The sequence below is a fragment of the Sphingobium yanoikuyae genome (assembly GCF_034424525.1).
Lineage (GTDB): Bacteria > Pseudomonadota > Alphaproteobacteria > Sphingomonadales > Sphingomonadaceae > Sphingobium > Sphingobium yanoikuyae.
In genome coordinates, this window is sequence record NZ_CP139979.1 from 3,922,825 (window position 1) to 3,978,235 (window position 55,411).

Below are 55,411 nucleotides of genomic sequence, written 5' to 3' on the forward strand. Positions count from 1 at the left end.
CAGGATCATGCCCGCCAGCAAAATGGTGAGGAAGAAGATGACGATCTGGCCGGTGCGGCCGATCAGCAGACGGGCCTGAGATTGGGCACCGAGACTGGTCGCCACTTCCTGCCGTTCGACCTTGACCATGTGCAGCACCTTTTCGGCCTGCGCCGCGCTGGCAATCAGGCTGAGATCGCCCTGCAACCGGTCCAGATCCTCGGGCTTGCCGGTCAGGACCGGGCGGGAGACCGTGCCCGATAGGATGGCGACGACGTCGGAATCGGGCCGGGCCAATTGGGTGCGCGGCGGGGTGCCGAGCGGCACGGCGTGGAGGCGCGGCAGCGCCTGCGGCCCCATGCGTTCGGTGAGGCGCGCATGCGCCCGTTCGAGCGCGCCGACATCGGCCGGCGCCATGGCGATGCCCACGACCGGGCGCAGGTCGGTGCTGGAAATCTTCTGGGTGAAACCAGCGAAGACCATGCCGATGACGATCGGCACCAAAGGCCCGATCAGGAACAGGATGAAGGTGCGTGACAGGACGACGGCGGTGAAATCCCGCCGGGCGATCACGCTGGCGGCGCGCAGCAATTCCTTCATGCCCCGGCCTCCTGCGTGGCGTCATCGCGCATCTGGCGCGCAGCAGCCTCCCCCGCGATCGCGACGAAGGCATCATGCAGGCCCGGCCGTTCGATCGACAGGCTTTCGATGCCGGCCTGTCCATCGAGCAAGGCGCGCAGCAGCGGTTCGATGCCATCATCGGGCAGCGCGAAATGCCAGGCGCCATCCTGCGCCAGCGTATCGGTCGGCAAGGCGCGGCGCCAGGCGCCGTCACTCAGCCGCGTGCGCAATGTCACCTGGGGCGGCAGACGGTCGCGCGCATCGCTGACCGATCCTTCGAACCGGATGCGGCCGCCAGCGACGATGGCGATGCGTTCGCACAATCGTTCGGCATGGGCGATGACATGGGTGGAAAAGAGGATGGTGACACCCTTGCGCGCCTGATCGCGGATCAGCGCCTCCAGCTTTTCCTGATTCATCGCATCGAGGCCGGAGAAGGGCTCGTCGAGGACGATGAGACGCGGTTCATGGACGATGGTGCCGAATAGCTGCACCGTCTGGGCCATGCCCTTGGAGAGCTGGCGGATCGGCTTTTCGACCGAGGCGCCCATGCCATAGTCCTGGAGCATGGCGCGAGCCCGTTCGCGCCCGACATGGAGCGGCAGGCCGCGCAGCGCGCCCATGAAGGCGATCGCCTCGAACGCCTTCATCGAGGGATAGAGGCCGCGTTCCTCGGGCAGATAACCGACCTGCTTGGCCATGCGCAGCGGCGCGCCATCGCCCAGCAGGGTGCGGTGGCCCTCGTCAGGGTCGATGATGCCGAGCAGGGTGCGCAGCAAGGTGGTCTTGCCCGCGCCGTTCGGCCCCAAAATGCCATAGATGGTGCCGGCGGGCACGGCGATGTCGACGCCATCCACCGCGCGAAAATCGCCGAACGCCTTGACAAGAGCATGGCCTTCGACGGCATAGGGGGCGGCAGGAGCCGGAGTGTCACCGATCATCCGCCCCTGATAATCCCGGACCATGCCAGTGCAAAACGAAACATTGGAGCAGCGCCTGAAAGCGCAGGCCGCGCAGTTGGGCTTTGCCGCCTGCGCGATCGCGCGCGCCGATGCCGCGCCGCGCACGGCCGAGCGGCTGCGCCAATGGCTGGAGGCCGGCCATCATGGCGACATGCTGTGGATGGAGGAGCGGGCCGAGCAGCGCGGATCGCCCACGGGCCTGTGGCCCGAGGCGCGGAGCGTCATCATGCTGGGGATGAGCTATGCCCCCGGCCGTGATCCGCTGGCGCTGGCCGAGGTCGGCGATCGCGGCCGCATTTCCGTCTATGCGCAGGGCCGCGACTATCATGATGTGGTCAAGAAGGCGCTGAAGGCGTTGGCCCGCTGGCTGGTGGATCAGCAGCCGACCGCGCTCAAGGTGTTCGTCGATACGGCGCCCGTGATGGAAAAGCCGCTGGCGCAGGGCGCCGGGCTGGGCTGGCAAGGCAAGCACAGCAATCTGGTGAGCCGCCAACATGGCAGCTGGCTGTTCCTGGGCGCCATCTATACCGAGATCGCGCTGGAGCCCGATGCGCCGGAAGTGGACCATTGCGGCAGTTGCACCGCCTGCCTGTCATCCTGCCCGACCGACGCCTTTCCCGCGCCCTATATCGTCGATGCGCGGCGCTGCATCTCATACCTGACGATCGAGCATAAGGGGCCGATCCCCGAGGAATTCCGGGCACGGATGGGTAATCGCATCTATGGCTGCGACGATTGCCTGGCGGCCTGCCCCTGGAACAAGTTTGCGCAGGGGGCAGCGGCCAACCGGGCCTTTATCGGCCGGGCGGAGCTGGCGGCGCCGGCGCTGGGCGACCTGCTCGACCTCGACGATACGGGCTTTCGCGAGATTTTTTCCGGATCGCCGATCAAGCGGATCGGGCGCGACCGGATGGTGCGCAATGCGGCGATCGCGGCGGGCAATAGCGGCGACCTGGGGCTGGTCGACCGGCTGCGGCCGCTGACCTCCGATCCCGATCCGGTGGTGGCGGAAGCGGCCCAATGGGCGCTAGGCCAGTTGCTCAGCGCTGCTGGAGTGTAGCCGCACAGGAGGCATGGTCGACATCGGTGCCGGCGGGCGTGCGGGCATCGACATGGGTCACCACCGGCTCCTTCCCCTTGCCGGGCGAATAGAGATAGGCGTCGAGCACGCAGCGGCCATTGGCGAATTGCAGCTTGCGCACGGTCGTTTCGCGAATGTCGAGGCGCGGCGTGCCGAACATCTGGGTCAGGCGCTTGGCGTCCATGCCCATCAGCGGTCCGGTCTTGGTGAAGGCGCTGGCCGGCGGACCGGCGGGCGGCGGAGTGTAACTGGTGGCGGGCGGGACGACGCCGCCACAGGCCGCAAGCGGCAGCGACAGGAGCGCGGCGAGCGCGAAACGGGGCGACATCAGACCGGCTTCCTCCTGGACCCTAGCAACATGTGGACCGCCATAGCCGCGCTCCAGATCGGCGCAAGCAGGTTGACCAGGGGAATGAGGAAGAGAAGCGCCGAAACGAGGCCCATGAGCCACCGGTTGCCACGGCTGATCGGCGGCAGGCCGGGGTGGCGCGGCTCGACCATGTCGGCAAGGTCACGGCCGAGCAGATAGGCGTTCACCGCCAGGAACAGCCCGATCGTGCCGATCCCCGTGACCAGCAGCAGCACATAGCCGGGCAGCGCCAGCAGGTTCCAGCCGAGCGTACGGCCGACCGATCGCAGCGCATAATGGAGGCTGCGCGCATAGCCGACCGGCCGGCCCACAGCCTGTGGATAAGTATCGCGCTCCACCGCTTCGATCACATCATCGGCGAACAGGCCCATGACCAGCATGGCGATGGTGCGGAACAGCAGCCAACTGGCCGCGATCATGGCAAGGCCGGTGGCAGCCGCCTCCGCCATGCCGCCCCAGCCATCCCCCTCGCCCCAGCCGAAATGCAGGCGCGTGGCGTGAAAGGCCGCCCATAGGCCGACGCCCAACAAAGCGAAGAGCAGCAGCGTCAGCGCCAGCGTCTTGACCAGCAGCCGGCGGGCGGCGGCGTGGAAGATCAGGGGGAAGGCGCGCAGTGCCGCGGTGATGATCATGGCCCGATATCCTGCGCCCCGGCGCCTCCGTCAATCAGCAGCGTTGCGCCAGCGCCCCCGGACCGGTAGAGACGGCCCAATTTACCGCTATTTTCCCATCATCTTTCACAGGAGCCCGCGTGACTTCTTCCCCCACGCTTGACGTTGTCGCGATCGGCAATGCCATTGTCGACGTTCTGGCCCGCAGCGACGACGCCTTCCTGGCGCAGCATGCGCTGACCAAGGGCGGCATGCAGCTGATCGACGCCGAAATGGCCGAGACCCTCTATGCCGACATGCCCCAGGCCAAGGAAATCAGCGGCGGTTCGGCCGCCAACACGCTGGCCGGCCTTGCCGCGCTGGGCGCCAAGTGCGGCTTCATCGGTCAGGTCAATGACGACCAGCTGGGCGCAGTCTTCGCCCATGACGTGCGCGCGCTGGGCATCAAGTTCGACACGCCGGTGATGCAGGGCGACATCCCGACCGCCCGCTGCCTGATCCTGGTGACGCCCGACGCGCAGCGCACCATGAACACCTTCCTGGGCGCATCCCAGTTCCTGCCCGAAGCGGCGCTGGACCTGGACCTGATCCAGTCGGCCCGCATCCTGTATCTGGAAGGCTATCTGTGGGATCCCGAGCAGCCGCGTGCCGCGATGCGCGCCGCGATCGACGCCGCCCGCAATGCCGGCCGCAAGGTCGCCTTCACCCTGTCCGACAATTTCGTGATCGACCGCCATCGCGCCGACTTCATCGACCTGATCGAACAGGGGCTGATCGACATCCTCTTCTCGAACGAGGGCGAGATCCAGTCGCTGGCGCAGGTCGATGATTTCGACAAGGCGCTGGCCCGCTTCGCCGACAAGGTGCCGGTGCTGGTATCGACCCGCAGCGAAAAGGGCGCGGTCGCCATCGTCGATGGCGTGCGTCACGAGGCGCCGGCTGCGCCCGTCAGCCAGATCATCGACACCACCGGTGCGGGCGACCTGTTCGCCGCCGGCTATCTGGCCGCGCATCTGGAAGAGCGTAGCGTCGAGGATTGCCTGGCGCTGGGCGCTGCGGCGGCCGCCGAAGTCATTTCGCACTGGGGCGCGCGTCCCGAGGAAGATCTGAACCTGATCCGCGCCAAGCTGTTCGCCTGATCGCGACAGACACTGACAAAAAAGCCCGCCTCTCCGGTCGAGAGGCGGGCTTTTTATTGGGTGGATCAGGCCGGGGCCTTCTGCTTGCGGAACAGGGCGCGGTCGTCCGGGCCGAAGCCCCAGCGCCAGATGACGAAGCCATAGGCGCCCAGGATCGCCCAGACGCCGACCGCCAGCTCGACCCATTCGAAGCGCGCCGGCAGGGCGACGAAGGCCGCGCCAACAATGCAGGCGACGCCCGAGGCGCTGAGCAGCGGCCAGCGCCAGGCATTGACGCGGGCGTGGAGTAGGCTGGAGAGCAGGCGCGCCTTGACGAAGGCGCCGGCGCCGAGCGCGATGCACAGGCCCAGAGCGGGCGCGGCCGCCAGTTCCTGCGGCGTGAGGCCGAACCGCTTGCCAAGCAGAATCAAACCGAAGCTGAGCGCCGCCTGCAGCGCGATCATGCTGAGCGAGATCATCAGATTGCGGTGGCGGGCGATATAGACGAGCGCGGATTCGCTGACCACGGCGGTCGCCGCGACCACTTCGGCCAGCAGTAGGAAGGCGAGCGCGCCGGTGCCGCCGACGAAATGCGGACCAACCAGCCCCATGACGGCCTCGCCCGGAATGCCGAGCGCAAGCGCGATGCCGGCCTGCGCGGCAATGATCCAGAAGCCGACCTGACTGACCTGACGCGCGATCGCCGCCAGATTGCCTTCGGCCAGGTTGCGGGTGATGACCGGGCCAAGGATCGGGTCGAAGCTGGTCTTCAATTTCTGCGGCAGCGAGGCGACCTGCTGCGCGACATAATAGATGCCGACGATCGCCGGGCTGACGAAGAGGCCGAGGATCGCCATGTCGAGCCGGCGCGAGCCCCATTCGACGCCGTCCGCCGCGGCGAGCGGCAGGTTGCGACGGGCAAGCCGCCAGAGCCGCCCGGCATCGGGACGCCAGCCATGCGGCCGGCCATAATGGCGCCACATCGGGATGATCGAGGCGACCATCGCCGCGACCATCGACACGACATAGGAGAGGATCAGGCCGTCGCGCAGCGAATAAAAAGCAAAACCGAAGGCGCCGATGCTGATCGCCCAGGGTTCGATGATCGAGCGCGCGCGGACCGTGGCGCCGATGTCGAAGCGATAGGCGCAGGCGGCCAGCGCAACGTCAGAGGTGGCCACGGCGATGACGATCAGCGCCAGCAATCGGTCGAGTCCGTTGATGCCGCTGTTGGGGAACATCGCCTGAGGAAAGGCGATCAACAGGCCGGCTCCCAGCAGCGATGCGATCAGCGTCACCACCATTGCGTCGGTCACGACATGGCTGTGCGGCCGTTCGGTCTGGCTAAGCGCACCGGCAAGGCCCCGCTTCAACCCCAGCGTCGCGATCTGGGCGACGAATTCCACCACCAGCACGGCATAGGCGAAGCGCCCCAGCGCATCGGCGCCATACCAGCGGCCGGCGATGAACAGGAAAGGCAGGCGCGCAGCCAAGCGCAGCAGAAAGCCGAAGACGTTGGTCCGTCCGCCCTTGGCCAGGGCGGCGATGTCATCCTTCTGTTCGGCAGGGGTCGCCTGCGCGGTCACAGGACCCTGGTCCCCCTCGATTGTCATGCTCATGTCTATAGGCGATCTATTGTGTCGCGGCGATGCTTATTCAGGCCGCAGCGGACGCGCCAGCAGCGCGTCGATGACCTGTGCCAGCGGTGCGGCGTCGGCAAGCAGGGCACAGACGGCTTCCACCACCGGCATTTCGACGCCGGCCGCGCGGGCCGCATCGCGCAGCACCGGTGCGGTGTGCGCCCCTTCGGCCACGGTGCGACGGTTGGAGAGGAGGTCGGCTGCGCTCTGCCCCTCGCCCAGCCCCTTGCCGAGCGAGAAGTTGCGCGAATTGGTGGAGGAACAGGTGAGGACAAGGTCGCCCAGGCCCGACAGGCCGCCCAGCGTTTCGGCGCGGGCGCCGCGGGCGAGACCGAAGCGGGTCATTTCGGCAAAACCCCGGCTGATGAGCGAGGCGCGCGCATTGAGGCCGAGGCCGGCCCCTTCCGACACGCCGCAGGCGATGGCGAGCACATTCTTGACCGCGCCGCCGATTTCCGCGCCGACGACATCATCCGACAGATAGGGGCGGAAGGTCGGGCGGGCGATGCGCGCCGCCAGCTTTTCGGCCAGCGCCTGGTCGGCGCAGGCGAAGGTGACGGCAGTCGGCAGCCCCTTGGCGACTTCATGGGCGAAGGTGGGACCAGAGAGGACGGCGATCGGCGAGGTCGGCTGCGCCTGCGCCGCGACTTCCGACATCAACAGGCCGGTGCCCGCCTCTATCCCCTTTGAACAGAGGACCAACGGCACGCCGGCCGGCGCCTGCGCCACGACGCTGCGCAGATGCTGGGCCGGGCTGACCACCAGGATCAGGTCGCGATCGGCCAGGTCCGCCATCGCGCCGGTCGCGCGGATCGAGGGCGAAAGCGGCAGGCCGGGCAGATAGAGCGGATTTTCATGGGCGCCGTTGATCGCATCGACCACGTCGGCTTCCAGCGCCCAGAGGCGCACATCCTGCCCGTCGGCCGCCAGCAACTGCGCCAGCGCGGTGCCCCAGGCGCCTGCTCCGATGACTCCCGCCTTCATGCCTTCACTCCTGCTCCACGCGCCTTTTCCGCCGTCGGATCGAGCGGCCAGCGCGGCCGGGCGGGGATGGTGAGATCATCGGTCATGCCCGCAGCATAGCGCTCCGCGCCGGCCCAGGCGATCATCGCCGCATTATCGGTGCAGAGCCACAGCGGCGGCGCGACGAAGGGCAGGCCATGATCCTGCGCCAGCGTGGTCAATGCGCCACGCACCGACTGATTGGCGGCGACCCCGCCGGCCACGACCAGCGCGGTCACGCCTTCACTGGCGGCCAGCGCGCGGCGGGTCCGATCGAGCAGGCAGTCGATCACCGCCTGCTGGAAACTCGCCGCGATATCCTCGACCGTATATTGGCCGGACTGGGCGGCGCGCATCACCGCGCTCTTGAGGCCGGCGAAGGAGAAATGAGGCTCGTCCGTGCCGACCAGCGGGCGCGGCAGCGGCACGGCGCGCGGATTGCCCTTGGCCGCCGCCTTTTCTACCGCCGGACCGCCGGGGAAGCCGAGGCCGAGCAGCTTGGCGGTCTTGTCGAAGGCTTCGCCTGCGGCATCGTCGATCGTGGTGGCGAGCCGGCGATACTGGCCGACGCCCTCCACCCTGAGCAGCTGGCAATGGCCGCCCGACACGAGCAGCAGCAGATAGGGGAATTGCAGATTCTGGTCGGCGAGGCGCGGCGAGAGCGCATGCCCCTCCAGATGATTGACCGCGACCAGCGGCTTGCCGGCGGCATGGGCGAGCGCCTTGCCGGTGACGAGGCCGACCATCACGCCGCCGATCAGGCCGGGGCCGGCGGTGGCGGCGATGACATCGACATCGGCCAAAGTCATCTTTGCGTCGGTCAGGGCCGCTTCGACCAGCGGGGCCAATGCCTCGACATGGGCGCGGGCCGCGATTTCGGGCACGACGCCGCCATAGGGACGGTGCGCGTCTTCCTGCGTGGCGAGGCGATGGGCCAATATCTGCCCGTCGGCCGTCACCAGCGCCGCCGCGGTTTCGTCGCAGCTTGATTCCAGGCCGAGGATGATGGTCATTGCCGCTTCCATCTAGTGCCCGTGGCCATTAGAGCAAGCCGCTTATGAAAAGACCCGAACGACCGTTGCGCCTTGGCACCAGGGGATCGCCGCTTGCGCTGGCCCAGGCCCATATGACCGCGCAGGCGCTGCGCGACGCCCATGGCTGGGATCAGGACGCCATCACCACCGTCATCGTCCAGACCAGCGGCGACCGGATCCAGGACCGGGCGCTGGCGGAAATCGGCGGAAAAGCGCTATGGACCAAGGAACTGGACCGGGCGCTGGCAGAGGGCGAGATCGACTGCGCCGTCCACAGCATGAAGGATGTCGAGACGATCCGACCCGACGCGATTCGCATTGCCGCGATGCTGCCGCGCGCCGATGTGCGCGACCGGCTGGTCGGCGTGGAAAATTTTGCCGACCTGCCGCCGCAGCCGATAGTCGGCACCAGTTCGCCGCGCCGCGCCGCGCAAGTCAAGCGGTTGCGCCCCGATGCGCAGATCATATTGTTCCGGGGGAACGTCGCCACCCGGCTGGCCAAGCTGGAGGCGGGCGAGGCCCATGCGACGTTACTCGCGGCTGCCGGGCTCGACCGGCTGGGCCAGGCCGATATCGGTGCGACGATCGAGATCGACACCATGTTGCCGGCGCCGTCGCAGGGGGCGGTCGGCATCGAGACGCTGGCCGACAATGACTCCATGCTGGGCTGGCTGGCGGCGATCAACCATCGCGACACGTTCGATTGCGTGATGGCCGAGCGCGCGGTGCTGCGCGGCCTGGGCGGCACATGCCATTCGCCGATCGCCGCGCTGGCGCTGCTGGAAGGCGGTCAGATCCACCTGCGCGCCGAGATCATCAGCCCGGAAGGGGACGAGACGGTGCGGGACGAGGCACGGCTGGCGCGCGGCGATCTCGACGCGGCCGAGGCGATCGGCCGGGGCATGCTGGAGCGGGCGAGCCCGGCGCTGCGCAGCCTGTTCGAGGGGTGAAGCCGCTCATCATCCTGCGGCCCGCGCCCGGCGCCGGCAGGACGGCGGACAAGGCGATGGCCATGGGGCTGGCGGTGCGGCTGTGCCCGCTGTTCGCGGCCGAGGCGCTGGCCTGCACACCGCCGCCCGCCGGGGATTTTGACGCGCTGCTAGTTACGAGCGCGCAGACGGTGCGATTCGGCGGAGCCGCGCTTCGGGCCTATCGCACCTTGCCGACCTATGCCGTGGGCGCGGCGACCGCCGAGGCGCTGCGAGAAGAGGGATTTGCCGATCCGGTCGCGGGGGACGGCGATGCCAGCGCGATCGCCGCGCGGATCGCGGCCGACGGGCACCGAGCACTGCTGCATCTGTCGGGCGAGGCGGTGGCGCCGATGGACGCCGGGCCGCTGCGGGTGACGCGCATCCCGATCTATCGGATGATGCCCCTGTCCTGCGATCCGCTGGACCTGAGCGGCGGCGTGCTGCTGGTCCATTCTGCGGTGGCCGGCGCCCGGCTGGCGGAGATTGTTCCGGAGAATCAGCGCGCAACGTGCGACGTCGTGGCGATAAGTCCGGCCGCGCTTGCCGCCTGCGGTAGCGGATGGGGCAGCGCCCAGGCCGCCGACGCACCCAATGATGCGGCGGTACTGGCCCTCGCCCGTCGATTGTGCGAATGAAACCGCGGTCGCAAACGAGAGAGACTTGATGAACGAGCAGGAGAGTGTGGAAATTCAGCAGGAAACGCCGCCGCCCGCGCGCCGACGCACATCCTGGCTGACGCCCGTGCTGCTGCTGTTCGCGTTTCTGATCGGCATCGGCGTCACCATCTGGGCGATGCCGCAGATCGAACGGCGCTGGGGCAAGGACGAGGCAGCGACGCCCGCCCTGCCCGCGCCGCTGCTGGGCAGCAATACCATCCCGTCGGGCCGTCCGCTGACGGCGGATGCCGCGCAGATGCTCGACGCCCGCGTGATCCAGCTGGAGGAGCGGCTCAACCGCATCACCGTCGAGGCGCAGGCCGCGTCGGGCAATGCCGCGCGCGCCGAAGGGCTGCTGGTCGCCTTTGCCGCGCGCCGCGCACTCGATACCGGCGCCCCGCTCGGCTATGTCGAGGGGCAGTTGCGGCTGCGTTTCGGCCAGGCCCAGCCCCGCGCCGTCGCCACCATCATCAACGCCGCGCGCGAGCCGGTGACGCTGGCCGACCTGCGCGCGGGCCTTGTCGATGTCGCCGATCGCGTCACCTCGCCGCCGGCCGATGCCAGCTGGTGGGACAGTTTCGAGCATGAGGCGCGCGAGCTGATCATCATCCGCAAATCCTCCACCCCTTCGCCCCGGCCACAAATGGCGATGCAGCGGGCGCTGCGCTATATCGACGCCAGCCGCGTCGGTGCGGCGCTGGCCGAGGTGGAGCGCATGCCCGATCGCGCGGCGGCCGATCGCTGGATGCAATATGCCCGCCGCTATCTGGAAGCGCGCCGGGCGCTCGACCTGATCGAGACGGCGGCGATATTGGAGCCGCGCCAGCTGCGCACGACCGAGGGCGCCAGTGTCGCCCAGACATCCCCCCTCGCCCCCTGATCCGCTTTTCCTGAGACGTACCGTTCATCGCTTGCGATGAAACCCATGGACGCACCCTGCGTTTGTCACGAGAATGTCACCTTTTCCGCCCGGTTCAGGACAATATCTCTCGTGCCACCCTATGCCGATGCCATTGCCAGCTTCTGGAAGGGCCGCCTTGCCAGCGGTCCGCGCGCGTCCGCGCGCCCGTCGCTGTCGCATCTGCTGGGCAATGCGTCGGTGCCGTTCGACATCAGCCGCACCAGGGCGCAGGCCGAGACACTGAGCCGCGCGATTCGCGGTGACGGGCGGCATATATTGCTGGTGCCCGGCCTGATGGCGTCGGAACATCGGATGGAGCCGCTGCGCGCCATCCTGAACGCGGCGGGCTATCAGGCGCATGGTTGGGACATGGGCCGCAATTTCGGCCCACGCGCCGATACGCTGGAGAAGATCGACGCCCGCGTCGACGCGATCCGCCGGACAAGCGGCAAGCCGGTGACGCTGGTCGGCTGGAGCCTGGGCGGCCTCTATGCGCGCGAATATGCCAAGTTCGCGCAGTCCAAGGTCGGCGGCGTGGTGACCATGGGCACGCCCTTTTCCGGCGACCCACGCGCCAACCATGCCTGGCGCCTCTATCAACTGGTGTCGGGCTTCCCGGTCGATACGCCCCCTTTCCCCTGCACCCGCGAGGAAAAGCCGCCGGTGCCGACCGTCGCGCTCTGGTCGCCGCGCGACGGCGTGATCCTGCCCGAATGCGCCCGAGGCCGTGCCGGCGAGCGCGACCGCGCGATCGAGGTCGATTGCACCCATATGGGCTTCGCCGCCGCGCCGGAGGGGATCCTGGCCGTCGGCAAGGCGCTGGAGATGATGGCCGCCTGAGCGGTCAATAACGGACTGGTTCGCCCTCCACCGTCAGCAGGCTGGGATCGGTCAGCCGCACATGGGTTTGGTAATAATATTTTTCGGTCGGCCGGCCATCCGCCAGAAAATGAATTTTCACCCGCTTCGCTTCGCCACGGACCGCGATGGTCTTGCCCGTCAGATATTGATCGAGTTCCGCGCCGAAACGCTGTGCCAGTGCGTCGGCCATGGCGCCGGGAATGGCGATCGTCAGGTTGCGGGGATCGCGATAATCCTGTTGAGAATTAAGATAGACCCAGCCGCCCTGGCGCCCGGTGGCGCGGACGGGCAGCTCGAACACCCCCTTCACCCCATCGGGGGCGACAGCCGCGGCATTCATCACCGCCTGTTCGGGAAAGATATTATAGGAAGCAGACGGCGCTGCGGCTCCCATGAGCAGCAGGCCGGACGACAGGACGAGAGCATAACGCATCAGGCTGGCCTCCAGGATGGTCCGGTGCAGCCAGCCTAACCCGATCAACCGGCCACTGCCAGCCTCTTCAACGCCTCTTCCCGGCCGATCAGCGGCAGGAGCTGGCCCATGTCGGGGCCGTGGTCCAGGCCGGTGAGGGCGCGGCGCAGGGGGTGGAACAGGGTCTTGCCCTTGCGGCCGGTTTCTTCCTTGAGCGCGCCGGTCAGCGTGCGCCAGATGTCGGCGTCGAAGGCGGCATCGGACAGGATGCGATGGGCGGCGGCGAGGAAATCGCGGTCCTCTTCCGCCGCTTCAGATGCCGCGATCGGGCCGGTGACGATCTGCCACCAGTCGGCGGCGCCCGCCACCGTTTCCAGATTGGGGCGGATCGCGGCCCAGGCGACGGCGTCCATGCCGGCGGGCAGGCGGTCGGCGACCGCCTCATAGGGCAGTTGATGGACGATCTTCTGGTTGAGGCTGGCCAGTTCGGCTTCGTCGAAGCGGGCGGGAGCGCGGCCGAAATGGGCGAAGTCGAACGTCTCGATCAGCGGCGCACGGTCGGCGAAGGGCTCGATCGGCTGCGAGCTGCCGAGGCGGGCGAGCAGCGACGCGATCGCAGCGGGCTCCAGCCCGATCTCGCGGAAATGGGCGACGCCGAGCGAGCCGAGGCGCTTGGACAGCTTGCCCTCGCTGCCGGTCAGCAGCGCTTCGTGCGCGAACTGGGGCAGCGGCGCGCCGAGCGCGCTGAACATCTGGATTTGGGTCGCGGTGTTGGAGACATGATCCTCGCCGCGCAGCACATGGGTAACGCCCATGTCGACGTCGTCGATCACCGAGGGGAGCATGTAGAGCCATGAGCCGTCGGCGCGGCGGATCACCGGGTCGGACAGCAATTTGGGGTCGAAGCGCTGTTCGCCACGAATGAGGTCGGTCCAGACGATCGGCTGCTCATGGTCGAGCTTGAAGCGCCAGTGTGGCGTGCGCCCTTCGGCTTCATAAGCGGCGATCTGGTCCGGGGTCAGCGCCAGGGCGGCGCGATCATAGACCGGCGGCAGGCCGCGGCCGAGCAGCACCTTGCGGCGCAGTTCCAGTTCCTGGCTGGTTTCATAGGCCGGATAGACATGGCCCGAAGCCTTGAGCGCCGCGAACCGCGCTTCATAGAGGGCGAAGCGCTCGGACTGTTTTTCCTCGCCGTCCCAGTCGAGGCCGAGCCACTTCAGGTCGGCTTTGATCGATTCCGCATATTCGGGGCGTGAACGCTCCAGATCGGTGTCGTCGAGACGCAGCAGGAAACGGCCGCCGGACTTGCGCGCCCACAGCCAGTTATGGAGCGCGGCGCGGATATTGCCGACATGGAGATGGCCGGTCGGCGACGGGGCGAAGCGGGTGATGACAGTCATAAATCCAACCCGTTCGTGCTGAGTGGGGCTGAGCCTGCCGAAGCCCCGTATCGAAGCATCCTTCGATACGCCATTTCGACTTCGCTCAATGGCTACTCAGGACGAACGGCCTTTTCCATTAATTACACGCTGCGGAAGGCGTTGGTGATCGGGTAGCGGCGGTCGCGGCCGAAATTGCGGATGCCCAGCTTCACGCCGGGGGGTGCCTGGCGGCGCTTATATTCGGCGATGTAGAGCAGATGCTCGATCCGGGTGACCACCGCCTTGTCGAAACCGCGCTCGACCAGCTGGGCCACCGACAATTCCTCTTCGACCAGGCCATAGAGGATCGGGTCCAGCACCTCATAGGGCGGCAGGCTGTCCTCATCCTTCTGATTGTCGCGCAGTTCGGCGCTGGGCGGCTTGGTGATGACGCGTTCGGGCATCACCGGGCCAGCCGGGCCAAAGCCTTCGCCAAGCGAGGGCATATTGTCGTTGCGCCAGCGACAGAGGTCGAACACCGTCGTCTTGTACGCATCCTTCAGCACCGAATAGCCGCCCGCCATGTCGCCATAGATGGTGGCATAGCCGACCGACATCTCGCTCTTGTTGCCGGTGGTCAGCAGCATATGGCCATATTTGTTGGAGAGCGCCATCAGGGTGAGGCCGCGAATGCGCGACTGGATATTCTCTTCGGTGAGGTCGCGCGCCTTGCCCTCGAACACCGGGGCCAGCATCGTGTCGAAGGCGGAAACGGCCGGTTCGATCGGGATGGTGTCATAGCGAACGCCGAGCAGACGGGCGCATTCGACTGCGTCATCCAGGCTTTCCTGGCTGGTGAAGCGAGAGGGCATCATCACGCACCAGACCCGGTCGGCGCCCAGCGCATCGACCGCGACGGCGGCGGACAAGGCGGAATCGATGCCGCCCGACAGGCCGAGGACGACGCCGGGGAAGCGGTTGCGGTTCACATAGTCGCGCAGGCCCAGCACCATCGCATTATAGATGTCGGCCGGGCGCGGATCGAGTTCATGACGCTCGCCGGGCAGGCAGACCCACTGGCCGTCCCATTTTTCCCACTGCGTCAGCACCAGCTTTTCCTCCCAGTCGGGCAGTTGCTGGGCGATGGAGAGGTCGCCGTTCATGACGAAGGAGGCGCCGTCGAACACCAGTTCGTCCTGGCCGCCGACGCGGTTCAAATAGACGAGCGGCAGGCCGGTTTCGCGCACGCGGGTGCCGGCGACGACGTTCAGGCGGCGATCATCCTTGTCGACCTCGAACGGGCTGCCATTGGGGCTGATCAGGATTTCCGCGCCCTCGGCCCGCAGATGGGCGGTGACGAAGGGGAACCAGATATCCTCGCAGATCGGCACGCCGATCTGCACGCCGCGAAACTCGATCGGCGCGGGCAGCGGGCCGGGGGCGAACAGGCGCTTTTCATCGAACGTGCCGTAATTGGGCAGTTCGCGCTTCTGGCGGATCGCGGTGACGGCGCCATTTTCGATCAGGGCGACGACATTGAACAGCACGCCCTGCGAGGCGACGACGGTGCCGACCAGCATCGCCGGACCGCCATCGGCGCTTTCCTGCGCCAGCCGGTCGAGATGATAATTGGCCTGGTCGAGCAGCGCGGGCTTGAGCACCAGATCCTCGGGCGGATAGCCGATCAGTTGCAGTTCGGGAAAGACGATCAGGTCCGCGCCCTTGGCGCGCGCGCGCCATTCCAGCATGGCGTCGGCATTGGCCCTGGGGTCGCCCATGGTCTGGGTCATCTGGGCGAGCGCGATCACGAGTTTGTCGGTCATGCACCGCGCACTAGAGCATTTTGCCTATTTGCGAAAATGCTCTGTTTTCCGATGCCGCATTTTCGAACCGAATACCCGCTTCGCGCATGTTCTGAAAATGCGGGGGCCATTTTGTCGCAGGGCGCAAAAGCGCCTTTCCACATGGGACATGCGCCGCTAAAGGGGCCGCGTTTCGCGCATCGTCATCAATTCGTCACGCCAATTAGCCTGGGGATTTTCGCCATGAAACTCATGACCGGCAATTCGAACAAGCCGCTTGCGGCCGCCATCGCCGACTATATCGAAATCCCCCTGACCGAGGCCAGCGTCCGCCGCTTCGCCGACGAAGAAGTTTTCGTGGAAATTCATGAGAATGTCCGCGGCGAAGACGTGTTCGTGATCCAGTCGACGGCCTATCCGACCAACGACAATCTGATGGAATTGCTGATCATGATCGATGCGCTCAAGCGCGCGTCGGCCAAGCGAATCACTGCCGTCGTCCCCTATTTCGGCTATGCCCGCCAGGACCGTAAGCCCGGCCCGCGCACGCCGATCAGCGCCAAGCTGGTCGCCAACCTGATCACCACCGCCGGCGCCGATCGCGTCCTGTCGGTCGATCTCCATGCCGGGCAGATCCAGGGCTTCTTCGACATCCCGACCGACAATCTGTTCGGTGCGCCGGTGATGTCGGCCGATATCCAGGCCCGTTTCGGCGACAAGAATATCATGGTCGTATCGCCCGACGTCGGCGGCGTGGTGCGCGCCCGTGCGCTCGCCAAGCGGCTCGACAACGCTCCGCTGGCGATCGTCGACAAGCGCCGCGAGCGCGCCGGCGAGTCGGAAGTGATGAACATCATCGGCGACGTGAAGGGCCGTTTCTGCATCCTGATCGACGATATCGTCGATTCGGCCGGCACGCTGTGCAACGCCGCCGCCGCGCTGAAGGCGCAGGGCGCCGAGGAAGTCGTCGCCTATGTCAGCCATGGCGTGCTGTCGGGCGGTGCGGTCGCCCGCGTCGAGGCGTCGGAACTGCTGGAGCTGGTCATCACCGACTCGATCCAGGGCACCGATGCGGTGAACAATGCCAAGCGCATCCGCCACCTGCCGATCGCCCCGCTGCTGGGCGAAGCGATCAAGCGCATCGCGGACGAAAGCTCCGTTTCCAGCCTGTTCGACTGATCGCGCGCGGGCTGACCGGTCGTCAGCCCGTTTGATGATGTCATGATATCGCCGGTCGAGCGTCGCTCGGCCGGCGTTGTCGTATCTGACGTCAGTGCGTCGGGAACAGGATGATCGGCAGGGCGAAGACCAGCGCCAGGCCGGAGACGATGCGCTGGCCGCGCGAGACGCCCAGCGGCAGTTCGCGCCACACCATCGAGCAGGCGAGCAGGGCGAAGACGACGAGGATGTTGGAGATCGCCACCGACCCACCGATCGGCATGTCCTGCCGCAGCGCGAGGCCCGCGAACAGGCAGATGAAGCTCAAGATCCAGCCAACCAGCGCCATGACGGCCCCCTTTCTTCCGGGAGGCTAGAACGGCACGGTTTCCAAAAGCTTAATCACCGTCTTCGGGGATAGGCTCCCAGGGATCATAGCTGCCGAAGCTCCACACATTCCCCTCGGGATCGAGCGCGGTATAGCCGCGCCCCGGATAGCCCGGATTGTCATGCGGTTCATCCACCACCACCGCGCCTTCGTTGCGGGCATGGAGGCAATGGGCATCGACATCGGGCACGACCATATAGACGCAGGCGGTGATGCCGCCGAGGTCCCGCACCGTCGACCAGGTGTAGAGCGATTCGCCCTCCATATCCTTGACACTGCCCAGCATTACCATGCCTTCGCCCAGGACAAGCTGGGCATGATGGATGATGCTGTTGTCGAGATCATCGGGATAGACGGCGTGCCGTTCGAAACCGAAGGCGGCGCACAGGAAATCGATGGCGGCGGGCGCATCGGCATAGCGCAGGCACGGGATGACGGGTGAACCGGGCATCTTTCCTCTCTCCTTCGGTGAATCGGGTCGCTCCTGTCTAGCCTATAGCGCCCCAAGCGGCTAGGCGAAGGGGCATGACGACCCGCGATGACCTGGCCCTTGCCAACCGCCTTGCCGACGCCGCCGGCGCCGCCATCCGCCCCTTTTTCCGCGCGCGCTACGATCTGGAGATCAAGGCCGACAAGTCGCCGGTGACGGAGGCCGACCGCGCCGCCGAAGCCGCGATCCGCGCGATCCTGGAAAAGGAACGGCCGAACGACGGCATCATCGGCGAGGAATATGGATCGGTCCGCACCGATGCCGAGCGGGTATGGATCCTGGATCCGATCGACGGCACGCGCAGCTTCATCGCCGGGCGGCCGATCTTCGGCACGCTGATCGCGCTGACGCAGGCCGGCTGGCCGACGATCGGCATCATCGACCAGCCGATCGCGCAGGAACGCTGGGCCGGGATGAGCGGCCAGCCCACCACCTTCAACGGCAAGCCGGTGCGCACCCGCGCCTGCAAGGCGCTGGAGGGCGCCGGCATCGCCACCACCAGCCCGCATCTGTTCGCCGAGGGTGACGTGGCCCATTATATGGCGCTGGTCGGCGCGGTGTCGGGCGGATCGCCCCGCCAGGGGCCGGTCTATGGCGGCGACTGCTATAATTATGGCCTGCTGGCGTCGGGCTTCCTCGACATCGTCATCGAATCCGGGCTGCAAAGCTATGACTTCGCCGCGCTGGTGCCCGTGGTCGAGGGCGCGGGCGGCCTGATGTGCGACTGGAATGGCGAACCGCTGACGGCGGACAGCGAAGGCCATGTACTGGCGCTGGGCGATCCGGCGCGGCTGGAGGATGTGCTGGAGGCGATTCATGGCGCGGGCGATGGGCATGACCATGGGCATCATCACGATCATTGAGGGTGGAGGTGGATGGTCTAAAACCCGCCATTCTTGTTGTTTAGGAGGGCGACGCTTGCCGATCGCGGACATTGCGCCCTTCTGGAACAAAGGCCGCTAACGAATTGGGGAAGCTATGAAGTGAAGTGGTCGGACCTGACCACGACGCCAGATAGCGATGCGATGACGAGATTTCGGTCGAATTGGCACTGGCTTCTTGATGCCAAATGAACGGGCAGGTGCAGTGGCTTAACACGGGCACTGGCGAGATCATTCCCGTCGCTAACGATCGAGGCGAATTTCAGCACAAGCTTGGCGGCGATGACGCAAATGACTGGTAATGCCAGAGTTGGTGGCAGCCCTTCACGATGCCGGCAATTAGCTGACCGAAGGCCAGTGCTTCACCTACGCAATCCCCGCCGCTTTTTTTTCAGAAGGAAAATATGACGTCGGCAACTTTGCGGCGGTGCCGATGAAGGAGCATTTTGGATTATCCGACGACCTGCACCGTCAGATTGCCAGCCTGCCGGAAGGCGCAACCCCTTCGGTTGCAAATGGAGCCATGACGTCCGCTTTTTTTGTAGCGCTCGCCGCAAGCGGAATGTCGACAAACCACCCACCCCGGCCATTTGGCGGGCGCTGAATTTACCCGTGCGGTCTGGGACCAATAAACGGCCTATCAGTGGCAGCTTTATATAGGCTGCGTTGAAACGAGGTGCGTGACTCGTTTCGAGGGTTATGGACAGCCATCATTGTCGCCACATCGACATTCGAATGGCGATCGCCTCCAAGCACATGGCCCCAAATGCGTTCGGGCGGAGCCTGTTGCCAGACCCCGCCCGATACGCATGTTCTTCGATGTCGCGGCGCCGCTTATTTCGGCGACAGCACCATCAGCATCTGGCGGCCTTCCATGCGCGGATAGGCTTCGACCTTGGCGATCTCGGCGACATTTTCCGCCACGCGCTGCAGCAGGTTCATGCCCAGCTGCTGGTGGCTGAGTTCGCGGCCGCGAAAGCGCAGGGTGATCTTCACCTTGTCGCCGTCGCCGATGAAATCATGGACCTTCTTCATCTTCGTATCATAATCATGATCGTCGATGTTCGGACGCATCTTGATCTCTTTGAGTTCCTGCGTCTTCTGGGTCTTGCGGGCGATATTCGCCTTCTTCTGGGCTTCGTACTTGAACTTGCCGATGTCCAGGAACTTGCAGACTGGCGGATCGGCGTTGGGCGACACTTCGACCAGGTCCAGACCAACGTCGGCAGCCTGTTCGATCGCCTCCTGCGTAAACATCACGCCCAGATTCTCGCCTTCGTCGTCGATCACCCGCACCTTGGGTACGGTGATGAACTCATTATACCGGGGACCGGACTTCGGCGGCGGCGCCAGCGGGCGGCGCATCATTGGGGGACGTATAGCGGCTTCTCCTGTGACTGTGACAACAAACGGCTCTTCGCGGCCCTTTAGCGCAAAGCCGAAAAGGGCGGCAAGCCCGTCGTAACGGAATCGCCAGCCCATGTGGCATTGCTGCCGCACCCACTATATCGGGTGAATGCGGGCTTTTTGCAAGGGGCTGAGAGTCCGTTGGAGAAAGCCGGTTCCAGCCCGCGCCCCGCCCAACCACCCGATCCAATGTCATCCCGTCGGGTGGTTGGGCGGGCGCGCGGGCCGGAACCGTATTGGAAATCGTCCCCTCGCGATTTTTCAAACAGGCTCTGAGCGCCGTCACAGCACGCGCAGCATGCTCTTGGCCGGAGCGAAGAAATATTCGCCGCCCTTATGGACGACAAATTCGGCCAGACCGGCCGGCGTCGTGCCGGCGGTTGCGTCGTTCCAGCCATTGGGCATGGCCAGTTTGACGAGGGGTTCGCCGCCGCGCTGGCCGATGATCGGGTCGCGGCCGACCGGATCGCCGGGCGCCCCATTGATGCGGGCGACGAAGGGCGGCGAATTGGCCCAGCTTTTCTGGGTGAACTCGAACTGCGCCTCGATGCTGCTCTGGAACGCCATGAACATGAGGCCCACGCCGCCTTCCGGCTGGTCGCTGGGGTCGGTCACCTGGTTGCGGATGCCATAGGGCATGCCGCGCCGGGCCATGATGACGCGGCGTTCGCCGTCATCCAATTCGCGGATGCGATCGAAATCGGCCGCGCTCTGTGGGTTCGGCACCAATGTCCGGCCGACATCGCCGCGCGGATTGGTCTTGCGGATATGGGCGAAGAAGGGACAGCGGGCGCCGGCGCTGTCGGCGGCATAGCTGAAATTGTTCGGCACCGGATGGTCGAGCCCTTCCGTGCCCTGCAGCGTGACCGGCGTGCCATCCTCGAACCGGCCGACCAGGAAGGCGCCGGCCAGTTCGCCGATCCCCAGTTGCTCACCCAATTCCTCTTCCCGCGCCTTGAAGGCCTTCACCTGCTGTTCCAGCTTGCGGAAGACGAAATAGCTGCCGAAGGCGGTGCCGGTGTCGGGTGATCCCGGATCGGACACCAGCACCTGCGACAGGGGGAAGGCGGCATTCCACCGGTCGATGCCGCCACCGGCCGCCTCGCGATCGACCAGTTCCTGCAGCAGCAGCGGCTGGCTGCGCCCGTCGACATAGCCGAAATGCTCGATCCCCTCGGCCTCGCCCGCGCTGTTGCTGCGGAAGATCGCCCGGCCGCTCTCGGCGGTGATCAGGCTGACGGCACTGCCCAATCCGCTCATGATCATATCGGCCAGATCCTGCGCCGCCTGTGACGTCCACTGGTCCGGCCCGTCGGGATCGGCGCCGATCAGGATCATCGCGTCGATGCGGTCCTGATAGGCGGCTTCCAGGTCCGGCGCGGCGGGATCGTTGAGAATGGCGCTGCGGGCGAGCATGCCGCTGGCAAAGGCGCCGTCGACCGGGCCTTCGGGCATGCGGTCGGCGATGCCCAGTCGCGCATAGCCGGAAGAGGAGAGGAGCAGGCCGACAAAGGGGCCGCCCGACTGGCCAGTGTTGCGATAGGCACGGGCCGCTTCCAGCTGGGCGAGGGCGGATGTCACCTGCGGTTCCAGCGCGCGCAGTGCCGCGCGCGCGGCGGCCGCATCCGCGCCGAAGCGCAGCATCAGGTGCAAGGTCGCCTTGCGCCCATGACCATCGAGGATATTGCCCTGCAGATCTTCCAGCAGGGCGGTTTCATCAGCGTCGGCGCTGGTCCAGCGCAGCGGTTCGGACAGGTTGATCGGCATTGCGGCTCTCCCCCGGTCAGGTGATGCCGCCATGCTATCAGGGTCGGGTCAGGCCCGGTGGGGAGATGGCTCCATAACGGTGCCATCTCCCCCTATGTCAGGCCAGATCGGGCGCCAGTGCGTCCTTCGCCAGCCGGGCGATCAACTCGCTCACCGACAACATGGTCTGGCCATCCTTGCCCAGTTCGCGCAGCGCCACCGTGCCTTCTTCCGCCTCGCGGCGGCCGACGACCAGCAGGTTGGGCACCTTGCCCAGCGAATGTTCGCGCACCTTGTAGTTGATCTTCTCGTTGCGCACGTCGGCCTCGGCGCGGATGCCGGCGGCGCGCAACTTCTCGACCACGTCCAGTGCATAATTGTCCGCATCCGACACGATCGTCGCGACCACCGCCTGCACCGGCGCCAGCCACAGCGGGAACTTGCCGGCATAATGTTCGATCAGGATGCCGATGAAGCGCTCATAGCTGCCGAAGATCGCGCGGTGCAGCATCACCGGCCGGTGGCGCTCGCCATCCTCGGCGATGTAGCTGGCGTCGAGCCGCTCGGGCAGCACCCGGTCCGACTGGATCGTGCCGACCTGCCAGGTGCGGCCGATCGCGTCAGTCAGGTGCCATTCCAGCTTGGGCGCATAGAAGGCGCCTTCGCCGGGCAGTTCTTCCCAGCCATATTCGGGCGTGTTGAGGCCGGCGGCGGCGACCGCGTTGCGCAGTTCCTCTTCCGCCTTGTCCCACATCTCCTCGGTACCGAAGCGCTTTTCCGGGCGCAGCGCCAGCTTGATCGAGTAGGTGAAGCCGAAATCCCGGTAGATCCGGTCGGCCAGCGCGCAGAAGGCGCGCACTTCCTCGACGATCTGGTCCTCGCGGCAGAAGATATGGGCGTCGTCCTGGGTGAACTGGCGCACGCGCATCAGGCCGTGCAGCGCGCCATGCGGCTCATTGCGGTGGCAGCAGCCATTTTCGTAGAAGCGCAGCGGCAGGTCGCGATAGCTCTTGATCCCCTGCTTGAAGATCAGAATGTGCGCCGGGCAGTTCATCGGCTTCAAGGCCATCCAGTCGACTTCTTCCGACACCAGCGGGCCTTCGTCCGCCACATTCGGCACTTCGTCGGGGATGACGAACATATTCTCGCGATATTTGCCCCAATGGCCGGACTGCTCCCACTGGCGCGCGTCCATCACCTGCGGCGTCTTGACCTCGCGATAGCCGGCATCGTCGATCGCGCGGCGCATATAGGCTTCCAGTTCGCGCCAGATCAGATAGCCCTTGGGGTGCCAGAAGACGCTGCCATGCGCTTCCTGCTGCAGGTGGAACAGGTCCATCTCCGCGCCCAGCTTGCGATGGTCGCGCTTGCCCGCTTCCTCCAGCCGCGTCAGATGCTCGTTGAGCTGCTTCTTGTTCAGCCAGCCGGTGCCATAGATGCGGCTCAGCATCGCATTCTTCTGGTCGCCGCGCCAGTAAGCGCCCGACACGCGCGTCAGCTTGAACGCGGCCGGGTCCAGCTTGCCGGTCGAGGCCAGATGCGGGCCGCGGCACATGTCGTACCAGCCGTCGCCCGAATGATAGACGGTCAGTTCCTCGCCCTGCGGCAGTTCGGCGGCCCATTGTGCCTTGAACGTCTCGCCGGCCGCTTCCCACTGGGCGATCAGCGTGTCGCGGGCGATCACTTCGCGGCGCAGCGGCTTGTTGGCGGCGATGATCTTGCGCATCTCCGCCTCGATCGCGGGCAGGTCTTCCTCGGTGAAGGGGCGATCCTTGGGCGCGAAGTCATAATAGAAACCGTCGTCGGTCGCCGGGCCGAAGGTGATCTGCGTGCCGGGGAACAGCGCCTGCACCGCTTCGGCCAGCACATGGGCGAAATCGTGGCGCGCCAGTTCCAGCGCGTCGGCCTCGTCCTTCGCCGTCACCAGCGCCAGCTGCGAATCCTGTTCCAGCGGCCGCATGATGTCGCGCAGCTCGCCGTCGACTTTCGCGGCGATCGCCGCCTTGGCCAGGCCCGGCCCGATCGCCGCTGCAATGTCCGCCGGAGTAGTGCCGGGCGCGACTTCACGCACGGAACCATCGGGCAGGGTGATCTTGAGCATGGCGGACACGGGGGGTCTTTCTGTGAAATGTTCAGGTTGCGCGGCCCAAAAAGCCGCGCCTTCCCCATAAATGGGCGGTCTGCCCTGTCAATAGAAGCCCTCTTGCCAAGAGTCACCCAGGGGCGCATGTTTTATGTGCTGATATATCATTATCAGCACAGGAGGGACTTATAGCTTTGAGCTTTGCAAAATCCCGTGGCGCATGAAGCGCGACAAAAGCTTCCGGAGTGCGAGACAAGAGCTTCTGTAGCACCAAAACCTAGCCCAGGCTTTCTTGCCCATGGGCCACCAAGCGTTCCTGCGCTAACCCAAACGCCTTTACCCTCTCGAACTGTTGGGCGAGCGACGACAGATCACGATTGTGGTCAAGCCGTTGGAGCGTCTGGATCAGTTCTTCCATCGTGTTCGCGGCTGGCGGCGCTAAAATCGACGCAACAGCGCGTATGCCCTTTAATCTATCTGCGGCCACGCGGTAGCGCTCGTCAAAAGCCGAGTTCTCTTGATCGCTCAGCTTACCCATGTCTCGCTTGACCCTCTGCTCGATGGTCACTTCTGCCATCTCGCTCACCAGCGCGATCGCGTCGGTGTAGATGCCTAAAACCCGGTCATAGATTTTCTCAGATTTATAACGGGAAAGAGCAAAGAAGATCGCGACCCACGAGACAAAAGCCGCCACGACCCCTTGGCCCAATATTTTCAGCAATTCTGTCAGCATAATGTCCTCCGCCAATGGCGGTGGTAGCATCCAAACCAGACTGTTCAAAGAGCGGTGAGAGGCTTCTAAGCCGCCTCTCAAAGGTCGTTTATGCGGCGCCGATCGCCGTCAGGAAGGTGTTTAGTCGGTCGTGGATCGCGGCGGCCTTCGCACCGACGATCGCGCCGTCGCCGGACCAGAGCGCCGCGAGGCGATCGGGCGCAAAGCTGGTGTTGGAGCGGAGGCCGACCATAGGCAGGCTGGAAAGGCCCGTCGACGCCGTCGTCACCGCCGCGACCTGCGCGCCGGCATAGAAGCCAAGCTTGCTCGTAGGACCGGAGCGCGCGATCGACCGGTGCCCCGTGCGGCTAGTGCCGGCGCGCAAGGTGTCACCCGTGGAGTCCGCGAGCCTGAAGCTGTCGTTGCCGGCGGAGTGCGCGAAGATCGAGGTGCGATAGGTCCCGGCGGCCTGCCCCAGATGCGCGATCAGTCCGGCCGTCCCGCCGGCAAGATTGCACCAGGCGCCGGCCGAGCAGCTGTCGCGCCAAGCGAACTGGCCCGCTGCCCCATGCGCTTCGCCCAGGTTCAGATAGCCGGTCGCGCCGTCACCCGTGAAACCCCTGTCCGCCGTGAAGGTCACCGTGCCTGCCAGGCTGGGCGAGATGAACACGACGCCGCTGATCGACGTCATGCTCGTGCTGCTGATCATGTTCATCATCACCATCCCGATCCAGACCCACAGCGTGGGCATCAACCTGCCCCAGGCGCCGGTCGATACCAGCCTGCCCCAACCCGATCCGATCAAGAACAAGGTGACGATCGACGCATCGGGCGTCGTCCGCTGGAACGGTAATGCGGTCGATGCCCTGACACTGCGCCGCTATCTCGCCCAGACGCTCGCCATGCCGGTTGAACCGGAACTGCAATTCCAGCCCGACGCTGCCGCCCGCTATCTGGTGGTCGACCAGACCCTGGCCGACATCCGCCGTTCCGGCGTCACCAAGCTCGGCTTTGTCGGCAATGAGCGCTATGGCCAGTTCTGACAAGCATGCACGATAAAATGTAAAGGTTCATTGACTCATCACTTCTCGCTTCTGTAAAGGACACTTGACCCTTTCAGAGCAGGAGGCACGAGTCATGATCGCCCCGGAACCCATCCACCCCTTTCCCTGGCGCATTTGCGCGGCCGCCGCGCTGTTCACGGTGCTGATGGTGGCCGCTGCCGTCGCCGCCAACATCTTCACCATCAGCGGCAACGGCAAATTGCCGCTGATGGTGCCGGGCCTGCTGGCGCTGGGCTGGCTGATCTGGGAAGCGATGCGGCTGGCGCGCGGCGTGCCCGGATCGGCGATCGCCCGCTATATCGGCCGGGTCGTGCCGCTGATGATCGCCAATATCGTCACCGTGGTCGCGGCCATCACCATCCAGCGCGAATGGCATCCGGCGGGCATCTGGGCCGTGCTCGTCGCCTTGCTGCCGGCGCCGCCGCTGATCGGCTTCATCTGGGCGATGGGACGCCTTCTGGTAGAGGAGAGCGACGAATATCTGCGCATGGTCCATGCCCGACGTGCGCTGATCGCGGCCGGTTTCATGCTGGTCATCACCACCGTCTGGGGCCTGCTCGAAGGATCGGGTCTTGCCCCCCATGCGCCTGCCTATGCCGCCTTCATCCTGTGGAATCTGGGCCTGTTGCTGGCGCCGATCCTGCCCGGCGGCCGCGCATGAAGAACCGGCTCAAGATATTGCGGGCGGAACGCGACTGGAACCAGAGCGATCTCGCCGCCCAGCTCGGCATCTCGCGCCAGAGCGTCAACGCGATCGAGACGGGCAAATATGATCCCTCGCTCCCGCTCGCCTTCCGCATCGCCGACCTGTTCGGCCTGAAGATCGAGGATATCTTCCTGCGCGACTGAGGCTGGGGCGCAGGCGTCGTGCAGATGCCATGGCGCCCATCCCGCGCCTTATGGCCGGCAGCAACCAGAAGCGTAGAGAGGGAATGATAGCCAAACACTCTAATCCGCCGCGACAGCATCCCTGACGGCCGCGTCGTAGAGGGCGCGATTCTCTTGGTCGAAGCAGATGAAGAGAATATGGTCGAAGGCGTCGGGGTCGCGGCGCAGCGCTTCCGCCACGGCGCGGGCGGCGACCTTGGCGGCTTGCGCCCTGGGATAGCCATAGACGCCGGTCGAGATCGCCGGGAAGGCGACCGCGCGCAGGCCATGATGGCGGGCGAGCGACAGGCTGTGGCTGTAGCAGCTGGCGAGCAGGTCGCGCTCGCCCTGATTGCCGCCCTGCCAGACCGGGCCGACGCTGTGGATGACATAGCGGGCCGGCAACCGATAGCCGCGCGTGATCCGCGCCTCTCCGGTCGGGCAGCAGCCGATGCCCCGGCACTCCTCCAGCAATTCCGGCCCGGCGGCGCGATGGATCGCGCCATCCACGCCGCCGCCGCCGAGCAGGCTGTTATTGGCGGCATTGACGATCGCGTCGACCGCGCAACGGGTGATGTCGCCCGTCACCACGTCCCAGCGCGTCGTCCCGACCATCATAGCCTCAATCCCTGATCGGCCCGCCGATCGACCAGACATGGCCGAAGGGATCGGTGAGCTGGCCATAGCGGGCGCCCCAGAACTGGTTGTCGATCGGGAAGCGGATTGCCGCGCCGGCGGCCACCGCCCGGTCCCACCAGCGATCGGCATCGTCCACTTCCAGATGCAGCGTCACAGCCGCCGGCTTTTCCGCCGGGGCGCCGCCGCACATTTCGGGAAAATGATCGTTCAGCATCAGCCCGCCATCATTGACCGTCAGATGGGCGTGCATGATGCGCGCGCCACCCTCTTCCAGATGGCGGCTCTGTTCGGTCGCGCCGAAGGCAGTCGTATAGAAGGCGATGGCGTCGGCGGCCTTGCCGTCGGCGATGGTCAGATGGGGCGTGACCCCCGGCAGGACGAACGGCGTGTCGCTCATGATCCTCTCCTTCGCGTCGACTCATGGGTCGAGTCGGCCAGGCCACAGGATAAGCCCGGCGCGTGTCGTTCAGAAGATGCCGAGGAACTTCTTGTCCTGCGCCTTCTTCTCGGCCTTGCTGCCCTTGCCCGCTTCATCCTTTGCGGTGGTGCCGCGGCCGACATCGTCGCGCGGCTTGCCGCCACGGGTGCGCTGGGCGGCAGCATCGGCGCCGGCCAGCACCGGACCACAGGCCGCTGCCTTGGCATCGCCGATATCGACAAAGGCCAGTGTCGCGGCGATCGGCGTGGCGACGATGCCCAGCGCCGCCGCCGCGCCGCCGCGCGCGATCAGGTCCGGGCTGATGACATTGATCGACGGCCGGGCGAAATAGCCGCCAATGCCGACCGGCGACTGGCCGGACAGAAGGCTGATCTTCTTGCCGTCGGCGCGGAAGGCGAGGTCGAGGCTTTCATTCCTGAAAGAGAAGCCGCCCCGGCCGATCATCACATTCTTGCGCGTGTCGATCAGGATCGGGTCGGCCGCCGCCACGCCGTTGCGCACGGTGAAGGCAATGAGGCCGCAATTGATCTGCACAGGGTCCTTCAGCTTCTTCTCGAACATCTTGGTGATGAAGGTGCCGACATCGATTTCGGAGAGCTGGACGTTGCGCGCCCACATGCTGCCCGCCGGCAGGATGACGGCAATGCGGCCATTGGCGGTGGCGAGCGAGTCATGGACGGTATCACCCAGGCCCGTCATCTGCATCCGCCCCTTGACCATGCCGGTCGTGCCCGATTGCTCGACGCCCCAGCGGGCGAGCAGCGTGCCCATCGGCGTGGGTGCCAGGCGGACGTCGTAGCTCGTGCGCACCGGCTGGTTGCGGGCATTGATCTCTATGTCTGACGCGACATGGCCGCCCGCCATGTCGAAGGTCAAAGGCGAGAGCGTCAGCAGGCTATGGTCGAGCTTCAGCGTCACCGCCGCATTGGCGATCGGCACGTTGGGCGCGCGGATGGTCTTTACGCTGTAGCGGACATTGGCATCGAAATTGCGGATCGCCTCGATCCGCAGCGGCGCGTCGGGCAGCAGGCGCGGCCTGCCCTGCACGGTCGTGATCGCGCCCGCCCCGCCCTGCGCATCCAGCCTCTGCGGATCATAGCCGATGAAGGGGCCGACATCGATAATGTCGAGCCGCTGGGTCGCCAGATCGGCGTCGAGCAGCAGGCGATTGTTCGGCAACGACACGGTGAAGCGCCCGGCAAGGTCGGAATCGCCGAACCGGCCCTTCAAATGCGTGAAGCGCCACTCCTCGCCCGCCTTGGTCAGGGCCGAGGTGAAGCGATAATGGCGGGTGCCGGGAATGGCGACGCCCAGGAAATCGAACAAATGGCTGAGATTGGGCCCTTGCGCCACGACGCGCAGGTCGCTGCCCTCCAGCTCGGTCGCGCCGGGCAGCGTGCCGGTCACCTCCAGCACGGTCGCGCCCGCCTGTGCCCGCAGCGCCAGGCTGTTCTTGCCGCCGGTGACGGTGGCGTTGGGCGACAGCAGCCCGCCCTTCAAGGTAAAGGGCTTGCCGCGCATCGTGCCGGTGCCCGACAGGCGGACATCGCTGGCAAAGCGGGTGTCCTGCGCCTTCACCGTCTCAAAGCCGATATCGGTCGACAGCATCAGCACCGGATCGCGATAGCGCATGGTCGTGCCGGCGAGCAGCGCGCGGCGGACGAGCGGCATGTTCATCGGCTCGCCCTTCCGATCCGGGTCGCCCAGCGTCCATGTATTATGCTGCCGGTCGCGCGACCATTCGAGATCGACGGCGGCGCCCCGCAGCTCTAGCCAGGGGACGCGGTATCTGCTGCCGAAGATCAGGCTCAAGGGTGCGATCCGCGTGTCGATCAGGTCGGCGCGAAACAGGTCAGGCCGGCTGGCCCAGGGCAGGTTGGCGATGCGCATGTCTTCGGCCCGGAACTTGATGGTGATCGGGGCGAAATAGAGCTGGAAGTCACCGCCGACCTGTACCTGCCGCTCCAGCCGGGCGGACAGGATGCGCTCGAACGGTCCCTTGAGGAAGCGCCCCTTGGTGATGAAGAGGATCAGCCACAGGGCAAGGATGATGCCGATGATCCACAACAGGATGCGGGCCAGCAGCGGCAGGCGCCGCCAACGGTCGCGCGCGCGGCGCAGATGCACAGCCGCGCCGCCGGGCTGGATGGGCTTGGACGCGCTGGGCGGCACAGGTTCGACATCGGCCATGGCGGGGTCAACGCGGACATGCCGCCTTTGGGTCCGAATCGCTTGCTTTTGCGGGCGCGGCCGACTATGGGCCGCCCTTCGCGATATTCAGTGAGACCGCCCGGCTAACTAGGGCTGCCGTGGCTGTCTGTAATCGTCGCGCCAAACAAGGAGACGAAAATGCCCAAGCTCAAGACCAAGAGCGGTGTGAAGAAGCGCTTCAAGTTCACCGCTTCCGGCAAGGTCAAGCACGGCGTCGCTGGCAAGCGTCACCGCCTGATCTCGCACAACGCCAAGTATATTCGCCAGAACCGTGGCACTTCCGTGCTGTCCGATGCCGACGTGGCTCACGTCCGCCTCTGGGCACCCTACGGCCTGAAGTAAGGAGTAGAGGACAATGGCACGCGTAAAACGTGGTGTAACCACCAAGGCGAAGCATAAGAGGATTTTGGTTCAGGCGAAGGGCTATTATGGCCGTCGCAAGAACACGATCCGTGTCGCTCGCCAGGCTGTCGAAAAGGCCGGCCAGTACGCTTATCGCGACCGCAAGGTCAAGAAGCGCACCTTCCGTGGCCTGTGGATCCAGCGCATCAACGCGGGTGTCCGCGCTGAAGGCCTGACCTATTCGCAGTTCATGCATGGCCTGAAGCTGGCCGGCGTCGAGCTGGACCGCAAGGTTCTGGCCGACATCGCGATGCACGAAGGCGAGGCGTTCAGCGCCATCATCGCCCAGGCCAAGGCTGCGCTGCCCGCAGCCTGAAGCTGATCGATCGTAAAGATCGTCAAAGGGGCGCCGGGGCAGATGCCTTCGGCGCCCTTTTTGTTTTTCCGGTTTTACCCCGTTCGTCCTGAGCGAAGTCGAAGTGCCTTCGCTGCGCTCTGGCGGGGCTTCGACAGGCTCAGCCCGAACGGATTTCAGGGGGCAGCCTGACATTTGAGGAACCATCCCATGTCGCTGCATCTCTGGTGGTTATATGTCACGGCGGTCTTCCTGATCTCGGCCACGCCCGGCCCCAACATGCTGCATGTGATGACGCAGAGCATCGCCCATGGGCCGCGCAAGGCGCTGGTGACGATGGCGGGGCTGATGAGCGCCGTGCTGCTGTGCCTGATCGCGTCGGCGCTGGGCCTTGGCGCGCTGCTGAAAGCCTCGCCGCGCCTGTTCGACATATTGCGCTATGCCGGTGTCGCCTATCTCATCTGGCTGGGGATCAAGGCCTGGCGCGCACCGGTCGGGTCCGCCGACGGCAGCGATGCCGGCCCGGTCCGCTCGGCCCGCGCACTTTATGCGACCGGGCTGCTGACCGGCCTGTCCAACCCCAAGCTCATCATCTTCGCCGCCGCGCTCTTCCCCCAGTTCATCGACCTAGCCCGCCCCTTCTGGCTGCAGCTGGCGATCCTGATCGTCAGCTTCGTGGTGATCGAAAGCTTCTGGTATTCGGTCTACGCTCTGGGCGGCCTGCGCCTCGCCCGCTGGCTGGCGCCGGCCAACCGGCAGAAACTGTTCAACCGCGGCACCGGCCTGATGTTCATCGGCTTTGGCGGCGCGCTGCTGGGCGCGCGCGCCTAACCCCCAACTCCGTCATTCCCGCGAAAGCGGGAACCCATCTCCCGAGGCATCGATGACGCGCGAGATCAGCCCCACCGTCTACATGCTCGCCAGCCGCCGCAACGGTACATTATATGTCGGCGTCACATCCGATCTCATAAAGCGCCTCTACGAGCATCGAAACGGCTTGATCGAAGGCTTCACGAAAGACTACGGCGTCAAGCGCCTGGTCTGGTTTGAACCACATGACAGCATGGACAGCGCCATCCTGCGGGAAAAGCGGATCAAGAAATGGAACAGGCAGTGGAAGATTGAGCTGATCGAGGCCGGCAATCCCGATTGGGACGATCTGGCGCTGGGCTTTGGCTTCGCGCCTTTACCCCGCGACTGATCGAGAGGTCGGGAGATGGGTTCCCGCTTTCGCGGGAATGACGATGAGATTGATGGATAGAGAGTCATGACCGAAATTAGCGCACTGAAAGCCGGCCTGATCGCCGACATCGAGGCTGCCGACACGCTGGACGCGCTGGAAGGGCTGCGCGTGGGCGCGCTGGGCAAGAATGGGGTCGTCACCGGCCTGTTGAAGACGCTGGGCGGCATGTCGCCCGAGGAGCGTCTGGAAAAAGGCCCGCCGATCCAGGATCTGCGCGAAAGCGTGACCGCCGCGATCGCCGACCGCAAAGCCGCGCTGGAGCAGGCCGCGCTCGACGCCCGCCTCGCCTCGGAAAAGGTCGACATGACCCTGCCCGCCGATCTGGGGCCGCAGGGCAGCGTCCATGCCGTCAGCCAGGTGATGGACGAACTGGCGGAAATCTTCGCGGACCTCGGCTTCTCGGTCGCGACCGGCCCGGAGATCGAGGACGACTGGCATAATTTCACCGCGCTCAACATTCCCGAGACGCATCCGGCGCGCGCGATGCACGACACCTTCTACTTCCCGGACGAGGAAGGGCAGAAGAAGATGCTGCTGCGCACCCATACGTCGCCGGTGCAGATCCGCACCATGATGACGCAGGAACCGCCGATCCGCATCATCGCGCCCGGCCGCGTCTATCGCAGCGACAGCGACGCGACCCACACGCCGATGTTCCACCAGATCGAGGGGCTGGTGATCGACAAGGGCATCACGCTGGGTCACCTCAAATGGACGCTGGAGACCTTCCTCAAGGCCTTCTTCGAGCGCGAGGATATCGTCCTGCGCCTGCGCCCGAGCTATTTCCCGTTCACCGAGCCGTCGGTCGAAGTCGATGTCGGCTATACGCTGACCAATGGCCAGCGCGTCATCGGCGGCGACGGCGATGCGCCCGGTGGCGGCTGGCTGGAAGTGCTGGGAAGCGGCATGGTCAACCGCCGCGTGATCGAGGCCTGCGGCCTTGATCCCGACGAGTGGCAGGGCTTTGCCTTCGGCACCGGCGTCGACCGCCTCGCCATGCTGAAATATGGCATGAACGACCTGCGCGCCTTCTTCGACGGCGATCTGCGCTGGCTGAAACATTATGGATTCTCGGCACTCGACGTGCCCACGCTGTCGGGAGGAGTCGGCGCATGAAGTTCACCCTGAGCTGGCTCAAGACGCACCTCAAGACCGACGCCGACCTGGCGACGATCCTCAAGACGCTGAACGCCATCGGGCTGGAGGTCGAGGATGTGGAGAACCCGGCGGAGAAGCTGGGGGCGTTCAAGATCGCCAAGATCCTGACCGCCGAGCGCCACCCGCAGGCCGACAAGCTGCAGGTGCTGAGCGTCGACCATGGCGACGGCAACCCGCTGCAGGTCGTGTGCGGCGCGCCCAATGCCCGCGCCGGCCTGATCGGCGTGTTCGGGGTCGAGGGCGCGGTGGTGCCGGTCAACGGCATGGTGCTCAAGAAGACCGCCATTCGCGGCGTCGAATCCAACGGCATGATGTGCTCCACCCGTGAACTGGAGCTGGGTGACGATCATGACGGCATCATCGAACTGGCCGGCGACGCGCCGGTGGGTGAGGTCTATGCCAACTGGGCCGGCCTCAACGATCCGGTCATCGACGTGTCGATCACGCCGAACCGTCAGGACTGCATGGGCGTACGCGGCATCGCCCGCGACCTCGCCGCCGCTGGCCTGGGTACGCTCAACGCCATCATCGTGCCCGAGATAGCCGGCGTGGGCCCCGGCCCGGACGTGCGCACCGACGATGTCGACGGCTGCCCCGCCTTCTTCGCCCGATCGGTCAAGGGCGTGACCAACGGCGCCTCGCCCGAATGGATGGCGCGCAGGCTCAAGGCGATCGGCCAGAAGCCGATCAGCGCGCTGGTGGACATCACCAACTATATCATGATCGACCTCGGCCGGCCGCTCCATGTCTATGACATGGCGACGCTCAAGGGCGGACTGGTTGCGCGCAAGGGCAAGGCCGGCGAGCAGGTGCTCGCGCTCAATGGCAAGACCTATGCCATCGACGAGACGATGACCGTCATCGCCGACGACGAGGCCGTGCATGACATTGGCGGCATCATGGGCGGCGAACATTCGGGCGCGCAGGACGGCACCACCGACGTGCTGATCGAATGCGCCTATTTCACGCCGGAGCGGATCGCGGTGACCGGCCAGAAGCTGGCGCTGACCTCAGATGCGCGCGGCCGGTTCGAGCGCGGCGTCGATCCCGCCTTCCTGGACGATGGCCTGTCAATCGCGACCAGCCTGGTCATGACCCTGTGCGGCGGCACCGCGTCGGAAGCGACCCGCGCCGGCACCCCGCCCGCCACGCCCAAGACGGTCGCCTATGCGCCCGACCAGTGCCTGGCGCTGGCCGGCGTCGATGTGCCGTTCGACACCCAGCGGCGCATCCTCGAAAGCCTGGGCTTCGGGGTCGAAGGCGAATCCTCGGGGATCGAGTATCAGGACGGCGTGCCGGTTTCGGTGCCCGTCAGCTGGACCATCACCGTGCCGACCTGGCGCCGCGACGTCGATGGCTGGCCTGACATCGTCGAGGAAGTGGTGCGCATCGTCGGCCTGGACCATGTGCCGTCCACCCCGCTGCCGCGCGTGCCGGGCGTCGCCCGTCCGACCGCCACGCCCGAGCAGCTGGTCGAGCGCCGCGTGCGCCGCACCGCCGCCGCCCGCGGCCTCGCCGAAGCGATCAACTGGTCCTTCATTTCCGAGAAGGAAGCCGCGAGCGTCGGCGGTGGCGACTGGACGCTGGCCAATCCGATCTCCGAAGATCTGAAGGTCATGCGGCCCTCGCTGCTGCCCGGTTTGCTGTCCGCGACCAAGCGCAATGTCGATCGCAGCGCCACGTCGATCCGGCTGTTTGAACTCGGCCGGCGCTATTTCAAGCAGGGCGAGCGCGCCACGGTCGGCTTCGTCTTGGCCGGCGAGAAGACCGCGCGCGGCTGGCAGGGCGGCAAGGCCCAGCCCTTCGACGCGTTCGACGCCAAGGGCGAAGTGATCGCGCTGCTGGCGGCTGCCGGCGCGCCGGTCGGCAATCTGCAGAGCATGGGCGAGGCATCGGCGGCCTATCATCCGGGCCAGTCGGGCACGCTGCGCCTTGGCCCCAAGGTGGTGCTGGCCGAATATGGCGTGCTGCACCCGAGCCTGGCCAAGCAGTTCGGCCTGTCGGGCACCGTGGTCGCGGGCGAGATCTTCCTCGATGCGATCCCGGCCAAGCGCAAGAGCGGCTTCATGCGCGCGCCTTACGCCCCGCCGGCGTTGCAGGCGGTGAAGCGCGACTTCGCCTTCCTGGTGCCGGAGACGGTCGAGGCGGATGCGCTGGTGCGCGCGGTCAAGGGCGCGGACAAGAAGGCGATCGTCGACGCCCGCCTGTTCGACGTCTTCACCGGCCCCGGCGTGGATGAAGGCCACAAGTCGCTGGCGGTCGAGATCACGCTGCAGCCGGGCGAGAAGAGCTTCGCCCAGGAAGAGCTGGATGTGATCAGCGCCGCCGTGGTCAAGGCCGCCCAGAAGCTGGGCGCGAGCCTGCGCGGCTAAGACGGGAAAGGCCGGCGATGGACGGGAAGGCTGAACGACTTCAGGCCCGCCTCGCCGGCCTCTTCTACATCGGCACCATTGGCTGCGGCATGTTTGCCGAGGCGGTGGTGCGCGCAGCCCTGATCGTGCCGGGCAACGGACGCGAGACGATGCGCAACATCGCGGACTATCCCTGGCTCTATCGGGCCGGCGGGGCGAGCGATGTCGCGATGCTCTGCTGCTATCTGGCGGTGACCGCCCTGCTCTATGGCCTTTTCGCGCCGACCGGGCGGGTGCTGGCGCGCACCGCCGCCCTGTTCAGCCTTACCGGCATTGCCGTGCTGGCGGGCAACAGCCTGCTCCATCTGCTGCCGCTTGCGCTGATCGATGGCGCGCCGCATCCCGGCATCCCGATGGCGGAGGTGCAGTCGCTGGTGCGGATCAGCCTCAGCCTCCACAACGACCTCTATGGCATCAGCCTGCTCTTCTTCGGCATTTATTGCCTGCTGACCGGCTGGCTGGCGATCCGATCGCGGCGGTTGCCTGTGGCGGTCGGTGCGCTGCTGATGGCGGGCGGCGCGGTCCACTTGGTCGCGCGCAGCCTGGCGCTGCTGTCGCCGGCGATCGGCGAGGCGATCCCCGGCCAGCTCGATTTCGTGCCGTTGCTGGGCGAAGGCGCCTTCGCCATATGGCTGCTGCTGTTCGGGGCGCCGCGTCCGGCGGCGCCGGAAATCAGCCCGTAATCTTGCAGCCCTTGGCCGATGCCATGCCGCGCAGATAGCCGCGCCGGGCGAGACCGGCGGCGATGGCGGCGCGCAGTCGACGTTCCGCCGGGGCGGCGCCGCTGATTTCCCGCACCACGCCGCGGAAGGGGATCAGCGAATTGACCAGCGACTTGCCCACACCCTCGGCGATCTTGCTGGTACGATCCTCATTGGCTTCGCGGCCGATGGTGAAATCGGGACCAAGCACCTTGTTGAGCGCCGCCATGTCGCCATTCAGCGCCTTGCAGGTCTTGCCCGATGGCGCAGCATAGGGATTTTCCTCGGCCGCGACGAGGATCGGCGGCACCTGCGTCTTTTCGATGCCGACATCGCGCGCCGGCTGGGACGCGATTTCGCCCGCCTTGTCGAGCGTGTCGTCCCTCTTCTTGCCCTGTTCTTGGGCGAGCGCCGACGTGCCGAGCAGCAGCAGGATCGTGGCGGTCGATACGGCAATTTTCATCATTGGTCCTCCCGCTGGCTCAACCCGCCAGCCCCCATGTCGGTTCCGCAACGTAACGATTGCGCGGCGGGCGAGACAGTCGGGATTTGCCGCATCGGACCTTGGAATAGAGCCTGATTCACGTCATCTGTGGACGCCCAAGGCGCTTCCACAGATGACGATCCGGCTCTATGCCGCTGGGCAAACAGGAGTGTTTCGCCATGAACGACCGCATCGCCATCGCTTCCGACAATCTGTCCGCCAGCATATCGCCGCTGGGCGCCGAACTCTGGTCGCTGACCGATGCGCAGGGCCGCGAGCTGATGACCGATGCCGACCCGCAATGGTGGACCGGCCATGCCCCCCTGCTCTTCCCGTTCGTCGGCCGATCGCGCGGCGACGTCTATCGGCTGAACGATGTCGCCTATCCGATCGGCCAGCATGGCTTTGCCCGCACCAGCCCCTTCACCCTGGTCCATCGCAACGAGGAAGCCGCGCTGTTCCGGCTGGAGGCGGACAGGGAGACGCGCACCGTCTATCCGTTCGATTTCCGCCTCGACATGGGGTTCGTGCTGGAGGGGCCAAGCCTGCGCATGACCGCCACCGTCATGAACCGGGGCGAGACGGCGATGCCCTTCTGCTTTGGCTATCACCCCGCCTTCGCCTGGCCTTTGCCCTATGGCGGCAGCGTCGAGGACCATCGCATCCTGTTCGCGCAGGCCGAACCCGCGCCGATCCGCAAGGTCGGCAGCGAGCCGGGGCTGATCGCGCTGGAGAGCGTGCCCTCCCCGGTCGAGGGCCATGAGCTGGCGCCGACCCATGTCATGTTCGCGGGCGATGCCCTCATCTGGGACGATCTCGCCAGCCGGTCACTGACCTGGGGCGTGCCCGGCAAGCCGCACCTGAAGATCGATTTCCCCGACACGCCCTGGCTCGGCCTGTGGCAGAAGCCGGGCGCCCATTATCTGTGCGTCGAACCCTGGGCCGGCATGGCCGACCCGGTCGGCTTCACCGGCGATGTCTGGGACAAGCAGGGTGTCATGACCCTGCTGCCGGGCGACAGCCGATCCTTCCGCATGGACGTGACGCTGGTCGGGGCTGAGGGCGAGGCCTAACGTGCGACTCGCTTTGGGCGCAAAAATCCCTATATGGGCGCCCCATGAGCATCCCATCCCGCCGTACCTTCGCGATCATTTCCCACCCGGACGCCGGTAAGACCACGCTGACCGAAAAGCTGCTGCTGGAAGGCGGCGCGATTCACCTGGCCGGCGAGGTCAAGGCGCGCGGCGCGAACCGGCGCGCCCGGTCGGACTGGATGAAGATCGAACAGCAGCGCGGCATCTCCGTCACATCCTCGGTCATGACGTTCGAGCGGACGCGCGATGGCGAGACCATCACCTTCAACCTGCTCGATACGCCCGGCCACGAGGATTTCAGCGAGGATACCTATCGCACCCTGACCGCCGTGGACTCGGCGGTGATGGTGATCGACGCGGCCAAGGGCATCGAGCCGCAGACGCGCAAGCTGTTCGAGGTCTGCCGCCTGCGCAACGTGCCGATCATCACCTTCGTCAACAAGGTCGACCGCGAGGGACGCGAACTGTTCGGCCTGCTCGACGAGGTGGCGGACCAGTTGCAGCTCGACGTCTGCCCGATGAGCTGGCCGGTCGGCATGGGCGGCGAGTTCGAGGGTATCTACGACTTCGCCACCAACCGGCTGATGCAGCCCACTGGCCCGTCCAAGGAATTTGACGGCACCCGCCACCAGTTCAGCGGCCTGGATGATCCCAAACTGGCCGATTATCTGTCCGAGCGGGGCCTCGCAAAGCTGCGCGAGGAGGCCGAGCTGGCCCAGGGTGGCTATGCCGAGTTCGACCTGGAACGCTATCGCCATGGCGACCTGACCCCGGTCTATTTCGGATCGGCACTCAAGCTGTTCGGCGTGACCGAGCTGATCGACGCGCTGTCCGCGCATGCGCCGCCGCCGCGCGCCCAGCCGGCCGAGCCGGCCCCGGTCGAGCCCGAGGGCAGCGAAGTCACCGGCTTCATCTTCAAGGTGCAGGCGAACATGGACCCGATGCACCGCGACCGCATCGCCTTCATGCGGCTGGTGTCGGGCAAGTTCCGCCGCGGCATGAAGCTGACCCCGTCGGGCAGCGGCAAGGCGCTGGCCGTCCATTCGCCGATCCTGTTCTTCGCCCAGGACCGCGAGCTGGCGGACGAGGCCTTCCCCGGCGACATCATCGGCATCCCCAACCATGGCGCGCTGCGCGTGGGCGACACGCTGAGCGAGAAGCCCGGCCTGCGCTTTACCGGCCTGCCCAATTTCGCGCCGGAAATCCTGCGCCGCGTCCAGCTGAAAGACCCGACCAAGACCAAGCAGCTGCGCAAGGCGCTGGACGACCTGAGCGAAGAGGGCGTGATCCAGGTCTTCTATCCCGAGATCGGCAGCAACTGGATCGTCGGCGTGGTCGGCCAGCTGCAGCTGGAAGTGCTGATCAGCCGGCTGGAGGCCGAATATAAGGTCGCCGCGGTGCTGGAGCCCTCACCCTTCGACACGGCCCGCTGGATCAGCGGCGACGATCAGGCGATCAAGGATCTGGTTGCCTATAATGGCGCGAACATGGCCAAGGACCGCGACGGCAATCTGGTGTTCATGGCGCGCAGCGCCTGGGACATCGGTTACCAGCAGGAGCGCCATCCCAAGGTGAAGTTCAGCGCCACCAAGGAGCGCTAAGCGGACAGCGAAAGTGACAGGGCAATGCCCTGTCACTTCATGGGTCAGGCCGTCACCCAATCCTTGCGCAGCGCCTTGCCGGCGAGCGCCATGAACAGGCCGGCGAGCAGGTAGAAGCCGAGCGCCGCGACGATGGCGTAGCGCAGCGCTTCATTGCCATAGGTCGGGGTCAGCGCGTCGGACAGGGCGCCCACGCTCCAGCTGCCAAGACCAAGCCCGACCAGATTGTTGATCAGCAGGAAGGTCGCCGAGGCGCTGGCCCGCATATGCGGCGGCACCAGGTGCTGCACGGCGGTCAATACCGGGCCGAGCCAGACATAGACCAAGGCCTGCGGGATCAGGAACAGGGCGAAGGCGAAGGATACGCTGGACGACAGCACGCCGACCACGAACAAGGGCATGCCGATCACATAGCTGATCGCCGGCACCCAGGCGAACCAGGCCTTGTCCCGATTGCCCATGGCGTCGCCCAGGAAGCCGCCGAGCAGCACGCCCGCAACCCCGCCCAGCAGCAGCAGGCCGCCCAGGAACTGGCCCGCGCCCAGAAGGTCGAGGCCGAAGCTGCGCATCAACAGGCTGGGCAGCCAGAAGGCGACGCCATAGCCGCACATCGAACTGCTCGCCGCGCCCAATGCCAGGAACCAGAAGCTGCGCTTGGCGGCGAGGATGCCGAACACAGCGCTAACCGGCACGGGCGTGCCCGACTGCACCGGCCGGGCGGGTTCGCGCACCACCAGGCGGAAGAGCGGTGCGATGAGGATACCCATGATGCCGACCGCGATGAAGGCGGTGCGCCATTCGACGGTCTGGGCGATATAGCCGCCCAGCAGCACGCCGCCGGCCGAGCCCAGCGGAATGCCGAGCGAATAGATGGAGAGGGCGCGGGCGCGCTGATGCTGCGGGAAATAGTCGGAGATGACCGCATAGGAAGGTGCGACGCCGCCCGCCTCCCCCACGCCGACGCCGATGCGGAACAGGAACATCTGCATGAAATTGCCTGCCATGCCGCACAGCGCGGTGAAGCCGCTCCAGACGGCGAGGCTGACGGTGATGACCCAGGTGCGGCTGGTCCGGTCGGCGAGCAGCGCCAGCGGGATCGCCAGCGTCGAATAGAGGAGCGCAAAGGCGATGCCGCCCAGCGCGCCAAGCTGGGTATCGGTCAGCCCCAGCTCCGCCTTGATCGGCCCGGCGAGGATGCCCAGGATCTGCCGGTCGAGGAAGTTGAAGGTATAGACCAACAGCAGCATCGCCAGCACGACGCCGCGATAGGCGGGGGAGGTTTGGGGCTTCATCTGCGCTTCCTAGACCGATTTCATACGTCATTGCGAGCGAAGCGAAGCAATCCACACAGCGCCCATGGATTGCTTCGCTCCGCTCGCAATGACGGCCTTTGGATCAGAACTTGACCGAGCCGGTCACGAACACCTGGCGCGGGTTGCCGTAGAAGGCGGTCAGCGTGCCTTCCTTGCCCAGCGAGGGGGTGGGATAGCCGGCCGCATTGTTGATGATCGCGCCGGTCACCGGATTGGCTGCGACGAAGGTATAGCCCGAGGTCTTATATTCCTTGTCGAGCAGGTTCTTGCCATGGACGCCGATGCTCCAGCGATCACTGGGCGCGGTATAGACCAGGCTGGCATCCCACAGCGCATAGCCCTTCTGATCGATATAGGGGTTGGGGATTTCGAACTGATAGGTCTTGGAGCGCCAGGAGACGGTGCTGCCGAAATAGAGGCTGCCATCGCCCACCGGGACATTATAGCTGAGCGTGCCGCTGGCGGTCCATTTCGGCGTGTTCTGGACCCGGCGATAGTCGGCGACGTCGGTCGGCACGCTGGCGATATTGGCGATATATTCGCGATAATCGGCATCGATGAAGCCGATCGCGGTCTGCAGGTTCAGACGGTCGCCGCCGCTGAAGATGTCGCGGCCAAGGCGCGCATTGCTTTCGAACTCCAGCCCCTTGAAGCGCGCCTTGCCGGCATTCGACACGACACCGCAGAAGGAGGGCGTCGCCACGCCGCCGACATTGACGGTACAGGCGACCGAGCCGGGGATCTGCACATCCTTGTAATCGGCATAGAAGCCGGCGACCGCGACATAGAGGGCGCCGTCCATCAGATTGCCCTTGTAGCCGACTTCATAGCTGTCGACCTGTTCGGGCGCGAAGCTGAGGAAGGAGGCGATTTCGCTGTCCTGGCGGATGCCGTCGCCATTGAGGTCAGGCGCGTTGGTGCCGACCCCGCGCGGGTCGAAGCCGCCGCCCTTGAAGCCCTTGGAATAGCTGGCATAGATATTGTGATCGGCGGTCGGCTTGTAGCTGACCGAGAAGCGCGGCGTGAACTTCTTGAACTCGCGCTCGCCACGGAAATTGGTGCTGGGCGCACCGAAGGGAATGCCCGCGCCGTCGAACACCGGCGAGCCGCCCCCCAGATAGCTTTGCCGCAGGATATTGGCCCGGCGCGTATCCCATGTGTAGCGACCGCCGGCCGACAGGCTGAGCTGATCGGTCAGGTCGAAGCTCATGTCGCCGAACACGGCATAGGTTTCGGTATCGACATTGGCCTGGGTGAAGGCGGTCAGCCCGGCCACGGTGGTGAAGATGCGGGTATCGAACTGGGTGTCGGCGCTGGCATCGAGATAATAGAAGCCGACCATGCCGTGCAGACGACCCTTGTCGTAGAGCAGCTGGAATTCCTGGCTGAGCTGTTCATTCTTGTAATAGGCCGGCACGTCGACATCGACGGCGGGCAGCGCGTCGAAGTCGATCGGCGAAGCGCTGTCATCCTTGCGCCAGGCGCTGATCGAGCGCAGCGTCACCGCATCATTGAGTTCGGCCGTCAGGTTCATCGACAGGCCGTAGGACTTCACATATTGCTTGGGATCGACCAGGCCGCCACGGGTGTCGAACACATCGTCCAGCACCGGCGCGCCCGATGCCTGGCCCGGAATCAGGCGGTGGCCGCCACGCGGGTTGCTGTTATCCTTGGTATAGTCGCCGGTGATGCGCATCAGCACCGGCGCGCCATAGCCGCCCATTTCGAAGGTGGCGCGGCCGGCCCAGATATCCTTGTTATAATTATCCTGCCCGGTGGTGAGATTCTTGCCGAAGCCGCCGCGCGACAGGCGGGCAAAGGCACCACCGACGCGCATCAGGTCGCCGATCGGCGCCGACACGCTGATGATGCCATCGGCCTGATCATAGCTGCCATAGCTGCCTTTGAGCTTGAGCGAAAAGTCCTGCGGCAGCATCTTCGTGACATATTTGACCGCGCCGCCGATCGTGTTGCGGCCATAGAGCGTGCCCTGCGGCCCGCGCAGCACCTCGATCCGTTCGACGTCATAGATGTCGAGCAGCGCGCCCTGCGGCCGGTTGAGATAGACATCGTCGAGATAGATGCCGACGCCCTGTTCGAAGCCGGAAACCGGATCCTGCTGACCGACGCCGCGGATGAAGGCGGTCAGCGTCGAATTGGTGCCGCGCGACGCCTCCAGCGTGGTGTTGGGGGTGACATTGGCAAGATCGCTGATGTCGATCGCCCCACCCCGTTCCAGATCAGCGCCGGAGAAGGCGCTGACCGCGATCGGCACCGACACCAGCGTTTCCTCACGCCGGCGGGCAGTGACGATGATCCCGGCCTCTTCGGTGTCGGCGGCGGGCACCGAAGCGTCCTGCGCGAAGGCGGGGAATGCCATCGCGCCGGTCCAGGCGGCGGATGCGAGGGCAAGGGCACGAATGCTGTGATGGGCCTTCATCGGCGTTTCCTCTCCTGAAGCGGCCCCCGGTCATCCGGGTAGCCAATCTGCTTGCCCTTTGAATAATGAAAGTTGAACCAGCTTTCAACTTCAAATATGAGGGACGGCGAACAAGGCCACCAGACGTCCTCAAATCATTGAAAAGGCGCGTATTGGCAGGCAGAGGGAGAGAGCATGACCGATCCGGCTTCCCCACGGGATGAGAGACGCGATGACAAGGCGCCGCGCACCGCGCGGGGCGAACGCACGCTGCGCGCGCTGCTGTCGGCGGCGGCCGAGGAATTTGGCGAAAAGGGTTTTCACGACGGGTCGGTGAGCGGCATCACCCGCCGGGCGGGCTGCGCCCTGGGCAGTTTCTACACCTATTTCGACAGCAAGGACGACATTTTCCGCGCGCTGGTCAACGACATGTCGGGCCAGGTGCGCGACTATGTCTCGCCCCGCATCGCCGATGCGCGCAACGGGATCGAGGCGGAACGGATCGGCCTGCTGAGCTTCCTGGAGTTCGCCCGCGCCCACAAGGAAATCTATCGCATCATCGACGAGGCCGAGTTCGTCGACCAGGCCGCCTATCGCGCCCATTATGAGAATACCGCCACCCGCATGGCCGCGCGCCTGAAAAAGGCCGCGCAGCAGGGCGACGTGCGCGCGGACGTGGAGGAAGTCCATGCCTGGGCGATCATGGGGATGAATGTGTTCCTGGGGCTGCGCTATGGCGTGTGGGACGACAGCCGCCCCGCGCAGGAGATTGCCGACATCGCCAACGCGTTGATCGAGAAGGGGATCGGCAAGCGCGCTTGAGGGTTGCACCGCTGCCGCCTATCGGGACAAGCACCGATGGTCGCGCCCTGCCCCTGCTGATAGGGCCGGGCGTCAGGCCCCAAAGCAAAAGGCGGACAGGCGATGCGCACACTCCATAAACAGACATTCCTTCTGGCATCGATACTGCTGGTCAGCGGCTGTGCGACCACCGCCACGCCGCCGTCGGCCAGCGCCCCGGTGCCGCCGACCACGATCGAGGCGGTCGGACAGCTGACCAAGGCCATCCCCTTCCCGCGCGGCTATCTCGACCCCGCCGCCCTGCCCAACAGCCTGACCCTGCTGCCGCCCCCGCCCGCCCCCGGCACCGCCGCCAAGGCGGCCGACGAGGAAGCCTATCGCGCCGCGCTCGCCGCGCCGGCCGATCGCCAGGCGCTGGCCGCGTCGGATGCGGACCTGGGCTGGCCGCACATGGTCCAGTCGTTCGAGCCGATCGCCGGCCTGTCGCTGTCGGACGGCACCCACCCGCACCTCACCATGTTGCTGCGCCGCGCTGCTGCGGATGCCGCCTTCTCCACCTCGCGCGCCAAGGGCCATTATCAGCGGGTGCGCCCGTTCGTGGAGCATGACGGCAATACCTGCCGCCCGCAGGACGAGCCCATGCTGCGCAAGGACGGCTCCTATCCGTCGGGCCATACCGCGATCGGCTGGATGCTGGCGCTGGTCCTGACCGACGTCATGCCCGACAAGCAGGATGCGCTGCTCAAGCGCGGCTATGAATTTGGCGAGAGCCGGGTCATCTGTCGCGCCCATTGGCTGAGCGACACGCTGGCAGGGCGGGTCGTGGCATCGGCCACCTATGCGCGGTTGCAGTCCGATCCGGTGTTCCGTGCCCAGCGCGAACTGGCGCGGCAGGAATTGGTAGCGCCGCGCTGATCCAGCCGCTTTGCCTTTGGCGTGGAAGCGGCTAAAGCCGCGATCCATGAACGACGCTGCAGCAAAACCCGCCCCCAAGGACTGGATTCTCGGCATTCATGCCTATGTGCCGGGCAAGTCCGCCGCCGATGACGGCCGGCCGCTGATCAAGCTGTCCGCCAACGAGAACCCGCTCGGCACTGGCGCGGCTGCCCGCGCGGCGCTGGTGGCGGCGACGGCGGACCTGGCCACCTATCCCGATCCCGGCGCGGCCAAGCTGCGCGAGGCGATCGGCGCGGTCCATGGCCTTGACCCCGCGCGCATCATTTATGGCACCGGGTCGGACGAACTGCTGCACATCGCCGCCAGCGCCTATGCCGGGCCGGGCGACGAAGTGCTTTATGTCCGCTACGGCTTTTCGGTCTATGACATCGCCGCCCGCCGCGTCGGCGCGACGCCGATCGAGGCGCCCGACGCCGATTACGCGACCGATGTCGACGCGCTGCTGGCCTGCGTGACGGAGAAGACCAAGGTCGTCTTCCTTGCCAACCCCAACAATCCCACCGGCACCATGACCAGCCGGGAGGAGATTGCGCGGCTGCACGCCGGGCTGCGCCCCGATATCCTGTTCGTGCTCGACCAGGCCTATGCCGAATATCTGGACGCGGACGAGGATGATGCGGGGCTGGAACTGGCCAAGACCGCGTCCAACGTGTTCGTCACCCGCACCTTCTCGAAAATCTATGGCCTGGCGGCCGAGCGGATCGGCTGGGGCTATGCCAGCCAGGACGTCATCGACATCCTCCACCGTATCCGCGCGCCGTTCAACGTGACCACCGCCGGCCAGGCCGCTGCGGTCGCCGCGATCCACGACCATGAATGGGTCGAGGCGAGCCGCGCCCATAATGCGCAATGGCGCGAATGGCTGGCGGGCGAGATCGCGTCCCTCTCCAACCATGGCCTGCGCGCGGTGCCGAGCCGCACCAATTTCCTGCTGATCCTGTTCGACGGCAAGCTGACCGCCGAGGCAGCGATGAAGGGGCTGTGGGACGAGGGCTATGCCACCCGCTGGCTGCCCGGTCAGGGCCTGCCCAACGGCCTGCGCATCACCATCGGCACCGAGGAACAGACCCGCGCCGTCGCCGCCAAGCTGCGCGCCATGGCGGAGGCGGCCTGAAGCGATGCTGCCCTTTTCCCGTGTCACCATCATCGGCCTTGGCCTGATCGGATCCTCGCTGGCGCGGGCGATCCGCGAATATATGCCGACCGTACGGGTCACCGGCCATGATGCCGATCCGGACGTGCGCGAGACCGCGCGGCGCATCGACCTGTGCGACGACATCACCGATACGGCCGGCGCATCCGTCACCGACGCCGAACTGGTGATCTTGTGCGTGCCGGTGCGCGCCATGGGCGCAGCGGCGGCGGAGATTGCCGACGAACTGCCGGCCGACGCGATCATCAGCGATGTCGGATCGTGCAAGGCCGACGTGCTGGCGCAACTCAACGCCGCCCTGCCCGGCCGCATCATCATCCCGGCGCACCCGGTGGCCGGCACCGAAAATAGCGGGCCGGAAGCGGGCTTTGCCACCCTGTTCAAGGGGCGCTGGTCGATCGTCACCCCGCCCGCCGATGCCGATCCGGCGGCGGTCGAGCGGGTGTCGGAACTGTGGCGCCGGGTCGGCGCCGATGTCGAGACGATGGACCCCGCGCATCATGACCTGGTGCTGGCGGTGACCAGCCATTTGCCGCATCTGATCGCCTATACGATCGTCGGCACGGCCAGTGATCTGGAGAATGTCACCCAGAGCGAGGTGATCAAATATTCGGCCGGCGGTTTCCGCGACTTCACCCGCATCGCCGCGTCAGACCCGACCATGTGGCGCGACGTGTTTCTGGCGAACAAGGAAGCCGTGCTGGAAATGCTGCAGCGTTTCTCGGAGGATCTGTCGACCCTACAGCGGGCGATCCGCTGGAATGACGGCGACACGCTGTTCAACCTGTTCACCCGCACCCGCGCGATCCGCCGGTCGATCATCGAACAGGGCCAGGACGACGCCAAGCCCGACTTCGGCCGCTCGCATTGATAGCAAGCTGCCATGATGCTTACGCATCAGCAGCTTGAAACGCTCAGGCGCCGCGCGGGCTTGGCAAAGCGCCAAGGGCGCTTTGCGAATCTGTTCAATTGAGCGCGTTGATCGCGGCGTGGACGCGGATCTCGGCCTCCTTGCGGTCGAGGCCGGTGGGGACGATTTCGCCCACCTTGTAGGTGATGGTGCCGGGGCGCTTCAGGAACTTGCCGCGCGGCGAGACGACGCCGCTGTCGATCGCGATCGGCACCACCGGCAGGCCGAGCAGGCTGTAGAGACCGGCAAAGCCGGACTTCAGCGGCGGCGCTTCGCCATGGGGGACGCGCGTCCCTTCGGGGAACAGGCAGACTGCCCGCCCCTGCGCCACGGCGTCCTTGGCGGAAGCGCGCAGGCTGCGCAGCGCACTGGCGCCGGCAGTCCGCTCGATCGGAATCAGGCCATAGCGCCGGGCGATGCCGCCCCAGAAGGGAATGTCGAGCAGTTCGCGCTTCGCGCCGATCACCGGCCGGTCGAACAGGCAGAGCAGGTCGATCGTCTCGAACATCGATTCATGTTTGACGATATAGAGATAGGGGCCGATCGGCAGGTCGCCATCGACCACGATCCGCTGCCCCAAAATCCAGCGCACGCAAAGACGATGAAAGCGGCTCCAGCCGGTCGCCGCCGACTGGACATGCGCGGGCTTGAACAGCCCGCCGATGACGGCCGCCAGCACGAAGAAGGCCGTGCCGACATAGAAGGTCAGCATGAAGATGAGCGAGCGAAGGGCAGTGAACAGGGTCATGGATCAGATACCAAAGAGCGCGGCCACGCGGCGCGCGAGATATTTATTATATTCCCGCACCAATATGGTGAGGCTGGGACGGCTGGGCACCGCGTCATAGACGAGGTTGATGCGGCCCGGAAGCGCCTGGCGCAGTTCGAGCGCGGAACGGCGCATATGCCAGTCGGTGGTGATGAGGCGGACGCTCTTATAATCGCGCCGCTCCAGCCAGCGGGCCGTCTCGATCGCGTTGGAACGAGTGTCGATCGCCTCGCGCCCCAGGGTGATGCAGCAGGTGAAGAGCGACAGGCGCGTCTTATATTCTGCCGCCAGTTCGACCGGGCGGACCGAGCGGTCGACGCCCGAAATCAGCATGCGCTTGGCCGCGCCCTCCTGCAGCAGGGCCAGCCCGCGGTCGATGCGGCCGGCACCGCCGGTCAGCACGACGATCGCGTCGGTCTGTCGCCCATCGAGCGGCTGGGGCAGGAACATCGCGAACCAGGCAAAGCCCAGCATCCAGCCGAGCAGCGTAACGGCGATCAGGCGGACGATCATAGCGAGCGTCCGAGCGCGCGCAGCACGGTCCAGCGACCGGTGAGCGTCGACAGGAGAATGCCGGCAATCGGCAGCGCCGCGAGCAGCGCCCAGCTGGTCCAGGGCAAGGCGACGGCGCCCATCAGCTGCGATCCGGTGGCCGACAGGCGCGCGCCGATCAGCAGGATCACCAGCACGGCGAAGGAAAAGCCCAATGCGCCGCCCATGGTGGCGTCGAGCGCGATCCGACGCTGGAACAGGCGAGCGATCTGTACATCGGTCGCGCCCATCAGGTGCAGCACCTCGATCGTCGTGCGATGGCTGTCATGCGCGCCACGCGCGGCCAGCACGACGGCGGCGCCGGTGGCAAGCCCCATCAGCAGCACCAGCCCGCCCGACAGCCAGCCCAGCGCGGTGAGCAGGCCGGCGAGCGGCGCGAGGAAGGCGGCATGGGGTTCGACCCGCAGGCTGGGCGACAGGGCCGCGAGCGACCGGCGCAACCCGTCGACCTTGGCCGCCGCATCGCCCGGCGTCAGGCTGACGTCGATCAGCGCCGGGATCGGCAGGTCGCCGCTGGTCACATCGGCGCCGAGCCAGGGACGCAGTTGCTGCGCCAGCGTCGCGGCCGGGACCGGTGCGACATGGCGCACATCGCGATTGCCGCGCAGCGCCTGTTGCACGCGGGCGGAGAGACGGTCGCGCTGCTGCGCATCGGCCTCCACCACCTGAACCGTGGCGCGGCCGGCCAGATCGGCGCTCATCGCGCGGACGGCGGTGCCAAGGCCCAGACCCGCAGCGGCGGCCAGCACCGTCAGGAACATCATGATCGCAATGATCCAGGGCATCGGCCCTGCCACCCGGCCGGCGGGCAGCAGGCGATGGCGCGCGGCCGCGGCGCTGCGACGATTGCCCCCGGCCATCAGGCGCCACCCTGCGGACGGGGCGGATAGCGCAGCGCGCCGGTCGGATCGGCCAGCCGGCCCTTGTCCAGCCGCATCATCTGCGCGCTCGCCACCTGGGCCATCAGCGGCAGGTCATGGGTCGCGACGACGATCGTGGTGCCAAGGCGGTTGAGCGCCTCGAACAGGGTCATCAGGCGGCGGGCCATGTCCGCGTCGACGTTACCGGTCGGTTCGTCGGCGACCAGAATCTCCGGCCGGCCGATCACCGCGCGGGCGATGGCGACGCGCTGCTGCTCCCCGCCCGACAGGGTGGCGGGGCGCGCCTGACCGCGATCGCCCAGCCCCACCCAGTTCAGCATTTCGCTGACCGGCGCGTCGATCTCGCTTTCCTCCATGCCCGCGACCCGCAGCGGCAGGGCGATATTGTCATAGGCGGACAGATGCGGGACCAGCCGAAAATCCTGGAACACGACGCCGATGCGGCGGCGGAAGCCGGGCAGGCGCTTGCGGGGGAGCGTCACCACATCCTCGCCGAACAGGCGGATCACGCCGCGACTGGGCCGCTGGGCGAGATAAAGGAGCTTGAGCAGGGATGTCTTGCCCGCGCCCGAGCTGCCGGTGAGAAAATAAAAATCGCCGCTATTGAGCGAGAAGCTGACGTCGGACAGGGTCTCGCTGTCCAGACCATAGCGCAGGCCGACATTTTCGAACTGGACGATGGCCGACATAAGTGACGTGTGGCGCCGATGCGCTCCCTGCTTCCCCGAAGCCCTGCCATGGCACAGGCGGCGGGGACGCGTAAAGGGCAGGCCGACAAACTATCCCGCGCAATGCCGCGAGTCGCGCCCATGAGCGGGTCTGTGTTTCAGACTCTTGCCCTAGAGTCCCTGCCATGCCTATGAAGCAGAATGATCCTGGTGTGCCCCAATTGCGCGACGCGCTACATCGTGCCCGACACCGCCGTCGGCCCGGACGGACGCCAGGTGCGGTGCGCCGCCTGCAAGCATAGCTGGTTCCAGGAAGGCCCCGCCCCCGCGCCGCGCGAAGAGGCGCCCGAACCGGTCGCTCCCGCGCCGGTCGCGCCGCCACCCGCTCCGCCTCCGCCACCGCCGCCGCCGCCCGTGGAAGCGGCGCCTGCCGAAGCGCCGATGCGATTCACGCCGGCGCCCGAGCCGGAACCGGTCACACCCGCGCAGCCGGAGGCCGCTGCCCCGCCGCCGGTCGAACCTGCGGCCGAACCGACACCCGCGATCGCGCCGGATTACCGGTTCGACGACATTTATGCCGGCGTGTCGCAGCCGGCCGAAGAGGTGCCACCGCCGCCGTCACTGCCGGCCAAGCGCCGGCGCAATGGCGCCAAGCTGCTGACCTGGGCCGCCGTTCTCTTCTTCCTGCTGGTCGCGGCCGCCGGCGCGGCGCTCCATTATTTCGGGCCACCGGCCTGGGCGGTGAATATGGGGCTGGTCGCCGAAGAGGGCGATCCGGACCTGCTCTTCTATCTTTCCAAGCCTGCCGAGCGGCGCAAGCTGCCGACCGGCGAGGAATATTTCGCTTTTGGCGCGCGGATCGTGAACAGCGGCAAGCAGGCGCTGCCGGTGCCGCCGGTGCTGGTGCAACTGCGCGACCGGCAGAACCGGCTGGTGTTCAGCTGGACCACCAAGGCGGACAAGGCCCGGCTGAAGCCCGGCGAGGAAGCGTCGATCAACGAAAGCCGGATCGACATTCCCAAGAATGCCGAGAATCTGTCGCTGACCTTCGTGGAATAAACCTGACCGTCAGGGATAACTGACGGTCTTGGGTCGGCCCTGCGGTATCGGGATATATTCCTGATCATCGCCCGGTATCAGCGGGAAGCGCATCGCTTCCCAATCCTCGCGCGCCTGCATCAGCCGCTCCTTGGTCGAGGACACGAAATTCCACCAGACATGGCGCGGGGTCGCGAACGCCTCGCCGCCGCACAGGACGAGATTGGCGCCATGGTCGCTGTGCAGGGTCGCGGGCACGCCAGGGCGCAGCACATAGAGGGTCTGGGGCAGCAGCTCGACGCCGTCGAGCGTGGCCGCCCCCTGCCAGAGATAGAGCGCCCGTTCTTCCGCGATCGCATCGACCGGGATCGAGCCGCCGGGACGCAGCTGGATGTCGGCATAGATGGTGTCGGCATAGGTCGAGACCTGTGCCGTCTCGCCCCAGAGCGTGCCCATGATGACCCGCGCCCAGGAGGCATGATCCTCCAGCACCGGCAGGCTGCCGCCCTCGACATGCTCGAAGGCCGGGTCGCATTCCTCGTCGCGGTCCGGCAAGGCGAGCCAGGTCTGGATCGCCAGCAATTTCTTGTCATGGCCGCGATCGGCGGGCGGGGTGCGTTCCGAATGGACGATGCCCTTGCCCGCGGTCATCAGATTGACCGCGCCGGGGCCGATCAACTGCTGCGTGCCGAGCGAATCGCGGTGGAGGAACGTCCCCTCCAGCATATAGGTGACGGTGGCGAGGTTGATATGCGGATGGGGGCGGACATCCACCCCCTGCCCCGTCGGCAACAGCGCCGGCCCCGCCTGGTCGAAGAAGATGAAGGGGCCGACCATGGTCCGCTCCTTCGCCGGGAGCGCGCGATGCACCTTGAAATCGCCCAGATCATGGGTCGTTGGCGTGATCGTCTGCAGCAGCAAATTGTCGCTCGACATGGGACGGCTCCTGTCGTTGGGGTCAGGCTTCTCCGGGTGCGCGGGCCTTGATCGCGAGGGCATGGACCTTGTCGCGCAGCAGGTCGGCGAGCGCGGCATTGACCAGGCGCTGGCGGGCGACGCGGCTCTGACCGACGAACCGTTCGGCGACGATCTCCACGGTGAAATGGCTTTCGCCCGAGCCGTCATGGCCGGCATGGCCGCGATGCTTTTCGCTGTCGTCGATGACGGCGAGATGGGCAGGAGTCAGGGCGGCGCGCAGCCGCGCCTCGATTTCGGTGGCGACAGGGCCTTTGAGGTCGGTGGTCATGCGCCCTATATAGGCTGCTTTGCCAGCCATTCCATCAGGACAATCTTGAGCAGCGATCCCTTCTCGACCCGTCGTTTCAACCGTTTTCACGGTCGCGTGGAAAGCGACCGCCCATGCGCCGTGCCCGGTTGCCCGGAACCCGGCGAATTTCGCGCGCCATTGCAGGATGGCCACCGGTCGCATCACGAGGGGCCGCAATGGCGCTGGCTGTGCCTGGACCATGTCCGCGCCTTCAACCAGGGCTATAATTTCTTCACCGGCATGAGCCCGGAGGAGATTGCCGCGGCCCAGCGCCCCTATGCCGGTTGGGAGCGGGAGACTCGCGCCTTTTCCAGCAATGCCGCCAGCCCGCCGCCCAAATGGTCGGACTTCCAGGATCCGCTCGACGCGATCGGCGCCAAGTTCAAGGAACGGGTGGCCAAGGCTCGGGCCGATGCGCAGGTGCGGCAGGATGGCCAGTTCCTGTCATCCGAGGATCGCAAGGCGCTGTCGGTGATGGGCCTGCCGATCGACGCCGACCGCAAGGCGCTGCGCACCCGCTATACCGAATTGCTGCGCCGCTATCATCCCGACCATAATGGCGGCGACCGCACCAAGGAGGGGCAGTTGCAGACTGTGATCGAGGCCTATGGCCATCTGCGCAAGGTGCCGCTGTTCGCCTGACTGGGTATATTTGCGTTCCATTCTGACCTGGCATCCCGCCCCGATGTAGGACAGGATGGCCTTGCCGGGTGGGAATGACGCTGCCATAGCGCCCGGCCCTCGATTTTCCCGGAGAGACCCCATGCAGGATCAGCCGCGCGCGCTGGGCCTTGATTTCGGCACGACCAACAGCGTCGCCGCCATCGCCGATGCCGGCCAGTCGGAACTGGTCGAATTTGCCGGCGCGCAGGCGAGCGGCGCGGTGTTCCGGTCTGCCCTGTGCTTCTGGCATGACAGCCATGTGAAGGGCGGCATGGCGCATGAGGCCGGCCCCTGGGCGATCGGTGAATATCTGGAGTTTCCAGAGGACAGCCGGTTCCTGCAATCCTTCAAGTCGGTCGCGGCCAGCCCGATCTTCGAGAGCGCCAGCATCTTCGAGAAACGCTATCGCTTCGAGGAACTGGGGCAGATGTTCCTGGGGCGTATGATCGGCCATGCCGGCGGGACACTGGACAAGCGCCCCGAGCGGATCGTCGTCGGCCGGCCGGTGGAATATGCCGGCGCCCGGCCCGACGAGGCGCTGGCGCGGCAGCGCTATGACGCGATGTTCGCCGGCTTCGGCAGCGAGATCCATTATGTCTATGAGCCGCTGGGCGCGGCGTTCAGCTATGCCAGCCGGCTCGACAGCGCGGCGACCATCCTGGTCGCGGATTTCGGCGGCGGCACCAGCGATTTTTCACTGGTGCGGGTCGAGGCGCCGGGCGCGGCGCGGCGCTGCGTGCCGCTGGGATCGGCGGGCATTGGCCTGGCCGGCGACCGGTTCGACTATCGCATCATGGACCAGCTGGTGCTGCCGATTCTGGGCAAGGGCGGCGCTTACACCTCCTTCGGCAAGGAACTGGAGATACCGCGCAGCTATTTCGCCGATTTCGCCGACTGGTCGCGCCTCGCCTTGATGCGCAACCGGCGGACGATGGACGAGCTGGCCAAATTGCAGAAGGCGGCGCGCGATCCCGCCGCGATCGGCCGGATGATCATCGTGATCGAGAAGGAGCTGGGCTATCCACTCTATGATGCGGTCGGCGCGCTGAAGCGGGCCTTGTCGGACGCCGACAATGCCACCTTCCGCTTCGAGGGCGGCGGCATCAGAATCGAGACCGAGGTCGCTCGCGGCGATTTCGAGCGCTGGATCGCGGCCGACATCGCCGCGATCGAGACGACCGTCGACAAGGCGCTGGCCAAGGCCAATGTCGCCCCGGAAAGCATCGATCGGGTGTTCCTGACCGGGGGATCGTCGCTGATCCCGGCGATCCGCGACATCTTCTTCCGCCGTTTCGGCCATGACCGGATCGCCACCGGCGGCGAGCTGACATCGATCGCCCATGGGCTGGCACTGGTCGGACAGGAGGCCAATCTGACCGAATGGGCCGCTTGATCGCCGGCCGCCGAGCCCCCACTGTCTCGACACACCCTTGCCCGATCGTTTAGGGCGAGAGTGACTCGCAGGAAGATGATGACGACATGACCGACATTTCCAACATCCAGCCCGATGCCCGTTCCGAGACGCTGATGGAGGCGCCCGACCGCGAAGTCGACGTGCGCGAGATGTTCGGCATCGACATCGACATGAAGGTTCCGGCCTTTTCCCAGGCCGATGAGCGCGTGCCCGACCTTGACCCCGCCTATGTGTTCGACCCGGACACCACGCTGGCGATCCTGGCCGGTTTCGCCTTCAATCGCCGCGTCATGGTGCAAGGCTATCATGGCACCGGCAAGTCTAGCCATATCGAACAGATCGCCGCGCGCCTGAAATGGCCGTGCATCCGCATCAACCTGGACGCGCATATCAGCCGCATCGACCTGGTCGGGCGCGACGCGATCGTGCTGAAGGACGGCCAGCAGGTCACCGAATTCAAGGAAGGCCTGCTGCCCTGGTCGCTGCAGCGCCCGGTCGCCCTGGTGTTCGACGAATATGATGCCGGCCGCCCGGACGTGATGTTCGTGATCCAGCGCGTGCTGGAAACCGACGGCAAGATGACCTTGCTGGACCAGAATCGCGTGATCCGGCCGAACCCGCATTTCCGCCTGTTCGCGACCGCCAACACGGTCGGCCTGGGCGACACGACCGGCCTTTATCATGGCACGCAGCAGATCAACCAGGGCCAGATGGACCGCTGGAACCTGGTGGTGGCATTGAACTACCTGCCCGCCGCGACCGAGGCGCAGGTGGTACTGGCCAAGTCCGGCGAGTACGACCATGAGGGCGGCCGCAAGGAGGTCGAGAGCATGATCAAGGTGGCGGAACTGACCCGCCAGGGCTTCATCAACGGCGATATCTCGACCGTAATGTCGCCCCGTACCGTGATCAGCTGGGCGCAGAATGCGCTGATCTTCAAGGATGTCGGCTTCGCCTTCCGCCTCTCCTTCCTCAACAAGTGCGATGAGGCGGAACGGCCGCTGGTGGCGGAATATTATCAGCGCGTCTTTGGCAAGGATCTGCCCGAGAGCGTGGCGAGCCGCGCGAACTGAACCTTCGCACGGCCCCTTGAACGAGAGGGCAGACCCATGATCGTCGTCGAACGGATCGACCCCAATGGCGGCAGTGCGCACCGGATCAGCATCCGGGGCCATGAGATCGTCGCCGATATGTCGGCACCCGATGGCCATGACGCCGGGCCGGACCCGCATGACCTGTATGATTCGGCATTGGGCGCGTGCAAGGCGATGACCATGCTCTGGTATGCACAGCGCAACGGCATTCCGGTCGAGAATATCCATGTCGGCGTGGTGCGCGATGCCAGCCAGGAGCGGGCCGGCATCTACAAGCTGACCACCCGCATCGCCCTGACCGGCCCGTTGAGCGACGAGCAGCATGACAGGCTGATCGCGGTCGCGGCCAAATGCCCGGTCCACAAGCTGATGAGCGAGGTCGAGACGCAGATCGAGACCGTCGCCGTGCCGCGCGTCGGCGACCCGGAGGGCCGGTGAACGCTGGCCCGCGCCCGCGCTTGGCATTATGATGGATATATGGACAGGAACACCGCCATCGATCGCCTGAAAGCCCATGAAGCCCAGTTGCGGGCCATGGGGGTGGTGAGCCTGTCCTTGTTCGGATCGACCGCGCGGGGCGAGCAACGGCCGGATTCCGATGTCGATGTCGCGGCAAAGCTGGTCGATGATGGCCGGATCGGCCTGTTCGAGGTGGC

The 55,411-nt window shown here is 66.1% G+C and carries 59 protein-coding genes (2 of these 59 running past the window's edge); 30 read left to right on the plus strand and 29 right to left on the minus strand.

Annotated elements, in window-relative coordinates:
* Both U0025_RS18125 and U0025_RS18130 read right to left on the minus strand, forming a co-directional pair.
* Positions 1-579: the start of an ABC transporter permease gene (locus U0025_RS18125; protein WP_004208882.1), read on the minus strand. It extends 612 nt beyond the left edge of the window; only the first 579 of its 1,191 coding nucleotides appear in the window; it begins with the start codon at positions 577-579; its stop codon lies beyond the left edge, outside the window.
* On the minus strand, positions 576-1,541 hold the full coding sequence (locus tag U0025_RS18130; RefSeq protein WP_004208883.1) for an ABC transporter ATP-binding protein: 966 nt from the start codon (positions 1,539-1,541) through the stop codon (positions 576-578). The genes U0025_RS18125 and U0025_RS18130 overlap by 4 nt, the downstream gene beginning before the upstream one ends.
* 22 nt (positions 1,542-1,563) lie before the next feature.
* On the opposite strand from U0025_RS18130, the gene queG reads away from it, so the two are divergent.
* Positions 1,564-2,622 (plus strand): tRNA epoxyqueuosine(34) reductase QueG, encoded by a 1,059-nt coding sequence (gene queG / locus U0025_RS18135; protein ID WP_004208884.1) that lies wholly within the window; start codon positions 1,564-1,566, stop codon positions 2,620-2,622.
* On the opposite strand, the gene U0025_RS18140 is transcribed toward queG, so the two are convergent.
* Positions 2,603-2,971 carry a hypothetical protein gene (locus U0025_RS18140; protein WP_004208885.1) on the minus strand — a complete coding sequence of 123 codons (369 nt, stop codon included), beginning with the start codon at positions 2,969-2,971 and terminating at the stop codon, positions 2,603-2,605. The two genes, queG and U0025_RS18140, sit on opposite strands and share 20 nt — an antisense overlap.
* Complete coding sequence (locus U0025_RS18145; protein ID WP_004208886.1) at positions 2,971-3,645, minus strand: EI24 domain-containing protein; 675 nt, start codon at positions 3,643-3,645, stop codon at positions 2,971-2,973. The genes U0025_RS18140 and U0025_RS18145 overlap by 1 nt, the downstream gene beginning before the upstream one ends.
* Before the next feature lie 119 nt (positions 3,646-3,764).
* Between U0025_RS18145 and U0025_RS18150 the strand changes: the two genes are divergently transcribed.
* Positions 3,765-4,763, plus strand: coding sequence for an adenosine kinase (locus U0025_RS18150; RefSeq protein ID WP_004208887.1), 999 nt, complete (start codon positions 3,765-3,767; stop codon positions 4,761-4,763).
* Between the two features lie 65 nt (positions 4,764-4,828).
* Here U0025_RS18150 and U0025_RS18155 read toward each other — a convergent pair whose 3' ends face one another.
* From U0025_RS18155 to tsaD, 3 genes are read right to left on the minus strand one after another with little or no spacing between them, the layout of a single operon-like run.
* The gene (locus tag U0025_RS18155) at positions 4,829-6,361 is read right to left on the minus strand and encodes a lipopolysaccharide biosynthesis protein (protein ID WP_004208888.1); all 1,533 of its coding nucleotides are present in this window, start codon (positions 6,359-6,361) and stop codon (positions 4,829-4,831) included.
* Positions 6,362-6,394: 33 nt separating this feature from the next.
* Positions 6,395-7,366 carry an NAD(P)H-dependent glycerol-3-phosphate dehydrogenase gene (locus tag U0025_RS18160; protein ID WP_004208889.1) on the minus strand — a complete coding sequence of 324 codons (972 nt, stop codon included), beginning with the start codon at positions 7,364-7,366 and terminating at the stop codon, positions 6,395-6,397.
* Positions 7,363-8,397, minus strand: a complete 1,035-nt coding sequence (gene tsaD / locus U0025_RS18165) for a tRNA (adenosine(37)-N6)-threonylcarbamoyltransferase complex transferase subunit TsaD (RefSeq protein WP_004208890.1) — start codon at positions 8,395-8,397, stop codon at positions 7,363-7,365. Before tsaD ends, U0025_RS18160 begins: the two co-directional genes overlap by 4 nt.
* A gap of 44 nt (positions 8,398-8,441) precedes the next feature.
* Between tsaD and hemC the strand changes: the two genes are divergently transcribed.
* From hemC to U0025_RS18185, 4 genes are all read left to right on the plus strand, one after another.
* Positions 8,442-9,368, plus strand: coding sequence for a hydroxymethylbilane synthase (gene hemC / locus U0025_RS18170; protein ID WP_004208891.1), 927 nt, complete (start codon positions 8,442-8,444; stop codon positions 9,366-9,368).
* The gene (locus U0025_RS18175; protein WP_004208892.1) at positions 9,365-10,024 is read left to right on the plus strand and encodes a uroporphyrinogen-III synthase; all 660 of its coding nucleotides are present in this window, start codon (positions 9,365-9,367) and stop codon (positions 10,022-10,024) included. The genes hemC and U0025_RS18175 overlap by 4 nt, the downstream gene beginning before the upstream one ends.
* Positions 10,025-10,052: 28 nt before the next feature.
* Entirely contained in the window at positions 10,053-10,925 is an 873-nt protein-coding gene (locus U0025_RS18180; RefSeq protein ID WP_004208893.1) for a hypothetical protein, read from the plus strand.
* Positions 10,926-11,036: 111 nt separating this feature from the next.
* Positions 11,037-11,786 (plus strand): esterase/lipase family protein, encoded by a 750-nt coding sequence (locus U0025_RS18185; protein ID WP_004208895.1) that lies wholly within the window; start codon positions 11,037-11,039, stop codon positions 11,784-11,786.
* Between the two features lie 4 nt (positions 11,787-11,790).
* Here U0025_RS18185 and U0025_RS18190 read toward each other — a convergent pair whose 3' ends face one another.
* The 3 genes from U0025_RS18190 to U0025_RS18200 form a co-directional block, all read right to left on the minus strand.
* Entirely contained in the window at positions 11,791-12,240 is a 450-nt protein-coding gene (locus U0025_RS18190; protein ID WP_004208896.1) for a hypothetical protein, read from the minus strand.
* A 44-nt stretch (positions 12,241-12,284) separates the two neighbouring features.
* Positions 12,285-13,619 carry a glutamate--tRNA ligase gene (gltX, locus tag U0025_RS18195; RefSeq protein ID WP_004208897.1) on the minus strand — a complete coding sequence of 445 codons (1,335 nt, stop codon included), beginning with the start codon at positions 13,617-13,619 and terminating at the stop codon, positions 12,285-12,287.
* A gap of 122 nt (positions 13,620-13,741) precedes the next feature.
* Entirely contained in the window at positions 13,742-15,403 is a 1,662-nt protein-coding gene (locus U0025_RS18200) for an NAD+ synthase (protein WP_004208898.1), read from the minus strand.
* A gap of 222 nt (positions 15,404-15,625) precedes the next feature.
* Between U0025_RS18200 and U0025_RS18205 the strand changes: the two genes are divergently transcribed.
* Entirely contained in the window at positions 15,626-16,561 is a 936-nt protein-coding gene (locus U0025_RS18205; protein WP_004208899.1) for a ribose-phosphate pyrophosphokinase, read from the plus strand.
* 91 nt (positions 16,562-16,652) lie between these two features.
* Here U0025_RS18205 and U0025_RS18210 read toward each other — a convergent pair whose 3' ends face one another.
* Entirely contained in the window at positions 16,653-16,889 is a 237-nt protein-coding gene (locus U0025_RS18210; protein WP_004208900.1) for a hypothetical protein, read from the minus strand.
* A 49-nt stretch (positions 16,890-16,938) separates the two neighbouring features.
* Positions 16,939-17,379, minus strand: coding sequence for a VOC family protein (locus U0025_RS18215; RefSeq protein ID WP_004208902.1), 441 nt, complete (start codon positions 17,377-17,379; stop codon positions 16,939-16,941).
* 74 nt (positions 17,380-17,453) lie between these two features.
* Here U0025_RS18215 and hisN point away from each other — a divergent pair, with 74 nt between their 5' ends.
* A complete protein-coding gene (hisN, locus tag U0025_RS18220; protein WP_004208903.1) occupies positions 17,454-18,281 on the plus strand; it encodes a histidinol-phosphatase in 828 nt (275 codons plus the stop codon).
* 852 nt (positions 18,282-19,133) lie between these two features.
* Here hisN and infC read toward each other — a convergent pair.
* From infC to U0025_RS18245, 5 genes are all read right to left on the minus strand, one after another.
* Positions 19,134-19,667 (minus strand): translation initiation factor IF-3, encoded by a 534-nt coding sequence (gene infC / locus U0025_RS18225; RefSeq protein ID WP_029547879.1) that lies wholly within the window; start codon positions 19,665-19,667, stop codon positions 19,134-19,136.
* 321 nt (positions 19,668-19,988) lie between these two features.
* Entirely contained in the window at positions 19,989-21,473 is a 1,485-nt protein-coding gene (locus U0025_RS18230) for a Dyp-type peroxidase (RefSeq protein ID WP_004208905.1), read from the minus strand.
* Between the two features lie 97 nt (positions 21,474-21,570).
* Entirely contained in the window at positions 21,571-23,553 is a 1,983-nt protein-coding gene (gene thrS, locus U0025_RS18235; RefSeq protein WP_004208906.1) for a threonine--tRNA ligase, read from the minus strand.
* Between the two features lie 259 nt (positions 23,554-23,812).
* The gene (locus U0025_RS18240) at positions 23,813-24,268 is read right to left on the minus strand and encodes a hypothetical protein (protein ID WP_004208907.1); all 456 of its coding nucleotides are present in this window, start codon (positions 24,266-24,268) and stop codon (positions 23,813-23,815) included.
* 88 nt (positions 24,269-24,356) lie between these two features.
* Positions 24,357-24,938 (minus strand): hypothetical protein, encoded by a 582-nt coding sequence (locus U0025_RS18245; protein ID WP_139278817.1) that lies wholly within the window; start codon positions 24,936-24,938, stop codon positions 24,357-24,359.
* On the opposite strand from U0025_RS18245, the gene U0025_RS18250 reads away from it, so the two are divergent.
* The 3 genes from U0025_RS18250 to U0025_RS18260 all read left to right on the plus strand — a co-directional run bounded on the left by U0025_RS18250 (position 24,910) and on the right by U0025_RS18260 (position 26,160).
* Positions 24,910-25,290 (plus strand): ExbD/TolR family protein, encoded by a 381-nt coding sequence (locus U0025_RS18250; protein ID WP_004208909.1) that lies wholly within the window; start codon positions 24,910-24,912, stop codon positions 25,288-25,290. The genes U0025_RS18245 and U0025_RS18250 overlap by 29 nt on opposite strands.
* Before the next feature lie 94 nt (positions 25,291-25,384).
* Entirely contained in the window at positions 25,385-25,972 is a 588-nt protein-coding gene (locus U0025_RS18255) for a hypothetical protein (RefSeq protein ID WP_004208911.1), read from the plus strand.
* Complete coding sequence (locus U0025_RS18260; RefSeq protein WP_004208912.1) at positions 25,969-26,160, plus strand: helix-turn-helix transcriptional regulator; 192 nt, start codon at positions 25,969-25,971, stop codon at positions 26,158-26,160. The genes U0025_RS18255 and U0025_RS18260 overlap by 4 nt, the downstream gene beginning before the upstream one ends.
* Before the next feature lie 99 nt (positions 26,161-26,259).
* On the opposite strand, the gene U0025_RS18265 is transcribed toward U0025_RS18260, so the two are convergent.
* The 3 genes from U0025_RS18265 to U0025_RS18275 form a co-directional block, all read right to left on the minus strand.
* Positions 26,260-26,796, minus strand: coding sequence for an O-acetyl-ADP-ribose deacetylase (locus U0025_RS18265; RefSeq protein ID WP_037490630.1), 537 nt, complete (start codon positions 26,794-26,796; stop codon positions 26,260-26,262).
* A 4-nt stretch (positions 26,797-26,800) separates the two neighbouring features.
* The gene (locus tag U0025_RS18270) at positions 26,801-27,214 is read right to left on the minus strand and encodes a VOC family protein (RefSeq protein ID WP_004208914.1); all 414 of its coding nucleotides are present in this window, start codon (positions 27,212-27,214) and stop codon (positions 26,801-26,803) included.
* Between the two features lie 69 nt (positions 27,215-27,283).
* Positions 27,284-29,446 carry an AsmA family protein gene (locus U0025_RS18275; protein ID WP_004208915.1) on the minus strand — a complete coding sequence of 721 codons (2,163 nt, stop codon included), beginning with the start codon at positions 29,444-29,446 and terminating at the stop codon, positions 27,284-27,286.
* 159 nt (positions 29,447-29,605) lie between these two features.
* Here U0025_RS18275 and rpmI point away from each other — a divergent pair, with 159 nt between their 5' ends.
* From rpmI to U0025_RS18310, 7 genes are all read left to right on the plus strand, one after another.
* Complete coding sequence (rpmI, locus tag U0025_RS18280) at positions 29,606-29,809, plus strand: 50S ribosomal protein L35 (RefSeq protein ID WP_004208916.1); 204 nt, start codon at positions 29,606-29,608, stop codon at positions 29,807-29,809.
* A gap of 13 nt (positions 29,810-29,822) precedes the next feature.
* Entirely contained in the window at positions 29,823-30,185 is a 363-nt protein-coding gene (gene rplT, locus U0025_RS18285) for a 50S ribosomal protein L20 (RefSeq protein ID WP_004208917.1), read from the plus strand.
* Positions 30,186-30,374: 189 nt separating this feature from the next.
* On the plus strand, positions 30,375-30,995 hold the full coding sequence (locus U0025_RS18290) for a LysE family translocator (protein WP_004208918.1): 621 nt from the start codon (positions 30,375-30,377) through the stop codon (positions 30,993-30,995).
* Positions 30,996-31,047: 52 nt separating this feature from the next.
* Entirely contained in the window at positions 31,048-31,365 is a 318-nt protein-coding gene (locus tag U0025_RS18295; RefSeq protein ID WP_004208919.1) for a GIY-YIG nuclease family protein, read from the plus strand.
* 66 nt (positions 31,366-31,431) lie between these two features.
* Entirely contained in the window at positions 31,432-32,523 is a 1,092-nt protein-coding gene (gene pheS / locus U0025_RS18300; RefSeq protein ID WP_004208920.1) for a phenylalanine--tRNA ligase subunit alpha, read from the plus strand.
* Positions 32,520-34,937: a phenylalanine--tRNA ligase subunit beta gene (gene pheT / locus U0025_RS18305; RefSeq protein WP_004208921.1), complete on the plus strand. Its 2,418-nt coding sequence runs from the start codon at positions 32,520-32,522 to the stop codon at positions 34,935-34,937. Before pheS ends, pheT begins: the two co-directional genes overlap by 4 nt.
* Before the next feature lie 17 nt (positions 34,938-34,954).
* Positions 34,955-35,659 (plus strand): DUF4386 domain-containing protein, encoded by a 705-nt coding sequence (locus tag U0025_RS18310; protein ID WP_004208923.1) that lies wholly within the window; start codon positions 34,955-34,957, stop codon positions 35,657-35,659.
* Here the strand turns inward: U0025_RS18310 and U0025_RS18315 are convergent.
* Positions 35,649-36,143: a hypothetical protein gene (locus tag U0025_RS18315; protein WP_004208924.1), complete on the minus strand. Its 495-nt coding sequence runs from the start codon at positions 36,141-36,143 to the stop codon at positions 35,649-35,651. The two genes, U0025_RS18310 and U0025_RS18315, sit on opposite strands and share 11 nt — an antisense overlap.
* 197 nt (positions 36,144-36,340) lie before the next feature.
* On the opposite strand from U0025_RS18315, the gene U0025_RS18320 reads away from it, so the two are divergent.
* Together U0025_RS18320 and U0025_RS18325 are read left to right on the plus strand one after the other, a co-directional pair.
* Complete coding sequence (locus tag U0025_RS18320) at positions 36,341-37,234, plus strand: aldose 1-epimerase family protein (RefSeq protein WP_004208925.1); 894 nt, start codon at positions 36,341-36,343, stop codon at positions 37,232-37,234.
* Positions 37,235-37,278: 44 nt separating this feature from the next.
* Positions 37,279-38,856 carry a peptide chain release factor 3 gene (locus U0025_RS18325; protein ID WP_004208926.1) on the plus strand — a complete coding sequence of 526 codons (1,578 nt, stop codon included), beginning with the start codon at positions 37,279-37,281 and terminating at the stop codon, positions 38,854-38,856.
* 44 nt (positions 38,857-38,900) lie between these two features.
* On the opposite strand, the gene U0025_RS18330 is transcribed toward U0025_RS18325, so the two are convergent.
* Together U0025_RS18330 and U0025_RS18335 are read right to left on the minus strand one after the other, a co-directional pair.
* Entirely contained in the window at positions 38,901-40,148 is a 1,248-nt protein-coding gene (locus tag U0025_RS18330) for a spinster family MFS transporter (RefSeq protein ID WP_004208927.1), read from the minus strand.
* A 103-nt stretch (positions 40,149-40,251) separates the two neighbouring features.
* The gene (locus tag U0025_RS18335; protein ID WP_004208928.1) at positions 40,252-42,609 is read right to left on the minus strand and encodes a TonB-dependent receptor; all 2,358 of its coding nucleotides are present in this window, start codon (positions 42,607-42,609) and stop codon (positions 40,252-40,254) included.
* Between the two features lie 174 nt (positions 42,610-42,783).
* Here U0025_RS18335 and U0025_RS18340 point away from each other — a divergent pair, with 174 nt between their 5' ends.
* The 4 genes from U0025_RS18340 to U0025_RS18355 all read left to right on the plus strand — a co-directional run bounded on the left by U0025_RS18340 (position 42,784) and on the right by U0025_RS18355 (position 46,370).
* Complete coding sequence (locus tag U0025_RS18340) at positions 42,784-43,410, plus strand: TetR/AcrR family transcriptional regulator (RefSeq protein WP_004208930.1); 627 nt, start codon at positions 42,784-42,786, stop codon at positions 43,408-43,410.
* A gap of 102 nt (positions 43,411-43,512) precedes the next feature.
* Positions 43,513-44,304 (plus strand): acid phosphatase, encoded by a 792-nt coding sequence (locus U0025_RS18345; protein ID WP_004208931.1) that lies wholly within the window; start codon positions 43,513-43,515, stop codon positions 44,302-44,304.
* Between the two features lie 46 nt (positions 44,305-44,350).
* Positions 44,351-45,460, plus strand: coding sequence for a histidinol-phosphate transaminase (gene hisC / locus U0025_RS18350; protein ID WP_004208932.1), 1,110 nt, complete (start codon positions 44,351-44,353; stop codon positions 45,458-45,460).
* Between the two features lie 4 nt (positions 45,461-45,464).
* Positions 45,465-46,370: a prephenate/arogenate dehydrogenase family protein gene (locus U0025_RS18355; RefSeq protein WP_004208933.1), complete on the plus strand. Its 906-nt coding sequence runs from the start codon at positions 45,465-45,467 to the stop codon at positions 46,368-46,370.
* 94 nt (positions 46,371-46,464) lie between these two features.
* Here the strand turns inward: U0025_RS18355 and U0025_RS18360 are convergent, their stop codons facing one another.
* Genes U0025_RS18360 through ftsE form a run of 4 tightly spaced genes read right to left on the minus strand, consistent with a single transcriptional unit; the run spans position 46,465 to position 49,300 of the window.
* The gene (locus tag U0025_RS18360; protein ID WP_004208934.1) at positions 46,465-47,157 is read right to left on the minus strand and encodes a lysophospholipid acyltransferase family protein; all 693 of its coding nucleotides are present in this window, start codon (positions 47,155-47,157) and stop codon (positions 46,465-46,467) included.
* 3 nt (positions 47,158-47,160) lie between these two features.
* Positions 47,161-47,691, minus strand: a complete 531-nt coding sequence (locus U0025_RS18365) for a YdcF family protein (RefSeq protein WP_004208935.1) — start codon at positions 47,689-47,691, stop codon at positions 47,161-47,163.
* Positions 47,688-48,590: a cell division protein FtsX gene (locus tag U0025_RS18370; RefSeq protein ID WP_004208936.1), complete on the minus strand. Its 903-nt coding sequence runs from the start codon at positions 48,588-48,590 to the stop codon at positions 47,688-47,690. The genes U0025_RS18365 and U0025_RS18370 overlap by 4 nt, the downstream gene beginning before the upstream one ends.
* Positions 48,590-49,300: a cell division ATP-binding protein FtsE gene (gene ftsE, locus U0025_RS18375; protein WP_004208937.1), complete on the minus strand. Its 711-nt coding sequence runs from the start codon at positions 49,298-49,300 to the stop codon at positions 48,590-48,592. The genes U0025_RS18370 and ftsE overlap by 1 nt, the downstream gene beginning before the upstream one ends.
* Before the next feature lie 180 nt (positions 49,301-49,480).
* Between ftsE and U0025_RS18380 the strand changes: the two genes are divergently transcribed.
* On the plus strand, positions 49,481-50,338 hold the full coding sequence (locus tag U0025_RS18380) for an MJ0042-type zinc finger domain-containing protein (protein WP_004208938.1): 858 nt from the start codon (positions 49,481-49,483) through the stop codon (positions 50,336-50,338).
* A gap of 9 nt (positions 50,339-50,347) precedes the next feature.
* Here U0025_RS18380 and U0025_RS18385 read toward each other — a convergent pair whose 3' ends face one another.
* Together U0025_RS18385 and U0025_RS18390 are read right to left on the minus strand one after the other, a co-directional pair.
* On the minus strand, positions 50,348-51,253 hold the full coding sequence (locus U0025_RS18385; protein ID WP_004208939.1) for a pirin family protein: 906 nt from the start codon (positions 51,251-51,253) through the stop codon (positions 50,348-50,350).
* 22 nt (positions 51,254-51,275) lie between these two features.
* Complete coding sequence (locus U0025_RS18390; RefSeq protein ID WP_004208941.1) at positions 51,276-51,563, minus strand: BolA family protein; 288 nt, start codon at positions 51,561-51,563, stop codon at positions 51,276-51,278.
* A gap of 45 nt (positions 51,564-51,608) precedes the next feature.
* Here U0025_RS18390 and U0025_RS18395 point away from each other — a divergent pair, with 45 nt between their 5' ends.
* The 5 genes from U0025_RS18395 to U0025_RS18415 form a co-directional block, all read left to right on the plus strand.
* The gene (locus U0025_RS18395; RefSeq protein ID WP_004208942.1) at positions 51,609-52,226 is read left to right on the plus strand and encodes a J domain-containing protein; all 618 of its coding nucleotides are present in this window, start codon (positions 51,609-51,611) and stop codon (positions 52,224-52,226) included.
* Between the two features lie 121 nt (positions 52,227-52,347).
* On the plus strand, positions 52,348-53,640 hold the full coding sequence (locus U0025_RS18400; protein ID WP_004208943.1) for an Hsp70 family protein: 1,293 nt from the start codon (positions 52,348-52,350) through the stop codon (positions 53,638-53,640).
* Between the two features lie 86 nt (positions 53,641-53,726).
* A complete protein-coding gene (gene cobS / locus U0025_RS18405) occupies positions 53,727-54,734 on the plus strand; it encodes a cobaltochelatase subunit CobS (protein ID WP_004208944.1) in 1,008 nt (335 codons plus the stop codon).
* 36 nt (positions 54,735-54,770) lie between these two features.
* The gene (locus U0025_RS18410; protein WP_004208945.1) at positions 54,771-55,193 is read left to right on the plus strand and encodes an OsmC family protein; all 423 of its coding nucleotides are present in this window, start codon (positions 54,771-54,773) and stop codon (positions 55,191-55,193) included.
* Between the two features lie 39 nt (positions 55,194-55,232).
* Positions 55,233-55,411 carry the 5' portion of a nucleotidyltransferase family protein gene (locus tag U0025_RS18415; protein WP_004208946.1) on the plus strand. 118 nt of this gene lie beyond the right edge of the window, so 179 of the gene's 297 nt are visible here — the first part of the coding sequence; the start codon lies at positions 55,233-55,235; its stop codon lies off the right edge, out of view.

Coding starts and splice junctions, on each gene's coding strand:
- pheS (WP_004208920.1), top strand. CDS start 31,432: ATGACCGAAATTAGCGCACTGAAAGCCGGCCTGATCGCCGACATCGAG.
- U0025_RS18160 (WP_004208889.1), bottom strand. CDS start 7,366: ATGAAGGCGGGAGTCATCGGAGCAGGCGCCTGGGGCACCGCGCTGGCG.
- U0025_RS18315 (WP_004208924.1), bottom strand. CDS start 36,143: ATGATGAAAATTGCCGTATCGACCGCCACGATCCTGCTGCTGCTCGGC.
- U0025_RS18145 (WP_004208886.1), bottom strand. CDS start 3,645: ATGATCATCACCGCGGCACTGCGCGCCTTCCCCCTGATCTTCCACGCC.
- hemC (WP_004208891.1), top strand. CDS start 8,442: ATGAAAAGACCCGAACGACCGTTGCGCCTTGGCACCAGGGGATCGCCG.
- U0025_RS18330 (WP_004208927.1), bottom strand. CDS start 40,148: ATGAAGCCCCAAACCTCCCCCGCCTATCGCGGCGTCGTGCTGGCGATG.
- U0025_RS18265 (WP_037490630.1), bottom strand. CDS start 26,796: ATGATGGTCGGGACGACGCGCTGGGACGTGGTGACGGGCGACATCACC.
- U0025_RS18355 (WP_004208933.1), top strand. CDS start 45,465: ATGCTGCCCTTTTCCCGTGTCACCATCATCGGCCTTGGCCTGATCGGA.
- U0025_RS18245 (WP_139278817.1), bottom strand. CDS start 24,938: ATGACGTCGATCAGCGGCGTCGTGTTCATCTCGCCCAGCCTGGCAGGC.
- U0025_RS18260 (WP_004208912.1), top strand. CDS start 25,969: ATGAAGAACCGGCTCAAGATATTGCGGGCGGAACGCGACTGGAACCAG.
- U0025_RS18410 (WP_004208945.1), top strand. CDS start 54,771: ATGATCGTCGTCGAACGGATCGACCCCAATGGCGGCAGTGCGCACCGG.
- queG (WP_004208884.1), top strand. CDS start 1,564: ATGCCAGTGCAAAACGAAACATTGGAGCAGCGCCTGAAAGCGCAGGCC.
- U0025_RS18380 (WP_004208938.1), top strand. CDS start 49,481: ATGATCCTGGTGTGCCCCAATTGCGCGACGCGCTACATCGTGCCCGAC.
- U0025_RS18215 (WP_004208902.1), bottom strand. CDS start 17,379: ATGCCCGGTTCACCCGTCATCCCGTGCCTGCGCTATGCCGATGCGCCC.
- U0025_RS18365 (WP_004208935.1), bottom strand. CDS start 47,691: ATGATCGTCCGCCTGATCGCCGTTACGCTGCTCGGCTGGATGCTGGGC.
- rpmI (WP_004208916.1), top strand. CDS start 29,606: ATGCCCAAGCTCAAGACCAAGAGCGGTGTGAAGAAGCGCTTCAAGTTC.
- U0025_RS18130 (WP_004208883.1), bottom strand. CDS start 1,541: ATGATCGGTGACACTCCGGCTCCTGCCGCCCCCTATGCCGTCGAAGGC.
- tsaD (WP_004208890.1), bottom strand. CDS start 8,397: ATGACCATCATCCTCGGCCTGGAATCAAGCTGCGACGAAACCGCGGCG.
- U0025_RS18390 (WP_004208941.1), bottom strand. CDS start 51,563: ATGACCACCGACCTCAAAGGCCCTGTCGCCACCGAAATCGAGGCGCGG.
- U0025_RS18370 (WP_004208936.1), bottom strand. CDS start 48,590: ATGGCCGGGGGCAATCGTCGCAGCGCCGCGGCCGCGCGCCATCGCCTG.
- U0025_RS18205 (WP_004208899.1), top strand. CDS start 15,626: ATGAAACTCATGACCGGCAATTCGAACAAGCCGCTTGCGGCCGCCATC.
- U0025_RS18200 (WP_004208898.1), bottom strand. CDS start 15,403: ATGACCGACAAACTCGTGATCGCGCTCGCCCAGATGACCCAGACCATG.
- thrS (WP_004208906.1), bottom strand. CDS start 23,553: ATGCTCAAGATCACCCTGCCCGATGGTTCCGTGCGTGAAGTCGCGCCC.
- U0025_RS18210 (WP_004208900.1), bottom strand. CDS start 16,889: ATGGCGCTGGTTGGCTGGATCTTGAGCTTCATCTGCCTGTTCGCGGGC.
- ftsE (WP_004208937.1), bottom strand. CDS start 49,300: ATGTCGGCCATCGTCCAGTTCGAAAATGTCGGCCTGCGCTATGGTCTG.
- U0025_RS18385 (WP_004208939.1), bottom strand. CDS start 51,253: ATGTCGAGCGACAATTTGCTGCTGCAGACGATCACGCCAACGACCCAT.
- U0025_RS18335 (WP_004208928.1), bottom strand. CDS start 42,609: ATGAAGGCCCATCACAGCATTCGTGCCCTTGCCCTCGCATCCGCCGCC.
- U0025_RS18190 (WP_004208896.1), bottom strand. CDS start 12,240: ATGCGTTATGCTCTCGTCCTGTCGTCCGGCCTGCTGCTCATGGGAGCC.
- U0025_RS18250 (WP_004208909.1), top strand. CDS start 24,910: ATGAACACGACGCCGCTGATCGACGTCATGCTCGTGCTGCTGATCATG.
- U0025_RS18255 (WP_004208911.1), top strand. CDS start 25,385: ATGATCGCCCCGGAACCCATCCACCCCTTTCCCTGGCGCATTTGCGCG.
- U0025_RS18230 (WP_004208905.1), bottom strand. CDS start 21,473: ATGCCGATCAACCTGTCCGAACCGCTGCGCTGGACCAGCGCCGACGCT.
- U0025_RS18400 (WP_004208943.1), top strand. CDS start 52,348: ATGCAGGATCAGCCGCGCGCGCTGGGCCTTGATTTCGGCACGACCAAC.
- pheT (WP_004208921.1), top strand. CDS start 32,520: ATGAAGTTCACCCTGAGCTGGCTCAAGACGCACCTCAAGACCGACGCC.
- cobS (WP_004208944.1), top strand. CDS start 53,727: ATGACCGACATTTCCAACATCCAGCCCGATGCCCGTTCCGAGACGCTG.
- U0025_RS18140 (WP_004208885.1), bottom strand. CDS start 2,971: ATGTCGCCCCGTTTCGCGCTCGCCGCGCTCCTGTCGCTGCCGCTTGCG.
- U0025_RS18270 (WP_004208914.1), bottom strand. CDS start 27,214: ATGAGCGACACGCCGTTCGTCCTGCCGGGGGTCACGCCCCATCTGACC.
- gltX (WP_004208897.1), bottom strand. CDS start 13,619: ATGACTGTCATCACCCGCTTCGCCCCGTCGCCGACCGGCCATCTCCAT.
- U0025_RS18275 (WP_004208915.1), bottom strand. CDS start 29,446: ATGGCCGATGTCGAACCTGTGCCGCCCAGCGCGTCCAAGCCCATCCAG.
- U0025_RS18295 (WP_004208919.1), top strand. CDS start 31,048: ATGACGCGCGAGATCAGCCCCACCGTCTACATGCTCGCCAGCCGCCGC.
- hisN (WP_004208903.1), top strand. CDS start 17,454: ATGACGACCCGCGATGACCTGGCCCTTGCCAACCGCCTTGCCGACGCC.
- rplT (WP_004208917.1), top strand. CDS start 29,823: ATGGCACGCGTAAAACGTGGTGTAACCACCAAGGCGAAGCATAAGAGG.
- U0025_RS18180 (WP_004208893.1), top strand. CDS start 10,053: ATGAACGAGCAGGAGAGTGTGGAAATTCAGCAGGAAACGCCGCCGCCC.
- U0025_RS18155 (WP_004208888.1), bottom strand. CDS start 6,361: ATGAGCATGACAATCGAGGGGGACCAGGGTCCTGTGACCGCGCAGGCG.
- hisC (WP_004208932.1), top strand. CDS start 44,351: ATGAACGACGCTGCAGCAAAACCCGCCCCCAAGGACTGGATTCTCGGC.
- U0025_RS18345 (WP_004208931.1), top strand. CDS start 43,513: ATGCGCACACTCCATAAACAGACATTCCTTCTGGCATCGATACTGCTG.
- U0025_RS18360 (WP_004208934.1), bottom strand. CDS start 47,157: ATGACCCTGTTCACTGCCCTTCGCTCGCTCATCTTCATGCTGACCTTC.
- U0025_RS18310 (WP_004208923.1), top strand. CDS start 34,955: ATGGACGGGAAGGCTGAACGACTTCAGGCCCGCCTCGCCGGCCTCTTC.
- U0025_RS18290 (WP_004208918.1), top strand. CDS start 30,375: ATGTCGCTGCATCTCTGGTGGTTATATGTCACGGCGGTCTTCCTGATC.
- U0025_RS18240 (WP_004208907.1), bottom strand. CDS start 24,268: ATGCTGACAGAATTGCTGAAAATATTGGGCCAAGGGGTCGTGGCGGCT.
- U0025_RS18325 (WP_004208926.1), top strand. CDS start 37,279: ATGAGCATCCCATCCCGCCGTACCTTCGCGATCATTTCCCACCCGGAC.
- infC (WP_029547879.1), bottom strand. CDS start 19,667: ATGATGCGCCGCCCGCTGGCGCCGCCGCCGAAGTCCGGTCCCCGGTAT.
- U0025_RS18320 (WP_004208925.1), top strand. CDS start 36,341: ATGAACGACCGCATCGCCATCGCTTCCGACAATCTGTCCGCCAGCATA.
- U0025_RS18340 (WP_004208930.1), top strand. CDS start 42,784: ATGACCGATCCGGCTTCCCCACGGGATGAGAGACGCGATGACAAGGCG.